Consider the following 57,671-nt stretch of genomic DNA (forward strand, 5'->3'; position numbering starts at 1 on the left):
ACAAGCCCCTATGAAAGTGTCGTGTCGCGGGGGCAAAGACATAGACAAGGAACTTTCGGGACACGACACTAGCCGGGCCAACCGGCAGAGGAGAATAGGACATGCCTGCATCTGGAAAAGAGAATCGAACTGAGGTCCTCGCCATCAGAGGGACGGACAAGCTTCAGGAGGAGGTAGTACTCCTTCGGGAGGAAAAGCAAGCCTTGATGGATGAGCTTGAGAACGCCTACAAGGAGCTCGCCGAAATGCTCGAGCTCTCACAAGACGAGACCGATGTCGCATATGCTGAGCTACGAGAAAAACTCGGGTGGCTTGTCAGATTGGGCGAAATCGGGAAGGTCCTCAGCAGCGAGCTCAAGTTGGATGTCCTGATAGAAGTCCTGCTGGTGAAGGTCGCGGAGATGGTTGGCTATGATACCGGCTGTTTCATGCGGTTTTGCAGAGGCGATGAATACGAGATTACGGTTCAACGAGGCTCAGGAGAGGATTTGGTTGGGAGAAGAGTGAGGGTGAAGAGTTTTGAAGGTGAGGTTCTGGTAGTAGGAGATTTTGACTGCGTCGAAGAGCTGGTTGATGAATTCCGGCTTGTTCCCGAGGCCCGTTCGGGAGTCGTGATGACCATGGGGCGCGGGGACTACGGTCTCCTTGTCCTGAACAGGCGCGAGCCGCATAGATTCAAGGAATCTGACAGGGTGTCGCTATCTGCGTTTGCAACTCAGGCATCAATCGCAGTGGAGAACGCACGGCTCTTCGACTCACTCTCGGAGCAGGCCTCCGTGCTCATGCAAAAAAGTGAGAGGCTTTCAAAGATATGGGAAATCACGGGAAGCCTTCTTTCGAACCTGAATCTTGATTCTGTCCTCGACAATCTGCTGATGATTCTCTGCAACGATTTTGGATTCGAGCGAGGTGCAATCGGACTTCTTGAACCGGAAGGCGGGTTTCTGGTGCGCCGTGCAGTCAGAGGATACTCGCCGGAGACTCAAGGCAAGCTGGTGGGCACTGGAATTCCAAAGCAGCTGCTGATGAAGTGCCTGGAAGAGAGATGGAAGCTGGGAACGCTCACCTACTTTGTTCCGTGTGAGGCAGGCGTCGACAGGGACGAATTCATCGTCCCGGATGAGAACTTGTCTACGTCTGATAGAGTCCGAGAGGATCTCTGGCATCCCGCCGACATTCTCCTGCTTACGCTTGTGAACGGGAAACAGGAGATAGTCGGCTGCATATTTCCGGATTCCCCTGTTGACGGGAGAATTCCCTCCAAGGAAGTGCTCACGGAGCTCGAAATCCTTGCCAATCTTGCCAGCGTTGCTATTGAAAATGCGAAGCTGCACGACAAAATGGCCAGGAAAGTCAGGGAACTTGAAGCACTTTACAGAACAAGCAAGACAGTAGCTTCAACGATTCAGTTTGAGACTCTGCTTGATCTCGTCACCGAGGAAGCAAAGGAGCTGGGCGAAGCCAGGAAGAGTGCGCTCTTCCTATTGGAGGAAGAAAAAGCAGAGCTGGTACTGGAGCGCTCAACAGGCTTCTCCGAAAGGTCAAAAAGAAAGCTCCGGTACAGAGTCGGCGAGGGGATAATCGGGAAAGTCGTCCTCACGGGAGAAGGGGAAATCTTCTCCGACATCAAGAAACTCCCAAGGGAAGAGCGAGAATTCTTCGAGAATGAGGGGATTGAGAGTCTTCTGTGCGTCCCGATTCGATCCAGAGGCAAGGCACTTGGGGCCCTCCTCGTGGGCAGGGAATCACGCGAGAGAGCTTTCAGCGAGAGCGAGTTGAAACTCCTCGCTGCACTCGGAGACCAGGTCTCCGTTGCTCTTCAGAATGCGATGTATTACTCGCGGGCTCAGAAGAGCGCCGAGGAGCTCTCTGCGCTTCTTGAGACGAGCGCAGCCGTCCTTTCAACCTCAGACACCAAGAGCCTTCTCTCCCTGCTGGCGGCAAAGGCAAGTGAGTTGCTCAGTGCCCAGAACTGCACCATATTTCTCCTCAATCAGGAGATGGATCAGCTTACCCCAATCGTTGCCGTCGGTCCCGAATCAGATGCCATCATGAAGATAACTCTCAAAGTAGGTGAAGGAATAACGGGCTGGGTTGCAAAGACGGGGATTCCTCAAAGGGTGAACCATGCCGAAATTGATCCGCGCAGCAAGATAGTACCTGGAACGGATCCCGAGCCGGAATCGCTGCTCTCGGCACCTCTCTCTGTCAAGGGCAGGGTCGTCGGCGTGATGACTCTTGGAAGAACTGGCGACCGGGAATTCACCGAGGACAACCTCAGATTTCTGATAAACATTTCCAATCAGGCAGCTATGTCAATTGAGAAATCACGGCTCATAGAGAACTTGATTCATTCGTTCGAGACCTTGAAGACGACTCAGGAACAGCTCATCGGCTCCGAAAGGCTCAAGGCATTGGGCGAGATGGCTGCCGGAGTTGCGCACGATTTCAACAATGTGCTCGGCTCGATACTGGCACGGGTCCAACTCTTGAAGACCAAGACAAACGATGAGACTCTTACAAAGGGACTCCAACTTGTCGAAAAGGCCGCCATTGACGGCGCTGAAACCATAAGAAGGATTCAAAACTTCACGCGAACGAGGACGGATGAAGACTTCACCTGCGTGGACATAAATGAAGTGATTCGGGATTCAATTGAAATGACCAGATCGAGATGGAGAGATGCCCAAACTCTTTCCGGAAAGACAATCAGCGTGGCCGCTGAACTGGGCAGTGTCCCGAAGACTGCCGGAAATCCGTCTGAACTCAGGGAAGTGCTTACCAATATAGTGATGAACGCAGTCGATGCGATGCCGGAGGGAGGGAAGATAACCGTACGGAGTTGTGCGGATGATTTAAGGATTCATGTTTCGGTGTCGGACACCGGGAAAGGCATGCCTAAAGAAGTCCAGTCCAGGATCTTTGAACCATTCTTCACGACTAAGGGCGTAAAGGGAAACGGACTCGGCCTCAGCGTGTCTTATGGGATCATAGCCCGGCACAAAGGAAAGATTGAGGTTGAAACCGAAGAAGGCAAGGGCACGACCTTCAGAATCGAACTTCCTATCGTCGAAGGGGTTTCCCAGAAGGTGGAGGACACGGCAGACGTTCAACAGGCCCCTGGCCTCCGGGCACTGGTTGTGGATGATGAGGAACAGATCAGGGACGTTCTCAGAGATATAGTTGTTTCTTTCGGACATACGGTCGATGTGGCCCAGTCAGGCAGCGAGGCGCTGGCGCTTATCGGCAGGAAAGATTACGAGATAGTCCTCACCGATCTTGGAATGCCTGGAATGTCCGGGTGGGAACTTACAAGGGAGATCAAGAATCTAAAGCCGGAAACAATAGTAATACTGGTCACCGGATGGGCAGTTCGACTTGATGTCGAGAAGACAAGAGCAAGCAAGGTAGATCTCGTTATGAACAAACCGTTCCAGGTGAACGATGTCAGAGAAATTCTTGCGAAAGCGGCGAACTTGCCCGGCAGCCGGCACGAAGTCTGATTGTCCGCCTGCCTGCCCTCTTTCTTCGAGGGCAGGAATTGAGCAAGGAATGCTGCTTCTGCCTGAGCATTGAGACGCAGCACCGAAAGCAGGGAGGTCATGGAAGGGTTTAGAGAAGAAAAGAAGACATCGTGCAATGCCCAGCAGTTTCCGGGCGAGGCAGGGATGATTGTGCCGGGCAGGAGAATTGGCCGCTACGAGATCATCGAAGAAATCGGAAAGGGCGGAATGGGCACCGTCTTCAAGGCTATGGACCCTGACCTGGAAAGAATCGTTGCAATAAAAGTCCTCAAATCCATTCGCGGCGAGGGCACGGGACAAATAGACAGATTCCTGAGAGAGGCCCGGGCCGCTGCAAGGCTGAGTTCTCCGAATGTCGTAACAGTACATGAGGTGAACACCGACGGTGATATTCCTTTCATATCCATGGAGTACGTTGAGGGGGTCAGCCTGAGGAAGTTCATGAAGAAAAGCGGCGGCTCGCTCGAAATTGAGACAGCAGTCCAGATAATGTGCCAGATTTTTGACGCAGTAGAAGCGGCACACAATCAGGGGATCCTCCACAGAGACCTGAAGCCTGACAACGTCGTGATAGGCGAAAATGGGATAGCCAAGGTGATGGACTTCGGCATAGCAAAATTCACGGGACAGAGTTCGACGGAAACCCAAGAAGTCGTTGGAACAGCAACCTATATGTCCCCTGAGCAATGCACAGGTAGGCCGGCCGATCAAAGGAGCGATATCTACTCTCTGGGGGTGGTAATGTATGAGCTCCTTACCGGCCGGCCGCCTTTTGAAGCTGACAACGTTGTCGCACTCATCCACAGAAAACTTAATGACTGTCCCCCGCACCCAAGCGAACTGGGATGCGACATTCCCGGGAGAATTGAAGGCGCAGTGATGAAAGCACTGGAGAAAGACCCGGAGCTGCGCCACAAGACAGTCGCAGATTTCAAGAGAGCCATTCAGGACCAGAACATGAAGTCGAGCGAACGATCCCATCCCGTTCTCACATCAGCCAGAGCCAGAGGAAAAAAGCAATTTCAATGTCATCTGGTGGGCAGGGAGCAGGAGTCCAAGCTGCTTTCGGAAGCTTTGGAGAGGGCTGTGCTGAAAGAAGGGCGCACGGTAGTCGTCTCGGGCGAGGCGGGAGTCGGAAAGAGCCGCCTTCTTGAAGAGATTCAATCTCTGGCACTGTGCAAAGGGTTTGCAATCCTCGAAGGAAGCTGCTTGTACCGCGAAACGGCTGCGCCTTATTTTCCGTTCATCTCTGCAATAAGAGGGTATTTCGAGAGGGAGACCGGCGCCGGAAAACCGGAAGACAGAGAAAGGATAAAGAACTACATCCGGGAGGAGATACCGGAGCTCAGAATTTTCGTTCCATTCCTTGGCACAGTTGTAAGATCGAAGACATCCGGGATTCTCCGCTACGATTCATGGATACCAGATGTCCAGGGCGGTAAGGAAAGGATATTCGATGCCATATCAGAGTTGATTGAAAGAACAGCGGAGCTTGCCCCGACAGCCATCTTTCTCGATGACCTTCAGTGGATAGACGCCTCTTCGCTTCAGCTCTTTCATTACATTTCAAGGAATACGAGGAAATCCAGAGTTCTCATTGTTGCTGCCTTCAGGCCGGAGGATCTAGGTGAGGAAGAGGGTGAGAAGATCCATCCGCTGATTCAGACTCTTCAGAGAATGAACGTTGAAGGACTCTATGAAAAGATCGAGCTTCAGAGATTGAGCCGCGAGCAGTCCTTCGAAATGATAAGAGAACTTCTCAAGAACGTGAGATTCACCGACGATTTCAGGGATCTCCTTTATGTGCAGACCATGGGGAACCCGCTTTTCCTTGTCGAGGTGCTCAAAGCCATGAAGGAAGAGGGAATACTGAAACTCGTCAACGGAGTCTGGCAGTGCACGAAGGCGCCAAGGGACGTTGGGATGCCTCCAAAGATCAAGGACGCAGTTGAACGAAGAGTGATGAGGCTTGATCCGGCAGAGAGGTCAGTTCTTGAGTGCGGTTCGGTGCAAGGCAAGTTTTTCAGCTCAGACGTGGTTGCCGCAATACTAAAGATGGATAGGATTGAGCTCCTCAGGCGCCTGCAGAACCTCGAGAGATCGCATCAGATTATCCGGTTCGACGGGAAGTCCTACACCTTCGACCATCCGCTCATCTGGGAAGGATTCTACAACTCGATCTCCGAGGAGCTCAGGAGTGAGTATCATCTGATGATAGGCAGCTGGCTGGAGGAAAAATACAGGTCCGACCCCACGCCGGTCTCCTTTGAGCTCGCAGATCACTTCTACAAAGGCGGGGACTACGAAAAGGCTCTTCCCTATCTTGAGAAGGCGGCCGAAAAAGCGCAAGAGGTATTTGCTTATGAAGAAGCACTCAACTACTACGGAAGAGCTCTGGCGATTCGGAAAAGGAATATCGAGACGAAAGAAGAACTTCAAAATGAACTCAAACTGAGGAGGCAAATCGGGAGTGTCTGTACAGTTCTGGGTGAGTGGGAGAGAGCCCTTGACGCCTACGAGCAAGCGCGGGATCTGAGCTCGGCTTTTGATGATAAGACTAACTACTGCTATTTTACCAAGCTCATCGGAGACGTTGAGTTCTACAGAAGAAACTGGGAAGGAGCAAGAGTGCTGTATGACGAAGCCCTTCGAATCCTTGAGAAGGAGGGAAACCGTCTGGACATTGCAAATATATGTCTCAGCAAGGGAAATGTCGAGTTTGAAAATGGGGATCTGGATGCCACGCTCTCACTCTACACGAGAGCGCTCGAGATAGGAGAGGCATTGTCTGACGCGAAGCTGGTCGCGAGGGCATGCAACAACCTGGGTGCGACGATGAATGTGTTGGGGGATAGGGAGAAGGCTATATGGTACTACGGGAGAAGTCTCGAGAACTACAGGTTCGCAGCAGACAGGTTTGGTGAGGCACAAACGTTCCACAACATAGGGATGACCTACGCCGAGTTGAGGAACTGGAACGAGGCGAGCAGTTTCTACAAGAAAAGCCTGGAAGCCTCTCGGCAGATGAGGGATGCGGCGCTGGAATCAATCACTTCACTTGCTCTTGGGGAAGTCTGTGCAAGAGAGGGTCAACTTGACAAGGCGATCGAACTCTGCGAACGCGCGCTCGCCGTGTTTGCAAGAAGGGACGACAGGCTCGGCATCGGCGATGGTTACCGCGTGATGGGAATCATAAAGACCAAGCAGAAACTCTATGATGAGGCGGAGAATCTCTTCCGCGAAAGCATAGTTGCAAACGAAGGCTGCGGGAGCCAGCTCCAGCTTGCCGAGGTCCTCAGGGAGTACGGTTCAATGCTTGGGACAAAGGGAGATGCAAAAGGGGCAAGAGAGCTTCTGGGGCGGGCACTCGAGATATTCTCAAATCTGAAGGCGAAAGAGAGCGCGGCAGAGGTTGACAGAATCCTTTCCACAGTCGGGAGTGAGAAGGCCTTTGAGGAGGTTCTGGGAGGATGAGGACGACAATTGACCCGGAGGTACTCCGTCTTCGGGAGGAGAACCTCGCGCTGATGGACGAGCTCGAAGGCGCATACCAGGAACTGGCTCAAGTAGTGCAGGTCTCCAAGGAGGAGACAGACGTCGCGTATGCCGAGCTGCGGACCAAGATAGTGGAGTTGGAGCACAGGGTTGGGGAGTTGGTCAGACTCGGCGAAGTCGGGAAGGTCCTGAGTTCTGAGCTTCGGCTGGATGTTCTTATGAATGTTCTCATGGCGAAGGTCGAGGACCTCGTAAAGTACGATGTTGCGTGTTTCATGGTCGGATGCGGAAACGGAGAGTACGAAATTGTAGCTGAAAGGGGCATTGAGAAAGGGCTCGTCGGCAGAAAGGGAAAAATCGGGGAAGTCGGAGGCGAGGTCTTGATTGTTGGGGACTTTGAACGTGCCGGAGAAGCAGTTGGCTCGTTCCGTCTCATTCCTGAGGCCCGCTCCGGAGTTGTGATGGAAATGGGCCGGCAAGGCTACGGGCTCCTGGTCCTCAACTCATACGAACGAGAAACATTCAAAGAGTCGGCCAAGGTCTTTCTCTTGGCCTTTGCGACTCAGGCTTCAATTGCGATTGAGAACGCGAAACTCTACAAGAATCTTGAGAAGATAGTCGTCGGCGTGATGATCTCCCTCATCACGGCACTGGAAGCAAAGGACTCTTATACAGAGGGGCACAGTCAGAGGGTGGCATGGTATGCCGTAGTCCTTGGAAGGAAGCTCGGACTCAAGGGAACAAGCTTGGAAGGTCTCCACAGAGCAGGTCTAATACACGATGTGGGAAAGATTGGCATCGGCGAGTCCATAATAGGGAAGAAAGGTAAGCTCACACACGACGAGGTGCTCCAAATGAATCTTCATCCCGTGTTGGGTGAAAGCATCGTGAAGCCCATAAATCTACTTGGCTCCATTCTGCCGGCTATAAGGCTTCATCACGAGAGATATGACGGCAAAGGATATCCCAGCCGACTCAGAGGAGAGGCAATCCCCATTGAGGCCAGGATATTGCTTGTTGCTGATGCATTCGATGCCATGACTTCAAACCGGCCTTACAGGAAGGCCATGACTCCACAAGAGGCAATGAGGGAAATACAAAGGAACAGCGGCGCCCAGTTTGACCCCAAAGTGGTCAGGGCCCTTGAGAGCTGTTTTGAGGAAATTGCCGGAGGTCTGGAAACAAGAATATGAGACTGTGCGCAAACTGTAACTTCTCGGGATGCGAGCCCGACGACAAGTTCTGCACAAAATGCGGAAAGAGACTTGAAGGGGCTGGATTCTTGACGGCCGGGATGGAAATGACAAGAAAGGTCTCAACCCCTTCAGATGTCCACTACAAGCTCGGCCACATATACTACAGACGGGGCAAGCTGGAGGATGCAATACGAAGCTGGGAAGACTCGTTGAAAGACAACCCGGGCAACACTCAAGCAAGAGAAATGATCGAAAAGGCCAAGGAAGAACTGGCGGCGTCAGGAGGCAAGAAATGACTCTGCTTCTCTGTTCATTCTGCAGCCGCGAGAACAGGGAGGGAAGCTTCTTCTGCGCCGAATGTGGCGCCAAGCTTCACTTCACCGAAATACCGCCGGCCAAGCTCATGCCCGCCAACAGGACTTCCGGGCAGACAACCTGGCAGATAGCCAACAGAGTAAGCTACGTCGGGAGAGATGCCTCCAACGATATTGTCTTTCCAGAGGAGGCAGTCTCGAAAAAACACGCAAAGATCACCTTCGCTGACGGAAAGTTCTACCTGGAGGACCTCGAAAGCAGTAACGGCACATTTGTGAACGGCGAACGGCTTGCCGGCCGGGCAGCACTCAAAGACGGTGATGTAATCCGGCTCGGATCCGTAATACTGCGATTCGAGTTAGGGTAGGCCTTTCCCTTGACCCCTGGGCGGAATTTGGCTAAATTACTTATGGTATCTGCGAGAACACTTTTCCATGCGAAAGCGCTTCCTATTTCTTGCTTTCTTCTTGACAGTTTTTCTCCCCCTGTGGGGATCTTCACTGCTCGCTCAAGATCCTCTCGTTGAGAGGATGGTCCAGGAAGTATCTTCTTCCGAGCTCACATCACACGTAAGGAGTCTGTCAGGAGAAGTGCCGGTCTTCGTCGGCTCTGATCCGGAAACCCTGAAAACACGATATTCCTATGCGCGTGGCTGCTCACTTGCGGCGGAGTTCATCGCAGCCAGACTGACGGGCTGGGGATATCCGGTGCAGTTTCACAGCTACATGGGGCTGGAGCTGAATGCCGTCTCTGCAGATCCTGAGGGAAGAGTTGTTACTTCAGGCCAGGCCGGCAGGGTGTTCTATTCCCGGGACGCCGGTAACTCATTCCGCCGTCCACCCGCCTTCTCATCAGATGACCTCTTTGCCGCACTCACAACTTCCAGTGATACCGTCCTTGTAGGCGGCTATTCCGGCAAGATTTTCACGAGCTTTGATGGCGGGATTTCGTGGCAGAAGGCATACACTCCCTACGGCTATTCAATCATGGCCCTCAGTTTTGACGGGCGCAAGACTTTCTGGGCGGGAGGAGATGGCGGCCTGATTCTCAAAAGCACTGACGCAGGTCTTACCTGGCAGGTCTCTGTTTGGGTGGCTGGAATCGTAAGGGATATCTGTTTTGCTGATTCGCTGCATGGGTGGGCAGTTGGAGATATGGGTCGGATTGTATCCACCAAGAACGGCGGGAAGAGCTGGAGCGTTCAATCTTCCGGGACATCAGACTACTTGATGTCGGTTGACTTCGCTGACTCACTTCGGGGATGGGCGTGCGGGTCGTCCGGGATCGTTCTCTCGACGATAAACGGTGGAGAGACCTGGACTCCCAGGAGCTTAGGGGGCTCCCGGTGGTTTGCGTCGATAGATTTCATTGACCACCTGAGAGGATGGCTTGCCGGCGGAAAAGGAGACATCTATGCCACTTCGGACGGTGGACTGAATTGGGTGACTCAATACAGCGGGGTCAATGATTATCTCAACTCTGTCTCGTTCAGGGACTCCCTCACGGGATGGGTTGCCGGCGCAGGAATCTTCCTCATGACCGATGACGGCGGTAGAAACTGGGCACCAAGCGGCAACCTTCTCCCGGAATCGTGGAGAAATGTGTGTGCCGGGCTTGATGGAGTCACGAATCCAGGAAAAATCGTACTTGTGACGGCACACTACGATTCATATTCCAATCAACCCATGAGTCTTGCTCCGGGCGCCGATGACAACTCATCAGGAACAAGCGCCGTCATGGAGCTTGCAAGAGTCATGAAGAGCTACCGCTTCAGGAATAGTGTGCGGTTCATACTCTTCTCCGGCGAAGAACAGTGGATGAAGGGAAGCAGCGCATATGCAATGTCACTTTCGGGAGAAGACACTATCGTTGCCGTTGTCAACATGGACATGCTTGCCTGGGGAAACGATTCCCTCACCGTGTTCGGGCATCCGAGAGACCCCTGGCTCCTTGAGACCTGCACGCTTGTGAGCTCCATGTACGCCCCCGAACTTCCGGTTGTGTTGAAAGCAGACTCGACTTTCATATACAGCGATCACTCAACTTTCTGGGACCATGGCTATCCTGCAATTCTTGCAATTGAAAGAAACTTCCAGTCAAATCCGCATCTTCATTCACCAACCGACGTGTTCGAGAACCTCAACACGTCGCTGCATTTCAAAGCGGCAAGGTTTCTGATTTCGCTGGTTTCTCATCTGGCAGCTCCTGACAGCTCAACGACAGGAGTTCCGTTTGCCATGATTCCGAGGGTTCTTTCTGTTAGCTCATTCCCGAACCCTTCCAGGGGTGAGATTCGCGTCAGGGTCACGATACAGGCCGGTCCGTCGGACGCCCAGCTTTTCCTATTTGACGTGGGAGGAAGAGTCGTAAGAAGATTTGCGAACAAAGCGCTTGGCACGGGCGATCATGTTTTTCTGTGGGATGGGACTGACGAAAAAGGAAGGAGGGTTCCGTCGGGACAATACATTCTTCTTGTCAAAGTCGGGAACGATGTTGAAACAAGAAAAGCGGTCATTGTGAGGTGATGTTGACGAAAAGCGATAGAGAGGTGTTTGACGAAATCTCAAGATTGATTACGGAGGAGAGAAACCCGCGGACTACGGACATAGACAAGAAGAGTCCGCGGGAAATTCTTGAGATCATAAACTCTCAAGACGGGAGAGTAGCCCCCGCTGTAAAGAAAGAAATCCCTCGAATAGAGAAAGCGGTCAAGCTCGTCGTTGATTCACTGTCCAAAGGCGGAAGGCTCATCTATGTTGGTGCGGGAACAAGCGGCAGGCTCGGAGTGCTTGATGCCGCTGAATGTCCTCCAACATTCGGGACGGCTCCGGAAATGGTGCAAGGAGTGATCGCAGGAGGCTACCGCGCTCTTGTGAAATCCAAGGAAGGTGCAGAGGACGATGAGGCTGCGGCAAGGGCGGAGATGGACAGGAGGAAGGTCGGTCCAAGGGACACGGTGGTCGGGATAGCGGCAAGCCGGAGGACGCCGTTTGCCAGAGCCGCCCTTGAAAGGGCAAAGGAACGAGGCGCCAGGACAGTCTTCGTCACGGCGAACCCCAAGCTCAAGGATGACGTTTCAGTTGATGTTGCCATATGCCCTCTCGTGGGACCTGAAGTAATAATGGGATCTACCAGGATGAAAGCAGGGACGGCTCAGAAAATGATTCTTAACATGATTACGACGACATCAATGATTCTCCTCGGAAAGGTCTATGAGAACATGATGGTGGATCTGGGATCGACCAGCAGAAAACTTAGAGAGAGGGGAAAGCGCGTCATCATGACCTTGACCGGAGCTGACTACGATACCTCATCAAGACTCCTCAAACAGGCGAAGGGCAATGTGAAGGCCGCAATTGTGATGAAGAAGACATCGCTTCCTTACAGAGACGCGATGAAGAGACTGAAGAAAAAAGGGGGACTTGTTAGGTGGGCAATCGAAGGCGAGTAGAAAGTCTCCCCGCATTGTTTCTTTGTGTCGGTCTAATCGCCTTGGCGGCCGGCATTTCGTTTGAAGGATGCGGCGGGAAAAAGACCGGGGACAAGCTTGTCTTCTGGGAGTTCTGGCAGAGCAGTCTCATGGAGCCTCTGATACGGGAATTCGAAAGGGAAAATCCCGGCATCAAGGTCGAGATGCAGCAGATAACCTGGCAAAACGGTCTTGAAAAGATCCTCGCGGCAGTTGCATCGGGCACCGCTCCCGACCTCTGTGAGCTGGGCTCAACATTCTTTCCAAGGTTCGCCTCAAGCGGTTCACTTCATGAAGTCGGCTCTGATGTCGATTCACTCCGGGATAAACTGACCAACTGGGAGCTTGTCACATATGACGGAAAGATCTACGGGATACCCTGGCTCGTCGGGACAAGGGCGATCTTCTTCAACAAGACTCTTCTTGCGAAGGCGGGTCTCGACAGCACTCGCGGGCCCGAGACCTGGCAGGAGCTTGTTGAGATCGCCAAGAAGATCCATGACCCGGCAGAAGGTATCTATGGCTTCGGCCTGAATTCCGGAGAGAGATATGTTCTCTTCAAGAAATTCATGCCTTTCGCCTGGGGAAACGGCGGGAATGTTCTCACCTCCGACCTGAAGCACTCCAGGCTCTATTCCAGAGAGAATGTGGAAGCTTTGAAATTTTATGTCTCGCTCAAGCGCTGCTCGGTTGTCGAAAGACAGGAGGTTCTGGATAGACTCTTCAAGGAGGGACGGGTGGGGCTCATTCTTTCCGGGGCCTGGAATCTCAAGACGATACCAGCTGAAGCCCCGAACCTGCGTTTCGGCGTTTCGATTGTGCCGAAGCCGGGAATTGAAAAGGGAACCCACGCATCATTCGCGGGAGGTGAGATTCTCGCGGTGTTTGAGTCTTCCAAGAAGAAGGATGATGCGCTGAGACTTGCCTGTTTCCTTGCAAGAAAGAAGAACGCTCTGGCAATCTCAAAGTCGGAGCACAGTGTTCAGCCGGCCGTCGCAGGGATTGACACCGACGAGTACTTCGTGAAGAATCCGCTTGAGGGTGTGTTTGCAGAGCAGCTCAAGTATGCGGTTTCAACCCCCAACATCCCGAACTGGCTCGAAATCGAAGGCGTAGTCGAAGATGCCGTGGAAGAGGCGCTTCACGGAAGAAAGACACCGGACGAAGCGCTTAGGACTGCCGGCACGAAGATAGAGCAGCTGCTGACGAAACCGGATTCAAGGTAGCTCACCCAAATTGAGGACGTTCAGAGGAATGTATTGAGAGGTTCTAAGGCCTCGACAATTGTTTTTCTCTCTCCGTGGATTCTCAGCTTCCTTGTCTTCAGTGCCTATCCCATTGTTTATTCCTTCTTCCTGAGCCTGACGTCTTTTGACCCGCTTCAAGGGCATCCGCCTTCGTTCATCGGCCTCTCCAATTATCTCAATGCGTTCAGAAACCCGGCATTCTGGACTTCTCTCAAAGTCACGTTGATTTTCGTTCTCGGAACGATTCCGGTTACGACGGTTCTGTCTTTCTTCATTGCCGCACTTCTGACAGAGAAGATCCCGTTCAGGGGAACTTTCAGGGCAGGTTTCTTCGTCCCGACCGTGGTGTCGATGGTGGTCATAGCAATGATTTTCAAGCAACTGTATTCCCCATCAGGATATGTCAACATTTTGCTGAGGAACCTGGGGTTTCATGAAGTGAGCTGGCTTGAAAATCCCAGGACCGCACTTCCATCAATAATGCTCATGGATATCTGGAGCAGTGTCGGCTACTACGTGGTCATTTTTCTCGCGGGGATCCAGTCAATCTCCAAAGAAGTTTTTGAGTCGGCAAGCCTCGAAGGGGCAGGATGGTTCAGGAAACACGTTTCCATCACGCTTCCGCTTGTCAAGCCCGTGCTCCTCTTCATCATTGTCATCAATGGGATCAGGTCGTTTCAGGTTTTCATTGAAATCTTTGTGATGACAAGGGGCGGACCTCTGAAAAGCACGCTGACAACGGTCTATTACCTCTATGATGAAGCATTCTACAGATTCAACATGGGATACGCGAGCGCAGTGGCCTATATTCTTTTCATGATAATACTCGTGTTCTCGATCGCCCAGATGAAGTATCTCAGGATGGGGAAGATCGACTGATGGCCGGCCCGGGAGTTTCTCTGAAGACTACCGGATTTATTCTCCTTCTTCTCTTCCTCTTGTCCACGGTTTTCCCTTTCTACTGGATGTTTGTCGCGTCCGTGAGGGAAGAAGGATCTATCATCTCCAATCCGGGCGACCTTTTTCCATCAGAGATTACATTCAGGAATTACGTGGATTGCCTGAAAAGCGGACCGTTCGGAAGGTACATCGTCAACAGCGTGTGGGTGGCAGTCTGGGTTGTCCTCGGCAACGTCATTCTCGCAACGATGGCAGGATATGCAATTGCCAGGAAGAGGTTCATGGGAAAGAGAATCGTGCTTGCAACCGTTCTGGGCACCCTGATGATCCCGAAGCAGATAACTATGATACCAGTGTACATACTCATGTCAAAGCTTCGCATGATAGACACTTACTCGGCGCTTATTCTTCCTTTTCTTGTCGATGCATTCAGCGTCTTCTTCATATCTCAGTATGTGAACTCTCTTCCCGAGGAGCTTGAGGAAGCGGCCCGCGTGGACGGCGCATCGGATTACGGCATCTTCTTCAGGGTAGTATTTCCCCTGCTCAAGCCGGCGCTCGGAATCGTGGCAATCAACAGCTTCCTGGTGAACTGGAACTCGTTTATCTATCCTCTCATTCTTACGAACAGCGAAAACATGCGAACCCTCCCCGTCGGTCTTGCGCTTTACTCGCAAGGAGAACATGCAGTGGATTGGGGACATCTGATGGCAGGCTCAACCATCTCGGCTCTGCCAGTCTTTCTTGTGTTCCTGGCATTCCAGAGGCAGATAATAGCCGGAATGATTGAGGGGTACGGAAGATGAAGAAGAAGACGATTACGGTGCTGGATGAGATTCAACGCGTGTCGGGCAAAGACGTCAAGCTGGCTATCGGCCTGATGTCGGGAACCTCTTTGGACGGAATTGATGCCTCGGTGGTCGAGATTCAGGGAGCGGGTGAGCGCATCAAGGTCAGGGAATTGGCCGGCCTTTTTGTCCCATATGAGAGAAAAGTGAGAGATAGACTGCTTGCTCTGGCTGAGCCCGGTACTGCCAGTGTCCAACTCTTGAGTGAGGCAAACTTCCTTCTTGGAGAGCTGTTTGCCCGGACCTCAGTCGATGCAGCAGAGAAAGCAGGTATCAGGCTCTCGGAGATAGATGTGATCGGTTCGCACGGCCAGACAGTCTATCATGCACCAGGAAAGGGGAGAGGTGAAGAGTCCCGGGGTGAAGGGAAACATGGCTCTTCGCTTTCGTCGACTCTTCAGATAGGAGAGCCTTGTGTTATCGCAGAGAGGACAGGAATCCTCACGGTAGCTGACTTCAGGACAAGAGATGTCGCTGCCGGCGGGCAGGGGGCTCCGCTGGTTCCTTACGTTGATTATCTGCTTTTCAGATCGCCTGAGATATCGAGAGTTCTTCTGAATATAGGCGGCATTGCCAACGTGACGATCCTGACCGCAAATGGCGGCCTGGACGACGTTGTTGCCTTTGACACGGGACCCGGGAACATGGTCATTGACGGCGTAGTCTCCATTCTTACGGACAGCAAGGAGACATTCGACAGGGATGGAAGGATGGCGGGAAAGGGGAAAGTCATAGAAGAACTTCTCAACGACTGCTTGTCGGAGCCCTTCTTCAAGGCAGATCCTCCAAAATCTTCCGGCAGGGAAATGTTTGGGCTACATTACGCCGGGTCATTTGTTGAAAGAGCGCGGAAAACGGTAGAGGACATCAACGCTGCCGTGAGGACCGCAACGGCAATCACCGCCGTCTCCATCGGCAGAGCATTCAGCGATTTCATCGTGCCCCACGGAAGGATAGATGAGGTCATCGTAAGCGGCGGCGGTTCTCGCAATGTCACCCTTATGGGGATGCTGGAAGAATCGGTTTCGCCAGCAAGACTCAGAAGACTTGAGGAATTCGGTTTCTCAGGCGACTCCAAGGAGGCCCTCGCGTTTGCCGTCCTGGCAAGCGAGACGGTTTCCGGCAACGCCGGAAATATTCCCGGCGCGACCGGTGCAGCGCACGGTGTTATACTCGGCAAAATCATCCCGGGAGGAAGAAGGTGAAGAAGAAAGGCTGGGCCATCATAGCTTCAATATGCTGTCTGCTTCCCGCTATTGGATGTTTCCTTCAAGGCTGTGCCCCGGCGGTTCGTGAACCGGCGCGGCGTCCAAAGCTCCAGGTGATAAAGGTCGGGCTTCTGGTCAAGGTGCCCGGCGCTTCCGTATCATCAGGAGGGAAGGTCAGGTTTCTTTCAGGCAGCTCTGGAAGAGACCTCTTGCTTGACGAAGATGCACACTTCAAGGTGGCTGCCAGGAGAAGAGGCATCAGTGTCCTTCTGGACGGAAAAGAAGTATTCCGGGCAAGTGGCACGCTCTTCATAAAATGCGAATCCCGAGATGAATTCCTGAAGCTTGAGGGAAAGCCCTACCGGGGAGACTTGAGAGTGATTTCATCGCCGGACGGACTGACATTCGTCAATGAATTGAGCATTGAAGAGTACCTGAGGGGCGTCGTTCCAAATGAAATGCCCAGCTCTTCCCAGGACCTGCTCGAAGCTGTGAAGGCTCAGGCAGTGGCAGCAAGGACCTATGCTCTTTCAAGGAAGGGGCACTACTCTGATTCAGGATTTGACGTCCTTCCAACAGTCCAGGACCAGGTTTATTCGGGTGTCCTTGGGGAGAAACCCCTCTCGAACCGCTCAATTGAGGAAACTAATGGCGTCGTTGCCGCTTATCACGGAGAACCCATACGGGCGAATTACTCTTCTACCTGCGGAGGAAGGACATCATCTCCGGATGAGGTATGGAATCAGTCAAAGATCCCCTACCTGAGGAGCGTGAAGGACCGGGGCAGAGGCCACAGAAAGGCGTTTTGCGGAGATTCACCTCATTTCAGGTGGCAGGAAGTTTGGTCAGGGGAGGAGTTTGAGGCGATTCTCGATGCGTTCTATCCTCAGTATTTTCCTGAGAGGTCAAGGACAAAGATCGGGGAGCTCTGTGACCTGGAAGTGAGAGAAAGAACAAAATCAGGCAGGGTCAGTAAACTGCTCATAAGAACGACCGAAGGCAGCCTCGTTCTTTCGGGAGACAGAATCAGACTCGTGATAAGAAGGCCCAGCCTTCACTCGTCAATTCTGCGAAGTACGTTCTTCAAGATAGGAACCGTTAAGAGCAATGGAAGAGTAAAAGAAATCGTCATGAACGGAGGGGGAAACGGCCACGGAGTCGGAATGTGCCAGTGGGGTGCGATGGGGATGGCGCGGGCAGGCTACGCCTTCACCGATATTTTGAAACACTACTACCACGGAATAACTCTCAGGCGGGTGTACTGATCGCTTCTGCTAGAGGGGCTGCGTCGGGTCGCAGATGGAATTGAGATACTCTGAACTCTCCCTTGACGAGAAGCTCGGGCAGATGTTCCTCGTTGGCATAGGCGACGGGACAGAAGCAGAGATTAATCTCCTCAAGGAAACGATTCACCCAGGCGGCTACATTCTTTTTGAGAGGAACTTGAAGTCCAGCTCCTCTCTCGGGCCGTTGGTCAATTTTCTCGCGAAGGAAAAGCACGGCAGGCCCTTTCCTTTCATAACCTGTGATCAGGAAGGGGGAATTATCTCCCCTCTGAGGCAGGTCTGCTCCTGGCCGCCTTCCCAGATGGCTGTATCCGCAACAGGGTCGAAGAATGCCGCCTATCTTTCGGCGTTCATAACAGGAGGAAGGCTTTCCGCGCTGGGATTCAACATGAATCTCTCCCCCGTTCTTGATGTGAATGTGAATCCAATGAACCCGGTCATTGGCGTGAGGTCATTTGGAGATCGCCCTTCAGTGGCTCTTGAATTGGGAACCGAATTCATAAGGGGACTGGAAGACGGCGGCGTGCTTTCGGTTGCGAAACACTTTCCCGGGCACGGCTCATCAGAAACCGACTCTCATCTTGGCCTTCCGGCAGTCCCGGAGAGGGAGTCATTGGACGGGGCGCTGCTTCCATTCAGAGAGTGCATAGGCAAAGGCGTGGATGGAATAATGGTGGGACATATTCACTGCCCATCCCTTGACAGGGAGAAAATTGCGTCAACCCTTTCAAAAAACGTGGTCCAGGGGCAGCTCAGGCAGAAACTCGGATTTGAGAAAATTGTAATCACTGATGCCATGGAGATGAAGGCGCTGGCCGGCCTATCCGAGGAAGAAGCATCTTTGAGGGCAATCGATGCGGGGTGTGACATCCTTCTTTTCGCAGAGAGCGGACCTAAGCTCAAGCGTGTTTTCGATTTTCTCCTTGATTCGGTCCGGTCCGGGAGGATCAAGGAAGAGCGGATAGAGGCTTCCTGCGTAAGGATTGCCAAGGCGAAAGGAAAGGCTTCAATCCTCAGGCAAAGAAAAGCCGCGTCCCGTGAGAAGATTGTCCTTGCCGAGGGACTCTCCGGTGATGATTTCTTTTCCAATGAGGTTGAGGACGCTCTCCGGGACATTCATTCATCGTCAATCACTGTCCTCAGAGATCCAATGAGAAACCTGGAACTCGAAAAAGACCTCGCGGATGCGGATTCGTGGCTTCTCGAAAGACCGGGAGAAGATTCCGTGACTCAACCCGCTCTGGCCGGTCTCAGAGAAGCAGGTTTCCGATGCAATGTCATCTCCCGGGAATCCAGCCCGAGGAGCTTCTCGAATCGGATGACGCTTTTGTTCACTGCAGGACGAAAACCAATTTCTTCAAGCGAGCTGAAGATCTTGAGCGATGTTTCGGCGTCGCGCACGAACGTTACCTCTGTCTCTCTGGTGAATCCATACGATGCGGGCTCTTTCCCGAAGAACTGGACCGTTATCCTCACCTATGGATTTGAAAAGCTGTCGCTTCATTCGCTGAGGGACGTAGTTTTGGGAAAATCGGCCGCAAAGGGGCAGCTCCCGGTTTCAATCGCCGCCTAGTGTGCCGTCCCAGAGCACCCGGGCTTTTTCGAAGCACGTCCGGCCCTGCAGCCCGTTGACACCCTTGGGCATTGACGGGCGGTCCTGGCTGTGATAATTTCTTGATGCAGAGAGAATTTCCTTGCCAATTCCTGGCGGGGTCGTAGTTCAGCCTGGTTAGAACGCCGGCCTGTCAAGCCGGAGGTCGCGAGTTCAATTCTCGTCGGCCCCGCCAATCAGGATTGCCGGTTCCCTCGCTCCGGAGAGGCTTGAGCTGGAGAACGGCTGTGTTGCCGGAGCAGTCTGAGGGCCTTTTTCTCGCAATTACCCGGCTTTTGCCGGGAGCCCCACCTGCCAGCCCGTCAACGGGCATCCCCGACAGATGTATTCTGTTTGTCCCTTTCATCCGCGCCATTGGGCCCGCTTGGAGAATCAGTGTTATCGGCCGTTGAGCAGTCCTAAGGGCATGTGAAATCTCAATTGACTTAGACTTCCGGCCATGGTATCATTCTACAGTGCTTTGAAATTCCTGCTCAAAGATTGAGCCGGACCTGATTTTTTCCAATGCAGGCATGTGGGGTGGGGAGCAGTCATCCTTCCAGGGGGGTGATTTGAAGAGAAACATCTTTGTTGGATGTGCTAAGTTGCTGTGTGGCAATTGTGAGCTCTTTGAAAGGGGCGCAAGATGAAAAAATTGCTTGTTATTGCGTGCATTATGCTTGTTTGTGCTCTGCCGGCCTTTGCTGCATCCAACTGGAAGGCCAACTTTCTACCTAAGTCGCCGAATGTCGGGAAGCATACGGTTGGTGATGTAACTGCTGCAGGCAACATAATCATCTACACTGATGACCTTTTATATTCGCCTCCTGTTGCCATTCAGGCGCTGAATGCCCTGGGACTTGCGTATACTTGGTATCACGCCGATCCGGCTGGTTTCAGGTCTGCGTTGCAGGTGCAGCGTTGGGACATCATACTCGTCAGTCATTGCACCTATTATCAGCTGTCGCTTGCGTGGGGTGACATCCTCATGCAGATGCAGAAGTTCGGTGCTACTGTAGGCATCGACACATTTGATGGCGATTGCAGCCATGACTTAGGCGGCTTTGGTCCGGTGTTGTTTGAGACCATTGGAGCGAGCGAGATATTCGACTTCGGTCCCGATGACATCTTCTTCGCAAATGACCTTGAGTTCTGGGGTCCGTTGTCCGGGCAATTCATTCGTAACATTGGCGTCGGCTACATTGACAACGGCGACATCATCGGATACATCATGCCTTGGGCGGTCGTGACGGCCCAGTGGGGCGGAATTTGGGCCCCGAATAACATAAGGCGTTTTGAGCCTCCGTGTTCATGGCTTGACACCTGGATTCTGGACTACAACTTCTCGCGGCAAGATGCATTCAACACTTGGCTGGTTAGGTTGATTTGGCTGGATATTTCTCCGACTGCAGCTCAGAATGAGAGCTGGGGCAAAATCAAGGCGATGTACAAGTAGGTCGGAAGTTAAAAGCCGGCATATTGGCGAAGAGGGGCTGGAAATCACCGGCCCCTCTTAATTTTCCCCTCCGTGTCTGTCTTCCTTCGGGCGTCATGCCGGGAGAGACGGGGCTTGCTCTCGGCAGCGGGAGTCTTTTCGTCGCGCTCGTGGGAGATTTAGTGAACATTTCTTCGTGTGTTTTCCCGTGATCCACGGTGCTCAGCGCATGCGTCCAGGCAGGAACTCCAAAAAAATCTTGACAAGGAAGTGCACTATGCTAACATACCGCCCGCCGTGAATAATTGCCTTCATGAGGTGCAGAGTGCTTCCGATAATAATCTGAGTGGAAGCAGTCTTCTTGCTTCAGGAGGTTCACCATGAAGAGTGGAAAGAGGTACGAAGACGATGAAGATGAATTTGGAAAACGAAAAGACTGCGACTATGATGATGATGAATCTGACGAAGATGATGATGACGACGCAGAAGAAGAGGAGGATCTGGAAGAGGAAGAGATCCACGATGATTACGTTGATGAAGAGGACTATGACCCGGAGAACTAGAGTCCCTGGGTCTCAACCCGGAGGGATGGAATAGCCGAAGACTCAGCTTCATTTTCGCAACTGCCAGTCGGGCTCGCCCTTTTGCACCTGCGAATAGCGCAAGGAGTGGCGAGTTAAATGCACGGCCTAGGCCCGCATCTCGTACTTGATGGATACGGATGTCCCAAGGAAAAGCTGGCTGACCTCGCGCTTGTCTACCGGACGCTCGATGAGTTTCCCGGGCGCATCGGCATGACGAAGATAATGCCGCCGTATGTGTTCAAGTATGTCGGATCCAATCCGGACAATTGGGGAGTCTCCGGGTTTGTGTTAATCGCGGAGAGTCACATCAGCATTCACACATGGCCGGAGAAGCTCTACCTGAGTATCGACATTTTCTCCTGCAAGGAGTTCTCCAGTGAAAGCGCAATTGCCTACATGAAGGAGGCATTCGGTATAGAGCGCGTCGATAGTGAGGTTGTGGAAAGAGGACTGGGTTTTCCCCGTGAGCTTCATGCTGCAAGGGGAACTGTGGAGAAGGAGCGAAAGGAGATTGAAAAGGCTGAGCAAAGACGCTAGCAAGTTTTTTACGAAACCGACGACACCGATGTCGATAGACCCGAAGGCCTCTGTAGATGATTTCGTCAGAGGCCTTGACGGTTTGTCGTTCCAGGCAAGAAACGTGTCTCAGGCGGTTTCCATCTGGGAGGGCATGCTTGGAGGGAAGAACATAATCTTCCTGGGGCTGGCCGGAGCGATGGTCCCGGCAGGTTTAAGGCGTGTCATCTCTTACCTGATTGAAAAACGTTTCATAGACTGCCTGGTTTCAACAGGCGCAAACCTGTTTCACGATTGCCATGAATCTCTTGGGATGTTCCACTGGAAGGGGTCGCAGCACGCCGACGACCTGGAGCTGAAGGACCACGATGTTGACAGAATATACGACGTCTTTGCTTCTGAGAAAGAGTTCCGTCAGACCGATGACTTCATAGAAAAGTTCTGCGCTGGCCTTGATACTGGGAGAGCTTACGGAACAAGAGAGTTCCTGTATCTCCTTGGACGGGCGCTTTGCGAAAAAGGCAAGGGAAGTGGTATCCTTACGGCGGCCTGCAAGGCAGGGGTTCCGGTCTACTGCCCGGCTGTAGCTGATTCTTCAATCGGGATAGCCGCTGCGGCAGGAAGACAGAAGGGAAGCAGCAGGGTGCAGTTCGACGTAATCAAGGATGTTGTTGAGACCTCCGAAATTGCCAGCCTTGTTGACACCGGTGTCATATATGTCGGCGGAGGGGTGCCGAAGAATTTCATACAGCAGACAGAGGTGACCGGCTCTGTCCTGGGAGGCAGCCCGGCCGGGCACAGGTACGCGATTCAGGTGATCACCGACCCTCCACACTGGGGAGGGCTGAGCGGCTGCACTTTTGAAGAGGCGCAGTCATGGGGAAAGATTTCCGGGGGTGCAAATAAGGTGTCTGTTTACTGTGATGCGACCATAGCGCTCCCCCTGATCGTGACAGCGCTTGCTGCAAGGGCCGGAAAACCCGGAAGAAAGACATTTCCCGCCTTTTCTTGCGACGAAAAGCTTGAGATCAGCTTCACCTGACAGATGAACCTTCCGCGCTTGCCTTTTCTTCCTCCTTACAACTTTGCTGGAATCGAAGGAAAAGACTCCAGCCTTGAAAAGGCGCGCTTCGTAGTACTTCCAGTTCCCTACGAAGCGACCACCACATACGTCCCCGGAACCAGAAGAGGACCTTCTGCGATTCTGGAGGCCTCCAGAATGATGGAACTCTATGACGAAGAGATCGGGAAGGAGATTTCCTCGTTTGGAATCCATACACTTCCTTCTCTCGATACTGCTGCAGCCGGACCGGAGGAAATGGTGGGTCTTGTAAGGGACGCTGTGTCCTGGCTTGTCTCGATGGGGAAAACGGTTATTACCCTGGGAGGAGAGCACACGATCACCGTTGGCGCTGTGACGGCGATTTCTCCAAGCTGTCCGGAACTTTCGGTTCTTCATCTGGATGCCCACACAGACCTCAGGGACACTTATCAGGGTTCGCCTTTCAGCCACGCATGCTGCATGAGAAGAGTTGTCGAATCCCTGCCGGTTACTCACGTTGGAATAAGAAGCATGAGTAAAGAAGAAGCTGAGTTCGTCGAGAAATCCCGGTCGATCATTGTCTATGCGCGAGATTTCCTGACCGGAAAGAAGAAGATTGCAGACGTTGTGGCGGCGCTCACCGGCAAGGTCTATATCACGATAGACATGGATGTGTTTGATCCGTCCTGCGTTCCTGCTGTCGGCACTCCGGAACCGGGCGGCCTCGGCTGGTACGAGACGAACGACATTTTGCGGGCGGTTGCCAAAGAGAAAGAAGTCGTCGGCTTTGATGTGGTGGAGCTTTGCCCCATACCGGGAGACGTCTCTTCGGATTACCTTGCTGCGCGTCTCATCTACAAAATGATTGGTTACTGTTCCTTGTAGCTCAGAGCACACCTACACCCGACATTCCCAATGCCACGCGTAATACTCAAGAAAAATGAGGAAAGGCGCCTCAAGACCGGCCATCTTTGGGTCTTCAGCAACGAAATCTCTTCGATTGATTCAGACGCCAAGGATGGCGAGCCCGTCGATGTCGTGACCGGAAGGGGAAACTTCGTGGGAAGGGGATTCCTCAACCGGCATTCTCTAATCAGCGTGAGGTTGCTCTCCAGGAAGGCTGAGCAGATAGACAGGAAATTTTTTCGCTCGCGAATCCTGAGGTCACTCGACCATAGAAAGAATATGTTCCCGGGTTCCAATGTTTACAGGTGCGTCTATAGCGAAGGGGATTTCCTTCCGGGCCTTGTTGTTGACAGATACGGCGACTATCTCGCCGTACAGTTTCTCACCAAAGGGATGGACAATCTCAGGGAAGAGATCACCGGGATTCTGATCGAGCTCCTTTCTCCCAAAGGGATAGTCATGAGGAACGATACGCCGTCGAGGGAGCTTGAAGGCCTCGAGCTGTGGAAAGGTGTCGGCTACGGTGAGGTTCCGGACAGAGTCGAGGTAGATGATGACGGCACCAGGATTCTTGTTGACATGCTCGAAGGACAAAAGACGGGGTTCTATCTGGATCAGCGGGAGAACAGAACGCTGCTTCAGGACAGGGTGACTGGAAAGAGCGTACTCGACTGCTTTTCCTACACCGGAGCATGGAGCCTCAAAGCTCTTTCTTACGGCGCTCAGAGAATTACTCTTGTCGAAAGTTCAAACTCAGCGATGGCTCTGGCACAGGAGAACATGGATCGCAACGGCGCCGGTGAGCGGGTTGAATATTGCAGGGGTGATGCGTTCGATGAGCTGAGACGATTCGAGAGAGAGGGGAGGAGTTTCGACTGCATAGTGCTTGACCCTCCTTCTTTCATCAAGAACAAAAATCTTATCAGGGAGGGTCTATCCGGATATCGCGAAATAAACTTAAGGGCCATGAGGATTCTTGCTCCATCTGGAATCATCGTAACATCATCCTGCTCTCACCACCTCTCAAGAGAGGATTTCGTCCGCACCCTTGTCCTGTCGGCAAGAGACTCCGGCAGGAGTTTCAGGATAGCCAGGATGGGGTCACAATCAAGAGACCACCCGGTGCTTCTCTCCATGAAGGAGACAGAATACCTGAAGTGCATCCTTCTTGAGGACGCGGTCTGAACGGCGAATGAGCGTTTCGCTGGCTCCGCTCCGGGATGACCCATCCATGGTTCGCCAGGCGGGGAATCCTTACCCCTCCCAGCCTCTAAAGGGCTGGGTATCCCCACCTTGCTCGCCAAGATGGGTTCCCCATCCCTCCCGCGAAAGCCAGCTCACGCTCATCGCCTTCAGAAACGGTCGTCACGAAATGGAAATCGCGGCTCCTGTTGACTTGGGAATTCCAGGTGGAATATTCTCCATATCATGAGTAACGACGCGAATCAGCACGAGAACCTTTTCCTTCAGCTTATCTTCACCTTCGAGGCGACGGCGATGCAGCATATGGGGAAGCTTATCAGTCCGCTTACGAACAAGGCTGAGAGAAATCTTGAGCAGGCAAGGTTCTCCATTGATCTGCTCGGCATGCTTGAAGAAAAAACCAGGGGGAATCTTACCGAACAGGAATCCCGGGCGCTGACGAACGTCCTGTACACATTGAGGATCAACTTCCTTGACGAGCTGGCCAAGGAAAAGTCCGGAGCCGAAGGGACGTCCCAGGAAGAAAGCTCAAAAGGAGAGTCCGGCTCAGAAGGCTGAGCCGCCACGTCGCCAACCGCTCAAGTTCGTCCGCAGGCAAGCTCCAGGAGATGTCCTTTCCCTCCTGCCGAAAATGTCGATCCTTCTTGAACTCGCTCACTCGAATTTGTGAACTCGGCCTACGGCCTCAGACAGCACAAATTCGTCCCCTTCGGGGTCGCTCACTCGTCCAAGAAGGGAGTCCAGAGATTTTCAGAAAGTCGGTTCGAGGACATCTCCAGGCCCGCCCCACGTGTTGCACGGTACTCGTCACCGATTCCACTCGGGCCCATGCGCCAGCGCTCAATCGTCGCATCTTCTACTTTTCTTCCGCTTGGACTCTTCCCAGAAGGCCTCCATCTCGGGAAGAGTCGCTTTGCCTAATCCCTTTCCTCGTTTCTTCAAAGCGTGCTCAATGTACGCAAATCTCCGGACGAATTTCCTTGTTGCTCCTCGAAGTGACCTTTCAGGATCGACCTTCTTGAATCGCGCCAGGTTGACTACCGAGAAAAGGAGATCGCCGAGCTCAATCGAGAGCTCCTTCTTTCCATCTTTCTCAAGAGTCTCCTTCACTTCGCGGAGTTCTTCCCTTATTTTCTTGACTATCTGACCTGCATCTGTCCAATCAAAGCCGACAGCGGATGCTTTTTCCTGTATTCTATATGCCTGAATAAGTGATGGCAGCCTTTCCTTCCTCATCATAGCTTCCGAGATCATGCCCGAGTCTTTTTCTCTCCCCTTTATGACCTCCCACTGTTTGAGCACGCCGCCCACCCCCATTTTTCTTTTGGATCTGAAGACATGCGGGTGTCTCCTTTTTAGCTTCTCCACGTTTAGGGCGACAACGTCGTCAAGGGTGAAGAGGCGTTCAGTTGCGGCGATTTCTGAGACAAAAACGGCGAGAAAAAGGAGATCCCCGAGCTCTTCCAGGATAGTTTCTTTCCTGCCTTCTTCTATGGCGTCTATGAGCTCATAGACCTCTTCGATCAGATACGGGGTTATTGACTTGAGGGATTGCTGCCTGTCCCAGACACATCCTCTCTTGCTTCTCAGGACTCTGCAGAGCTTGAGGACTTCGTCTATCCCGTGCGATTTCTTCTTTTTCAAGTTTGGGTGCGGTCCGTTTTGTGTGAATTGTGGTCAATGACGTATAACCGGATATCTAGCGCCGGCGTTTTGCGGCATCAACAAAAAACACAACCTCTCTTTTGGAAGGTATGCTATCATGGTTAGAATCGGTCTTCAAGGAAGGAAATCGGGGGCAAGTCCAGACTGCACAAGGAGAAAGCAGCACGCTGTCAATTCTATGCATTTCATCGTGCTCCCCCGGCACTTCGGCAGGAGAGTGGAATGGAGTTTCCGACCTGGGTCGAAATAGACCTTGACGCGGTAGAAGCGAATATCAGGGCGACCAAAGAGTGGATCGGCGCCGGGAAGAAAATCCTTTTCGTTGTGAAAGCCGATGCATACGGGCATGGGGCGCTCGAGCTCTCCAGAGTTGCGTCAAAATACGGGGTTGCCATGCTCGGCGTGGCAACTCTTCATGAAGGTGTTGAGCTAAGAGAAGGCGGAATCTCTGTCCCGATACTGCTGCTGAGCCCTTCGCTTCCTTCCGAAATCGATCAGCTGGTTCACTACAGGCTGAGGCCGTCGATTTCAACATTTGAATTCGCAGAGAAACTGTCGCGAACCGCCAAGGAGAGCGGTAAAACCGTTCCTGTCCACATTGAAGTTGATACCGGAATGGGCAGAAGCGGAGTCGATTTCGACTGCGCCGATGATTTCATCAGAAAGGTGGCTCAGCTTCCATCGATAGCAGTGGAGGGGGTCTTCACTCATTTCCCGGATGTGACTCCCGGCAGCATGCCGCAATCAGGCGTTCAGCTCAAGGAATTCGTTGCTCTCACCGATTCGTTGGAGAGGGCCGGGATCAAGATCCCGTGCAGACATGCCGCGAACTCAGCCGGGATCCTCGGCCTTACCGATTCGCACCTGGACATGATAAGGCCGGGACTCATGATATACGGAAGATACCCCTGGCCGGAGCTTTCCAAGCAGGTGAAGCTTCAGCCGGTCATGAGCTTCAGGACAAGAACTGTCCAGCTTAGGAGACTACCTGCCGGCAGGTCGGTGAGCTATGGAAGGGCCTTCGTTACTAAGCGGGAAACGGTTGTCGCGGTCGTCGCTGCGGGATATGGCCACGGCTACAGTTGGCTTCTCTCGGGAAGAGGAAATGTCCTCGTGAGGGGGATGCGAGCACCCGTGATAGGAAATGTGACCATGGACCTCACGATGGTTGACGTCACGGGTGTGCCGAATGCGTCGGAAGGGGATGAGGTAGTTCTTTTCGGCAGGCAGGGAAAAGAGGAAATAACGATTGAGGAGGTCGCGGCCTGGTCGGATTCAATAGTGTACGAGATAATGTGCAGTATCGGGAAACGAGTCGTGAGAGTGTTCCTGAGGGATCGTGTTCCGAAGAAGGTTCTCACGCTTGTGGGTGAGAGAAGTGGAGTAAAGTCTCTTACACAGAAGCGGAAAGCAGACTCCTGAATCCTACCGAAAGGGAGGAGATAGCTTTCCCTAAGGGAGGTTGTTGAATGAGAGATGCGGACCTCGTAAAACTTGCTAAGAAGGCCATGGCCAACTCATATTCGCCTTATTCCAGATTCAGAGTTGGGGCAGCCCTGCTTACAAAGAGCGGCAAAGTCTACACAGGGTGCAATGTTGAAAATGCATCGCTGGGGCTGAGTATCTGCGCAGAGAGGACTGCAATTTTCTCGGCCGTTTCAGATGGTGAAAGGGATTTCCGTTCGCTGGCGATAGTGAATTCAACTGACCAGGCCGTGTTTCCTTGCGGAGCCTGCAGGCAGGTGATGCGGGAGTTCTCCGGCGACCTCAAGGTCATCATCGGGGCCTCACGGGGAAAGGCAAGAACATTCAAGATAAGCGGTCTTCTCCCATTTGCCTTTGAAAGCGGGAAGCTTCCAATCGGCAGAATGAGAGGAAGGAGAAAGAGTTCGAGATGAGCGACCAGAGAGAAGAGCTCATAGAAAAGATTACCAAAGCGGTGCTTGCCAGGCTTGAGAGAATGCCGGTTGTTCCTGCCGGTGAACAGGCATGTGAAACGTGCGTCGGCTGCGGCGAATGCGTCCAGAAGAGACCGTCCACGGTGAAAAGACTCGTGGAGAACGGGGCCGCCCGGTTGAGCTCGACAATGGGGATAAGGCCCTCCGACGAGACAATAGCCGCTTTCATAGACCACACCCTGCTTAAGCCAGATGCAAAGGCAGAGGACATAAAGAGGCTTGCCTCAGAGGCCATGGAATTCGGTTTTGCAACAGTCTGCATAAACCCCTGCTATGTGAAGCTTGCATCCGACATTCTCAAGCTCTCTGATGTGAAGGTGTGCACAGTCGTGGGATTTCCCCTCGGAGCCAACACCCCCGAAGTAAAAGTGTATGAAACGAAAAGGGCGATAATGGACGGCGCGCGGGAGATCGATATGGTCATAAACGTCGGGGCGCTCAAATCCAAGGACTACAGTCTCGTTGAGAAGGACATACGCGGTGTTGTTGAAGCCTGCGGCAAAAGAGTAGTCTCCAAGGCAATCATCGAGACCTGCTATCTTTCCAGTCAGGAGAAGGTCAAGGCATGCACACTGGTCAAGGCGGCAGGCGCGGATTATGTCAAGACCTCGACCGGCTTCGGGCCCGGAGGGGCAACAGTGGAAGATGTAAGATTGATGAGGGAAGTTGTCGGGGAGGAGATGGGAGTAAAGGCCGCGGGCGGAATAAAGACTCCAGAAGACGCAGCTGCGATGGTAGAAGCAGGCGCCACGAGACTTGGGACAAGCGCAAGCGTGAAGATTCTCAGAGGACCCGAAAGGAAGGTTGCATAGCAAGAAATGTTCACTGCAAAGGAAATAATTACCAAGAAGAGAAGTGGAATAGGACTCTCTGATGAGGAAATCCGCTTCTTCATAAAAGGAGTCACCACGGGCGAGATTCCGGATTATCAAGTTTCTGCGTTTCTCATGGCGACCTATCTTAAGGGCATGAGCTTCGAAGAAACGAAGAGCATGACCCTGGCAATGATGAACTCGGGCAACGTGTTTGACTTGAGCCGCGTGAGCGGAGTGAAGGCCGACAAACACTCGACCGGAGGCGTAGGAGATAAGGTTTCCCTGATACTCGCGCCGCTGCTTGCCTCGTGCGGCATAAAAGTCCCGATGATCTCCGGGAGGGGGCTGGGTCACACCGGCGGAACACTCGACAAGCTCGAATCGATTCCCGGTATGAGAACCCGGCTCACCCGCGACGAATTCATTACCATACTTGAAAAGGTCGGCTGCGTCATGTCAGGGCAGACTGATGAAGTCGTTCCGGCCGACAGGAAGATGTATGCCCTGAGGGACGTGACAGGAACCGTCGAATCTCTTCCACTCATAGTGAGCAGCATTCTCTCGAAGAAACTCGCCGCGGGTCCTGAGGTGATTGTGTTCGATGTGAAATCCGGGAATGGCGCATTCATGAGAAGCGAAAACGACGCAGTGGAACTGGCAAACCTTCTCGTTAAAGTCTCAACCTCCATGAATAGGAAAGCTTGCGCTTACATAACCGATATGAGCCAGCCTCTCGGGAAGCGCATCGGAAACAGTCTCGAGGTGGGCGAGGCGCTCGAAATGCTGCGCGGCGGAGGTCCGCCTGATCTCGTTCAGGTCACTCTTACGCTCTGTGCGGAGATTCTCAAGCTCTCGGGGAAGGAGAGCACTTACGAGGATGCTTCGAGGGTCCTCAGAGCCAATCTCGGGAACGGCTCGGCGTTCGAGAAGTTCAGGGAGTTGGTCAAGCTTCAGGATGGGGATGTACGGGCGATTGACAACCCGTCGCTCCTCCCATCAAGCAAAGTCAAAGAAGAAGTGAGAGCTGAGCAGCCGGGCTATTTGACTGGAATCGATACCAAGTTCCTTGGAGATGCCTGCGCTCTGATCGGAGCAGGAAGAAGAACCGCCGAAGATGAAATTGATCCCGCTGCCGGTATGGTCGTTGAGAAAAGGCTTGGTGACTCCATCAGGAATGGAGATGTTCTCATTACGGTCTTTGCCGAATCCAGGGAGAGAATAGCATCGATTCTTCCTGGGCTTAAGACTGCCTTCAAGATCACGCCCGAGAAAATTCAACCTCCGCCGCTGATACGAAAGGTCGTAAGGGTTGAGGGAGTAGAAGATTGGAAAATGGCTCCCGTTCGTACTTCATAGCGGTATTCCTCACGACTCACGCCACACTGAAAGCGGAAGAAACTCTGAAGAAAGCAAGGATTCCGCTTGAAGTAGTGCCGAAGCCCACAAAAGTCCGCTCAAGATGCGGTCTTGCGCTCCGGATTCCCACTGAATATCTGGACAAAGTCAGGGAAATTTCTTCAAAGGAAGAACTCAAGCTTGTTGAGGTGGTAACCGGCGTAGGGTAATCCTGGCTCTCTTGAGCACCGTGCTCGATCGGGATTGGTCAATGTCTTGCAGTTGACTGTGGCTCTCAATCGCCCGCGCGGATCGCACGAGGCTTTGTTCGCTGACCTACAGAGGGTGTCTCGGGGGAACCGGGTTATGAATAGTGCAGTATTCGGCAGGCTCAGTTCCCTTCTTGAAGATTTCACTTATCTTGCGGGGACATCCCTCACCGGCGAGAAAACCGGAATCTGCGCACAAGACTTTCGAGACCATTTCTTCTGACATGGGGAAACCGGTGGCAGGAGTGTTTCTTGTTGCTTCAATCATGAATCGTGTCCAGATGGGAAGCGCAGCTTCCGCGCCGGTCATGTGAGATCCAAGCGTTATCTTCTTATCGAATCCGACCCATGCTGCCGCAAGAAGCTCAGGCGTATAGCCAATGAACCAGGCATCGGTAAAGTCATCAGTCGTACCTGTCTTTCCTGCCGCCGGATAATAGAATCCCTGCGCCCTGGCCGGGTAGCCGGTCCCATGATCCACGACGCTCTGAAGCATGCTCGTCATTATGCTCGCAGTTTCTTTCGACAGGACTTCTTCCGATCGGGGCCTGTTCTTTTCGAGAACATTTCCCTGTTTGTCCTCAACCCTGAGCACGAAGATGGGCTCAGACCGTATCCCCTGATCTGCCAGTGTTGAGAAGGCCGTGCACAGCTCGAGCATCGTGACTTCCGACGTTCCAAGAGCAAGGCTGAGGTTATCTCCGAGGCTGCTCTGTACCCCCATTCTTCTGGCATAGTCCACGACCGTTGATATGCCGACTTTCCTCAGCAGCTTTATGGCAGGAATGTTTATTGAATGCTGAAGAGCGTACCGGAGACTGACCGGTCCCCTGAAATTCCGCGAGTAGTTGCTGGGCGTCCAGGTCTTGCCTCCAGCCCCCTGGAAACTTACCGGCGAATCCTCTATTACGTCGCTGGGTTTGAATCCATTGTCGAGAGCCGCTGTATATATGAAAGGCTTGAACGCAGAGCCGGGCTGCCTTGCGGCCTGAACCGCCCTGTTCCAGTTGGAATCTTCGAAATCTCTTCCCCCTATAAGGGCAAGGATATGTCCGTTCTTCGGATCCATCGCGACGAGCGAACCCTGTACATACTCCGTCGAAGCATCAAGCCGCTTCCCATTTGCGGCAGCTCTTCTTGAATGTCCGGCTCTCGTCACAGGATATTTGTTCCTGGTCTCAAGTTGGACCAGTCCTTCTTCAAGGGCCTTCTCAGCGTACTCCTGCAGGGTGGCATCCAGACTCGTGTACACCTTGAGGCCGCCTTCATAGACCAGGTTGCTTCCATACCTTTCATCCAGGTACAGTCTCACCATCTCGACAAAGTAAGGGGCGAGTTCGAGGTTGAGCTTGTACTTGCTCACGCCAAGAGGCGCCTTCATTGCCTTCTCGTATTCATCTTTCCCTATCGCGCCGGTACTTAGCATGGCCTTGAGCGCAATTGCCCTCCGCTTCAATGCTATCTCGGGATTTCTCCTCGGAGAATAGTCTCTGGGGTTTCGGGGCAGACCAGCCAGAAGAGCACATTCTGGCAGAGTAAGCCGCGACACATCCTTTTCGAAGAAAACCCTTGATGCAGCATCAACGCCATACGCGCCATCGCCGAAGTAAATCTGGTTACAGTACATCTCCAGAATCTCGTCTTTGGAATACGTGCGTTCGATCCTGAGCGCTATGATTGCCTCCTTGAGCTTTCTCTGAAAAGTCCTCTCGTGAGTCAGGAAGAGGTTCCTTGCCAGCTGCTGTGTAATGGTGCTCGCACCCTGTGCCATCTGACCGGAAACGACATCCGCGAGAAAAGCCCTTCCGACACCGATTATGTCAACGCCCCAATGCTTGTAGAATCGCCTGTCCTCAACGGCAATTATCGCATTCTTGAGATTTGCAGGAACCTTGTCCAACGGAACCATCGACCTGTTTTCCTTAAAGAACTCGTGGACAAGGTGCCCATGAACATCAAAAACCTGGGTCTTGGTGGACGGCTCGATGGACTCCAGCTTCTGGACGGAGGGGAGGCCCTTTTGGAGCCAGTGGGTGAGCGAAAAAGCAAATCCGGCAAAAAGGAATATTCCCGCAACAACGACTGATATGAAAACTCTCACGAAAAGGCTCTCTTTCTCCCGCAGACTCTTTTAATTCGAGTTTACAGTCCGATGCGCCTGCGGTCAAGAAATTCAAATTACGAGGGCTAACCGTTACCGGTCAGCCCTCGTAGCCCTACTGTTTGACTCCGACTACCTCAGAAGCATCATCTTCCGTGTCATGACGTTCGCGCCAGCGCTGAACCTGCAGAAGTAGATTCCTGAGGACACGCTCTGCCCGAACTCATTCCTTCCGTTCCAATCGAACGAATGGAATCCCGGTTCTTTTGTCCCCTGGAAAAGCGTCTTCACCAGCTTGCCGCGGACATCAAAGATCCTGACACTGACCGGCGCTTTGAAGCCGGCAGGTATTGCGATCTGGATCGTTGTGAACGGACTGAACGGGTTCGGATAGTTCTGCAATAGAGCCAGCTTGTCTGGAATAGGAATAGCAGGAGCTCGTGGCGAAGCTGCCTGCTCGCGCTGACTTCCTGCAGCAGTAGCGAGCCAGTTCAATGTCCTGCCAAGAATCGCGGCACGGCGACTTCCTTCTTTGATGTAGTTGAAGTTGAATGCGAAGTACACCGAGACATAGGTTGTTTTCACAAAGCTGGCACCCGCTATTGAATCCGGTCCGGAAGGAGCCATTGGCCAAAGCTTGGAGTCATACTCCTTGCCTTCCTTCTCGTAGAACTCCTTGAGTTCCGGCTCGGTAGCGAACCTGTCAAGCGCTGCACCTAGTCCGCTGTACTTGTAGACAATCTGAGCACCAGGATATGTCGTAGACTTCTTGACCTCATCCGGGTAGCTTCCGGCGATGGTGAATATCTCACCAGCGCCGATCGGATCACCAGGTAGGCCTCTGATCTGCCGCCAACCCGGATCGTCCTTGACATAAACGGTTCCTGTGTGGCTCTCCATCCACGTTCTGGCAGCCGAGTAGTACTGCAGGTCGCGACCCAGCATGAAGATTTGCTTTCTCGCACCGCCCGGCGTGTCAAGAAGGTTCGTAAGCAAGGTCTGCAAAGCAGTGCTGAAGTACGAGCTGTGGTCTATGACCACACCAACGTAGCTTCTCAGGATGGCAATAGTCGGAAGCCCTGAGTCATCCATATCCCACATATCTGCAGTCTTGCCTATTGCCGAGAATGCAACCCTGAACGTGTCCGGAGGAGTGTGTGCGGCTCCGGCGAACATCACAATGTAGTCGCCCGACGGCATGATTCCGAACTCGTAGGCATTAGCCGGGGCGCCCGCCGGATCTTTCGATACATTGGAAGCATTGTCAGAAGCTTCAATGTAAAGCTTAATCCTTGTGCGGGAAGGCTGCCCGGGAATATCGCCTTTATACTGACTCGGAGTTGCGGTCGGGGTCATCGTGACAGGCGTCCAGGTCGCACCAGCATTGGTGCTGTAGTACAGAGTAACTGTACCGACACCTGAGAGAGCATCTACCACGGTTGTGGTGACTGAATAGGGTCCCACAGTGTCAAAAGTGCTGCTAGGCACTTTTGTCGAGGTAATGACAGGCCCCTGGGTGTCCAGGGCACCCTCGATTCTCACGTCATCCACATACCAGCCGGCATACTGAACACTGGCGTCACTCCCGAAGTGGAGCCGAATCATTACATTCTGCCCCTTGTAGGGAGTAAGGTTGAAGCTCGCCTTATGCCAGAAAGCGCTGGTTGTCCCGGTGAAGCACGGCTCATTGGGTATTCCGGCATTCGTCGACTTGGCAGTGCCGTTATAGCCAATATCCGGCGTGAGAGTTGTCCACGTGCTTCCATTGTCAGTGGAGATCTTCACGTTTCCGCCGTCATAATCCTTTTCCATGTAGTACCACTGCCAGAACGAGAGCATGGTATAAGGAAGGCTACTTGGAACCTTTATGACAGGCGAATTCAGCTTGGAATTCGAGCTGACAGAGTAATTCGCGCTGAGCTTGGTTGCCCACACATTGACGCCTGAGTGTGCATCCATCGGACCGGTCGTAGGATCGCCCCACTCCCAGTCTGGCCCGGTTGTCGAAAACCCGCCATTACTCAGTTCGAAGTCCCAGGCATAATAGTCTACGGCCTCAAACGAATGGACGCCCACTATCGGGTCTCTCGCCGTGTTCGGTACTGCGGCAATATCCCTGGCGAGGATGTAGTAATTATATACATCCCCCAAAACAGAAGGCCCTGGAATACTGGCCGCGTACACGTCCCCACCGAGAGATGCCATCGGCAGCGTGGTATTCCCGCCGCCATTCTTGTTGTAGACAACGAACACGTTCGACGGATCAACGCCGACATTATCCGTAATCGTAGCGCTTACCCCGTAAGGTCCATCGAGATCAGCAGTGTTGGAAAGCGGAACATGGACGATAACGGGCGGAGTCATATCTGGCGAGACCAGGAATCTGTGCTGCACAGCAGGCGCTCCACCAGGATGATAGCTCATGTTTCCGTCGAGATTGGCGGCGCTGACGTAATAATACACCGTTGTCCCGTATTCTTGCGGCGGAATGGCCGCCGAGTATTCATTCGGGTTCGCGGTCGGTGTCATTGCCACTATCACTGGGCCCGCGCCGACATCGTAGGTGAGTCTTATGCGGCTCAGGTCCAGAGTCTCAGAATAGATTCGAGCTATCACAGGATATGCGTTGTCCGTGTCTTCTGTGTCGCGCAGTGGAGCGTGCACAATCTCCGGCGCCGAAAGCCAGCCGAGCGCGCGGTGGACGATACCAGCCCTGCGCTCCGGTTCCAGCACATAGCCAAGGTTGAAGGTAAAGTAGACAGAGCGATACTTGTCACAGCTGTACTTCATGGCTGCGGCAGCATCAAGGCTCTTTGGAATGTGCGGCATGACGCCGTCCCATTCCTTGCCTTCTTTCTCATAAGCACCTGCCACTTCGCCCCTTTCCAGAGATGTGCCGGTGCCTGTGAACCGGTAGATAATCTCGCCACCAGGATAGCTTGTTGAGCGCTGAACCTCATCCGGGTAGGAGCCAGATATGACGAATGTCTCGCCGGCCCCGATCGGTTCGCCTGGCTCTCCGCTGATCTGGCGGTAAGCGGGATCATCCTGCACGTAAGCAGCCCTCGTGTACTGCTCAAGCCACGGCCTGGTTGTTGAGGAATATCCGAGGTCACGCCCGAGCAGGAATATCTGCTTCCTGCTTCCGAGCATCCCGGAATTGAGATAGTTGCTGAGATCCGTCATCTGCTGAGTGGAGAGACCACTCGGCTCATCCAGAATGATCGTCTTGTAGAGGCTCAGCTTGTCCAGAGTTAGCCAGCCCTGCGCAACACGATCCCAGTAGTCAGCTGCGTGGCCGTTCGCCTCGAGAGCTTGCCGGTACATATCCAGCGAGGCAACCGAGGTGGAGCCAATCACGACGAGCGTCGGAGCAGACGGCAGAATAGCGAACTCATACGCTGCTCCAGGAGCCCCGGCTGGATCGGTGCTGGCATTCGAGGGAGACGCCGTATCCCGGGCCTTGATGTACATCTTGATCCGGGTGCCGGCCGGCTGACCAGGAATTGCACAAACCCACTGATTTGCCGGACTGCCTGGGCTCATGGCTATCTCGGACCATGAAGCGCCGCCGTTGACACTGTAGAATGTTGAGACAGCGCCGACTGTCGAGAGGAAGTCCCGAACGTACGTACTCACCTGATACGGTCCGACGGTATCAAATGTGCTAGGTGGAACCTGCGTTCCGCTGATAATTGGAGGGACGTCGTCTGTGCTCGTGCTGCGTATCATGACGTCGTCCAGATACCAGCCGGCCTTGTAAACGCTGCCGTCGCTGCCAAAGTGATACCGAACGGTAACTTCCTGCCCGGCGTATGGTGAAAGGTCAAAAAGCTCCTGGTGCCAGAAGTTATTGTTGTATCCAGTGAAACACGGTTCTCCTGGAATTCCCTTGTTTCCGCTGGTGGCTGTCCCGTCGTAGCCGTCAAACGGCGTCAGAACGTTCCAGGTCTCTCCGCCGTCAGTGGAGACCTTGACATTCCCTCCGTCGTAGTTCGTCTCCATGTAGTACCAGTTCCAGAATGTCAGCATGGCGTACGGCTTGCTGGCAGAGAGAGCAATCGGAGGAGCGTCAAGCTTGGCATTGGCATTGTTCGGATAATCGCCGGCCAACACCGTGGCCCAGAGCTTTGCGCCTGAGTGGGCATTGCCGGGACCGCTTGTCGGAGCACCCCACTCCCAAACGCCGCCGGTCGGGACAAATTCGCCGTCATACTCCTCGAAATCCCATGAGAAGTACTCCACTATCTCAAAGTGGTACGAACCTGTCGCAGGCATGCGCGTCACGTTGCCGGAGTAGGAATCATCCATAGCGAGGAGATAGTAGTCATAGTAATCTCCCACCACAGACGGCCCAGGAATCGCACCGTAATAGCGGTTGTCTTCCTGAAGCAGCATCTTTACTCGATGGAACAGACCGCCGTTCCTGGCATACATGAGGTAGACAGCCTCAACACCAATGTTGTCAGTCACAACGGCGCTGATGCCGTAGGGACCAACAAGGTCGTTGGTGTCGTAGCGTCTGCGATGTTCCACTACTGGATCTTCCGCATCCCCAGCAACCATGAACGAGTGCTTGTTCAGCGGTGCTCCCACAGGATGAGTTGAGGCATGACCCTCAACATCACTCGCAGTGATGTAGTAGTTGACCTGGCTGTCCGAAGCCTGCGCTGGAATCAATCCCGCATACTCATTGGGCACCCCAGTTGCAGTCATTGGAACACTCGTCTCGGGTCCGCCAGTGTCATAAATCACAGCGAATGTTGAAGGATCCAGTGGGAAATAATCAGAGGTAATGATTGCTGCAACGCGGTACGGATGCTCGGTGTCCTCTGTGTCTCCCAGAGGAGTGTGAGCAATCTCAGGATAGCCCTGCAGCCAGTCAAGAACGCGATCCATTACCATGCCGCGCGTCGTGGCATTGGCAATTGCTTCGAACCCGAATGCTAAATACACAAGCTTGTAGATGTCGTTGTCGAAAGTCAAACCTGCGGTTCCAGAGCTTATGATGCCGTTGGTCTGAAGCTGTTCTTTGCCGACACCGCTGTAGCCAGCGGCTGCGCTCTTCGGCACCGTTGGATCGTAGACAAAGGCTCTCTGTGCAGGAGCAATCGGGTCAATCTCGGATGGATAGGCCTGGTTATTAGCACCATCTCCACCTTTGATGTTGAATGCGAACCCGATGCCGACCGGATTCTCCGGGCTACCCAACACTCCGCCCAAACCTACGTTGTCCTGCTTATAAGTGGCGTGCAGGTAGTTTGCGTAGAACGGTGAGGTGTTGATATCGTAGCCAATGTCCTGCCCGGAGATGAACAGCCTTCCACCACCATTGAGATAAGCTGCGATCTCTGTTTCGTTCGCCGCCGTAATGGTTGTGGTGTAGTCATCTCCCGTGAGCCAGACCACAGATTCGAACAGATCCATCTCAGCTGCCGTGGGAGTAGTTGTCACCGTTAGGTAAGACCTGCCCGCAGCCGCAACTGCCTGCTCGAAGTACGTGTGGTAGCCTTTCCCGCCATCATCATCAACTATGAGTATTTGTGCGGCATTCATGGTCACATTCAACGTAGTCGTGACATCCTGGAACACCTGCACATTGGTTCTTATGGTGAGAGGATAGGGGAACGGCGGGCTGAACACGAGGTCATACGTGCCAACGCACACGAGAATACTGTACGCGCCAGTTAGCGGGTCTGTGGATGTCCATGCAACGGGATTTCCTGCCAGTTTCACTGTGATATTGGCTGAAATCCCGGCTCCTGTCTCAGCGTCAGTCACAAAACCGGCGATTGTACCGGATGGAAGCTGGCTGAGAACGACATCGAGACCAGTCGTCTGGTCGGCCACGACAGACACTGTGGTCGTGTAGGTTTGGTACCCGAAATGCGAAACCTCAACGGTATGGGTCCCGCCCACGACCGACAGAGAATAATGGCCGAACTCGTCTGAGTACACTCTCTGACCCGTGTCAACTATTAGTACTAATGCATCCTCTACAGGGCCGCCGCCAGAACTCGTGATCGTCCCTGCGAGGGTCCCCATTCCCGCAACCGCGGCAGTCACCGCGCTGAATGTATTGATGCGGCCCCAGCCGTAGTCGTTGTCCATCCCGGAATTGCCCAGGTCAAGCGATGTCTGCGCGAGAATCTGCTTGATCTGATCTACGGTCAGGGATGGGTTAGCCTGACGAATCAGGGCCACTGATCCGGAAACATGTGGCGCCGACATCGATGTTCCACTCCAATCCCAGCCGTCCCCGTGCCACTGCCACGTGCCACCGGGAACTGAGGAATAGATCCGCACACCGGGAGCAGAAATATCAGGCTTCGTCCAAGTTCCCACGTAAGGCGGGTTATTCCAGGTAACGGGTCCCCGGCTCGAGAAGCTCGCAATGACGTTGTTACTGTCAGTTGCACCAACTCCAAAAGCGCTCGGGACGTTACCGGGACTCCCGGTGGTGCTTGACCCCGGGCCGCTGTTGCCAATTGAGAAGCTGGGGAAGACATTCGCGGCAACCATGTTGTCAGTCGGCGCAATCATCTGTGGATACGTTCCTGTCGCACCCAAAGACATGTTGACCACATCAGCTCCGTCATCAGTCAGGGGGTTATCGTCAGGGTCAACAATCCACTCCATCCCGCCCGCAACCTGAGCGAATGATCCGCTTCCTCCAGGCAGCACAAGCCCGTGTATCAGCTTTGCTCCGGGAGCCGCGCCAATGTCATAGCCGCTCGCGTTTCCGCCGAGCATGGTTCCGGTTGTGTGGGTCCCGTGACCATCAGTATCATGCGGAGTAGAGCCCGCGATGATATTGCCGTTAGCATCGAACTCCGCCCAGCCTCCTGGATAGGTAGGATCGCCGGGGTTATTGGTTTTCATCTTCCCTGCAATATCCGGATGTGTGATGTCAACGCCTGTGTCCAGACCACCGCAAACCACACCGGTCCCGGTAAACCCGTAGGTCGTCCAGACCTGCTTTACTCCAATCTTCTTCATGGAGTCCCAAAGCTGTGTCTGGGTCTGCAGCGGACTGAACCAGGGAGTTCCCTTATCGAGACGAGGCATAGGGGGCAGGGTAATAGTGAAGTTTTCAAAAACTTCTTCGACATCTGGTCTTGCCGCGATCGTTTCAATGACATCCTTTGGAGCCGTCACAAGCACAACGTTGTCCAGCCAGAACGGCCGGACCTTCTGCACCTTGCGCTTGACTGAAGGGGCATCGAGGAAGTTGATCAGTTGGCTCTGGGATGCTCTTGAATTGCGGCGAAGCTCTGTGAAGACCTGACGGCGGTTACCGCGAATCCGGTCGAGATTCGGCTTCGTCGCCATCTTCACAATCGCCGTGACCGCTTCATCTGGTCCGGCAGCGGAAAGCTGTTTGGCTAATCCTGGCGCGATCTTGGCCTTGGTGGTGTCAGCAACGGCCTGACGCGCTGAGGGAAGCAGGATTAGCACGACCAGTAGGACCAGCAGAACCGCTGCGTAGCCCGGTAGAATCTTCTTAGGTCTCATGGCAAATCCTTTCTTTATCTCTTCCTGAGGATCAGATAAGTTCCTCACCTCTCGAATCCTCATGGCCTTCCGTAGGCCAGTTACTCAGCGACATTTGGCTTTTCCTTGTTGTTGAAGTACGTCACCACGTAGTCCTCAACCTCACCAAAAAGACATTCTCCATCCGGGCTAGTGTCTGGATCATCGTACGAGAGCGAACAGCGCACCCAAAGTTTCTTTCCAGCTTTGGGAGCACCACTTGTCGAACCGCCGCCTCTCCTATAGAAATCGCTGTCGTCCGGAATCCAGAACCAGCTTAGATAGTCGAATTCCAGGTAGTCCTGGGCAGTGGGGAAATACTGCTGAAGATTGAGGTTTTGCCCCATCATCCTCTCTGGTTTTCCCCACTTCCTGTCCTGATTCCAATCCACCCACAATGAGAGAGTTATGACTTGATTGAACTCATCTGCAAGTCTGCTCGACGCTAGCGGCACACGAACAGTCCACAGGACCAGGGCTTTCTTCTGAGGAACCCAGAGATTACCGTTGATGAATCTGATCCCGTCGCACCGGACACTGGTTGGCCCAAGCTGCTCTATCGCCTTTTCCCAGATGTAAACCGTTGGATAAGGAGCGGGTGCGGGGCCGGGCTCCACTTTCTGAGAGCCGCCAAAGCCAACGCCCTTGGACGCGAGTTCGCCTGTCGCGAGGTACTTGGCCAAGTCTATCTCTGTCTGGACGCCGTCCTGATAGAGACGAATCTTTTGGCCAGCGTAGAGGGTGGAAACACAGAGAATCAGGCACAGGAGAAACGCAAGAAAGAGAAAGCTCTTCTTAGCCATTTCTTCCTCCTGTTCTTTCGACGGCCCAGAAGACCAGGCACTAGTTCGGGGATCAGATGCTGACCTGCTATGATAGGCCAGTCACTCGGAAGCCCATGCACGGCCTGGAACGCTGGGTGCTTTCATGGAACCCTGGGGATGCCCCACAGGATACCAGGTTGACTCTGCCTGCATGCATTCGATGATGCAAACTACGACCCGCGTTCACCTCCCTTCGTTCCGGTTTTGACGGTTTTCGTTGCTGTTGGGCAGGGAACGGACCTCTGGCGCAAGAGTCTCACCTTGCCTGACTGCACCGAAGAACCACAATTGGCTAGGGATCTCAGACAACAACGGCTATCGGTGACGATTGTATTTGCAGGACCGGGACATCGACTTGAGACGGATAGATAGAGGAACAGGTATGGCGAAACATTGGCTGGGAATGCAGGCGGACTGATCCTGTCGAGCGATGAGAAGGAGCTGGACTCACAGGGCCGAGCTCCAGCAGGCACGGGATAGGGGGACATCTCGCCGATGCTCACCTTAGGTTGCCCTCAATCCAACGGGTGGACAGTGAACCGAATCTAGTGTCGTGTCCCGGAAGTTCCTTGTCTATGTCTTTGCCCCCGCGACACGACACTTTCATAGGGGCTTGTTACCCCTCTGACGCTTCAGGATGCTCCTACTCGTCGCATCCCTACGCTGTCACCCCTGAGGGGGTCGGCCACGACCCCCTCATACCCCCTGGCAGTATGCCTTATGAAACACCCTGCATTTCGTAAAGCTATTTCTGGGACGGCACACTAGCCCAGGAGAAATGGCTCAGCGAAGAGATTGTGTCGGTCGAGGAGGTGATTACGCCATTTTCCGCTTGGGCTTCATCACGTGGGTTCAATCCAGACGGAATTCCACAGGCGTTCCACGGTAGATATTACCTCGTTTTTCTAGCATAAGATTCAGCCAAAGTCAAGCGATTTGTGCAGGTGGCCACTGCTGAAGAAGTGAGAAGAGGGACGGTTTGATCACGCCCCTCGTCCCAATCAGATCAGCACTACCGCTCAAAAGCAGGGCCGTCGCGGAGATCTCCGCATACCGGCTGTCCAAAGTCCCGGGCGTTGTCTCTTTGTTCTTGCCCAAGACTCCGCCAACGAATACTATCGTAATTCGCACATGTTTCTACGCGAACATTCGAGATACTGCCAGCGCCTTGATTGGCGGGCGATGCACTACAAAGTGATGCTCGTGGGGTTTGTCCTCGTCGCCATGTTTTCGCCGTCCCTGTCATCGGCCGCCGGGCTAAATCCCGGACAGATTGCACCTGAATTCAACCTCCCAACATTCGGCGGCAAGGAGCTTATCTCATCCTCCACGTTTCTCCTGAACCAACCCTTCACCATGCTCGTGTTCTGGAACAGCGAATGCGAGGAATGCCTGAAGGCTCTGAAGAAATGTGACTCTCTCGCGGACAGTGCCGGCAGCATGGGCGTTCAACTCCTTGGAGTGAACCACGACACTGATAGGATCAACAGTGCGAGGGATTTCCTGCGGAGGAACGAAATCAGTTTCGTTCAGGTCTCGGACATTGACAAGCAAGTGGCATCCAGCTTTGGCGCTGAGCCATTCAGTTTCAGCCTTGTTCTTCTGGATTCGACCGGCTTGGCGCTGGGTGTTTTCTATGACCGGCCGCCGGATCTGGAAGAGACCTTCTGGGGGATGGTTGCAGCCGCACGGAAGCAGGGAAAAGGCCGGCTGGGGCCAACCCGTGAAACTGGACTTCCGGAGATTGCAAAGGCGGGGGCTTCGAAAGAGCGTGAGACTCCGGTTCCCCCCACAGGAATGGTGACGCCTCGGGAATCTGGCGCCGGGCGCGAGGAGCCGGATGCATTCGCGACCTCGGCAATCACGCCGGGAGAGATGTCCGGGATTTCGATGTCTGGACGCTTGATGGAACGGCTTATGGAAGTTCAAGTCTTGCAGCGGCCTCTCCACGTTGCAGCCCCAACCGGGCCTTACGGAGAAGCGCTGGAAAAAGGGAGATACCTGACCCACCGGTTTGAATTGGAGTTTAGAGCCAGAATAGCAGGCTCGCTCAGGGCCGCAGCGCTTCTCAGACTGAGCAATGAAGACGAACACATGCTGCAGCTCGGACCGCAGTACTTCGCAAGCACGCTGGGCAGTGTGTATGTCCAGTATAGTTCGAGGCAATTCCAGGCGAGACTAGGCTATTTCGATGCGTACTTCACCCCGCTCAGCCTGATGAGATGGGATTCCTCAGACAATCCTAAATCGGGCGGGAGCACGGGTTCATGCGCATGCGCGGGGGCAGCCGGAGCGCTTCTCTCTGGGACTCTGGAAGAACTTGGTCCCACGCTCACGTTTGAAGGACTAGATGTCTCCTGGCCCTTCGCGCCTTATGCCAACGTACGAGCCTTCTACGCTGTGCCAAGAAATGCTTACGAGGTTTCCACCACCGATTACTACTTGGGCAGGGAGACTCTGGAAGATTTCAGGTACAGACGAGACCTCTACGGAGTGAGAGGGGGCTTCGGTCCTGGACATTTCTTAGGCCGTCTCTCGCCTGCGCTCTCTCTGCATTCTGTGATAGCGAGAGACGATGGAGAGTCAGCAACACTGCCGGCGCCGGGATTAGAGCCGCTTGTGCCCGCGGTCCAAAACCAGGTGTATGGCGGAACGGTCACTTTTCCTCTACACAGGAGACTCACAATCCAGGCGGAGTTCGACCGCAGCAGAACAGACCACGATGTGCGAGAATCCTCAGACATTGTCACTTGGGGCAGCGGGTTCCTGGCAAGCATCGGAACGGAGCTCGCCGAGTGGCTCAGATCATCTCTCGCATATTTCCAGGCGTCGGAAAATTTCTCTTCGGCATACAGCGCCCTTTCTTATGAACCCAATAGAAAGGGACCAAGGGGTAGTGTGAGTTTCATGAAGGAATGGCTCAACGTTGAGTTGTTCGCGAAGCATCTGATGCCAGTTGAGGAGGAATCACAGATAATCCCGGGGGGCACCGCGCACCGTGTGCTCCAGAACGAACTTATCCTGGGGGTTTGGGCATCGAGGAGTCTGCCGCGTTCCCTCGACGTCGGTAGTGGATGGGTTCTCGAAAGAGAAGCTCACGATTCCCGGCCTGTGGCTGCCACTCAGCCGTCCTACGTCCGATTGGGAAGCGGGCTCAGGGTTCAGAGCAACGTACTGACCGTTCGGATTACCCGCGACTTCGGACGACAGAATCGGGTGGAACTTCTTCACCAGCACATCAAACACAGTGACGGGGTGGATGGCAGAAACGATTACTCCGCGCACAGAACCAGTCTGCAGTTCTCGCTTCGGTTCTAGGGGTGCCCCGGTCTCCCTCGATGCATTTCCACGGGATAGTGTGTCTGTTCAGCGTTTGTTCCGAACCTGGTGAGCGCTTGTTGCGGCTCCGTTTGCACCCGCTCAATCCGCCCCAAAACTCCGATGGTTTCGCAGATGGCACTCCACGGCGAAAATAGACTCGATAGACACTCAATGAGGCTGTCCCAAGTCAGCGAGAACCGTTGACGCCATCGTCGAAAGATTCGGATTGCACCCACGCAGTGACTGCGATACGATCTATACTGCATAGAGTTCATGCGCTGTTGCGCATTGTCATGCTGGGTTAGTGTATGGAGCAACCGAAGTGAGAACTCGCTGCCACTGCGGATTATCTTCTCCTCCTTCGATCTCTCTCGTCTTCGTCCTGCTTGTCTTCACGCCGGTGGTGACCGGTGGCGCAACGCTTCAGTCCGTTTATGAATCCGCGCCAAGACAGTTGGGATACGACAGGTATCTCGACCTGCGATCCGGAACCACATACACAGGAGGCATCGCCATACCTGACGGCGGCAGCGTTTGCATAAAGGGCAACGGTGCGATAATCGACCTCGAGGGCTCGATAATTGCGGTCACAGGTAGGGGAGCCCTGCTTGATATCGATCACTGCGTGATTCTGAATGGTGGAGATCCCGACCTCGGAACCGGTCAGGGTGCCCTTAATCTCACTGGGTGCCGGGGCAACGTGATAAACAATACGATTTGCGGGAATACCGTGGGTGTCAGGGTTTACGCGGCGAAGCCAAACGCGGTAAGGATCAAGAACAACATCATCGTGAATAACTCGTCAGTCGGCGTTCTCTGGCAAATCGGGTGCGATCCAGAAATCACCTACAACGATTGTTGGGGTAACGGCGGCTACGGCAACTACGCCATGGACTGTGGGTGAGCGGGCGGTGGGATCAAGGCTTGGTCCCCACTACCAGGAACAGGCGAGATTAGCGCCGCCCCGCTTTTCGTTAATGAGAGTGCGCGCAACTTTCTTCTGAGCACAGGTAGCCCCTGCATTGGCAAAGGAGACCCCCCCGGAACGGACATGGGCGCGCTCGGTCCCGAGGTTGCCGTGGAGCCCTGCACCTGGGGCAGAATAAAGGCGATGTTCGCTCGATAACTTTCTGCAACCGGGGCAAGCGCCTGACCCGGGCGAGGCCCATGGATACAATGTTCACCCAGGACCGTCTCCGGCAACCATAGGTCAATACTCAGTTGCCAGCCGCCTGCGAGACGAATTGAAGCCTGCCTCAGGCATATCGAAGACCAGAAGTAATCCCCGCCGCCTACCCCCGGACAATGGCAGCCAGCGTGGCGGGTCGGTTATCACCACTGTGTGACAGTCAGTCTTCGAGAATCAGGTCTCTTCCACCGCGGGACCATTCAGTCAACCCGACACCAAACGAAACAAATATTGTGGCAGACCGTCCCGGTGCAGGGTATAATCGCGGCACAAAAGGAGCGTCTAAACATGAAGAAAGCCTTGGAAGAGCAGCTTCTGGTCATAAAACGGAATGCCGAAGAGATAATCCCTGAGGATGAACTGGTCAGGAAGCTTGAGAGGTCGTTGAAGGAGAAGAAGCCTCTGCGGGTGAAGCAGGGGTTTGATCCGACCGCCCCGGACATTCATCTCGGCCACACGATCGGCTTGAGAAAACTGAGGCAATTTCAGGAACTCGGCCACACTGCCATTCTTATTGTCGGCGACTACACCGGCATGGTAGGTGATCCGAGCGGAAGGTCTGAAACGAGACCTCAGCTTTCGCATGATGAGGTAATGAAGAATTCAGAAACCTACCTTAAGCAGTTCTTCAAAATCGTTGATAAGTCGAAGACCGAAGTGCATTACAACGGAGAGTGGTTTTCGAAGATGAATTTCACGGAGATAATGAAGCTTGCCTCTCTTACGACTGTCGCAAGGATGCTGGAGAGGGACGATTTCTCAGAGAGAATGAAGAACAGACTTCCGATAGGCATTCATGAGCTCTTCTATCCGATCATGCAGGGATACGATTCAGTGGCAATTCAGGCCGACATAGAAATCGGCGCCACGGAGCAGAAATTCAATCTTCTTGTTGCGCGCCAGATTCAAGAAGCTTTCAAGATGGACCCCCAGGTTGTTCTGACCCTGCCTGTGCTTGAAGGCACTGACGGGGCTCAGAGGATGAGCAAGTCAACCGGAAACTACATAGGAATCGACGAGACTCCGAAAGAGATATTCGGAAAAACGATGTCAATCCCCGACAGTCTCATAATGAGGTATTTCGAGCTTGCATCAGACCTGAGCATGAAAGAGATAGAGGCGATCCGGAAGAATCTTGCAAACCCGGCGAAGAATCCGATGGAAGAAAAGAAACGTCTGGCGTGGGAGCTGGTGCGCATCTATCACGACCGGGAAGCAGCGGACAGAGCGAGGGATGATTTCATAAAGCAATTTACAAAGAGAGAATTGCCCGAAGAAATGCCAACCTTGTCCATTGCGGCAGAAAGCGGCGAACTGGGCATCAAGGATCTTCTGAGAGAGACGGGCATGGCGTCCTCCGGAAGCGAAGCATGGCGGCTTGTTGATCAGGGAGCGGTTGAGATAGACGGGAGAAGGGTAGTAGAGCGCAACCACAAGCAGTCTTTGAAGAATAGCTTCGTGTTGAAGGTGGGAAGAAAATACGTAAGAGTCGTCCCCATACGTTGAAGCGAGACTTGAAGAGGAGCCCGTTCTTGTGATTGAACATTTTTTTATTCCTGAGACACTGGCAGAGGCGCTCCGCTTGAAGAATGAACACAAGAATTCTCGTTTTCTGGCGGGAGGCACAGAAATCTTCACAAGAAAAACCGCAGACAAGATGAACTGCATCAGCCTTCAGAAAATCAACAGCTTGAAATCAATATCGCTGAATGACAGACGACTCTCTCTCGGGGCGATGATTACTTTGCAGGAGTTGATCGAGGCCGCAGAGTTGCCCAAACCTCTTGAGCAGCCGCTGAAGTCAGCGGCGCAACAGGTGAGAAACCGTAATATCAGGAATATCGCCACTGTCGGGGGAAATATCGTTGCTAACAAATCCTGCTCCGATCTGATCCCTCTTTTCCTGGTGATGCAGGCCAGTCTGCAGTATCAGGAGGCGACTCTCCATACGCAGACTCTTTCGCTGGCGGAGTATATCGCCCGGCCGAAAGAATCGAAGGCCGGCCTTATTGGCGGAATCCTCCTTCCAATTCCGGTAGACAACGAGAAGTTTTTTCTGAAACGGTTCTCCCGGACCCGTAGTGACCTGGGGATCATCAATATTGCCGTCAGTGTCACCCTGAATCCCGGAAGAATCATTCATTGCCGGATGGCGATTGGTGGAATTGATGAGCACGTGGTTCAGCCGCAGGCTGTCAGCCGATTCTTCCAAACCCTTTCCCCAAAACTTGAGCTTCCCGTATTCAAAAACGATCTCCGAAAATTGCTGGAAACCGAAATTCGCCCGATTACCGACGTCAGAGGATCTACAGAGTGGAAAAGAGAGGTAGTCTTCGGCTTGCTGTGCGAAATCGCGGACCAAATTTGCAGCGACTGGAGAAAGTAGTCAGTGGAAATACAGGTAACGATCAACGGCAAACTCCACTCAATTCAGACTGATCCGAATGTCAGAGTCGCCGATTTACTGAGGGGCCTCGGGCTGCTCTCGGTGAAAATCGGCTGCGATTATGAAGGCACCTGCGGCAGCTGTGCCGTCCTGCTCGATGGCCGGCTTATTAACTCCTGCCTCTTAAGTGCCGGTCAGATTCACGGCCGGACCATCACGACAGTCGAAGGGATAAATCAGGGACGACAACTTCACCCTATTCAAAAGGCATTCCTTGATGCCGGGGTTGTCCAGTGCGGCTATTGCACGCCGGCAATGGTCCTTGCAGTCTACGAACTCTTGGGCCGGAACGCGCAGCCGGACAAGGCTGAAATTCAGGACGCCCTTGCCGGAATACTCTGCCGCTGCACCGGCTACGAGCAGATCTTTCAAGCCGTCAGTCGGCTCACCGGGGACACTGCAGCAGATCAGGACGAAAGTTTCCGGAAAGATCTGCGGATTGTAGGGAAAGATGTGCCGCGAATTGATGGCTATCGGCTGGTTACCGGCAAGCCTTCATTCGTTGAAGATATGATCCAGCCAGCAACCCTCCATATTGCAGTTCTTGGCAGCCCGCATGCCCATGCGCGAATCCGCAGCATTGACACAACTAAAGCCGAGGCATGCCCGGGCGTTGTCCGGGTATTCACTCATCTGAACACTCCGAAGATATTCTACAATTCTGCCGGACAGGGATATCCGGAACCATCCCCGTATGATCGCCGCCTTATCGACGAAAAAGTCCGGCATGTTGGCGATCGCGTGGCCATAATTGCCGCAGAATCCAGGGAAATTGCCGAGAAGGCCCGGGCGCTTATTGAGATAGACTACGAAATTCTGCCGGCAGTTTTTGACCCCTTTGCGGCAGCCCGGCCGAATGCGCCTTTGGTTCATGAACGGGACCCGAAAATTGATCCCCTGTCCATTGGCCAGATCGCCAGTACCAACCTGGCTGCGTCGAGTAGCGGAGGGATTGGCGATATTTCCCTGGGACTGAGCCAGGCGGATACGGTTATTACCAGAAACTACAGCACCTCAAGAGTCCAATGCACGCCCCTCGAAGCCCATGTTTGCCACACCTATCTCGAAAACGAACGGCTGGTGATCCGGGCCTCGACCCAGGTCCCCTGGCATTTACGGCGAATTGTGGCGAGAGTTCTTGGTATCAGGGAGAACCAAATTCACGTTATCAAGGAGAGGATTGGCGGCGGTTTTGGAGCAAAACAGGATATCGTTGTTGAAGATATGGTCAGTTTCGTGACCTGGGAGACGGGCCGGCCCGCGTTCTACAAAATGACGCGGCAGGAAGAATTCGTTTCTTCACGCGTCCGGCACCCGATGTATTTCGAGATCACGGTCGGGGCCAAGAAGGATGGCACCTTGACCGCGATTGACATGAAACTCACCGCAGACACAGGCGCCTACGGCTGTCACTGTCTCACTGTGCCTATGAATTCCTGTTCAAAGTCGTTGCCGCTTTTCACCTGTCAGAATATGCATTTCGAGGTGCGGTCGTACTACACCAATAGTCCGGTTGCCGGGGCATATCAAGGCTACGGCGCTCCCCAGGGTTCGTTTGCCATCCAGCTGGCTATGGCAGAAATGGCCGACGCGCTTGGCCTCGATCAGATCGAATTTCTCCGCAAGAACATGGTTCAGAAAGGGAGCCGGCTGGAAATCTTGAAATGCCTGGGAGAAGGGCAGGAGGGGATTCCTCAGGTGGTCAGTTCCTGCGGCTTGGCGCAATGTGTCGCCCTTGGGGCAAAGCAGATCGGCTGGGGAAAAAAGGAAAAGAACAGCGATTCCAGCTCCCTCAGAAGAGGGAAAGCCATGGCCGTCATTCAGCAAGGGTCCGGCCTCCCCGGTATTGATTCAGCCAACGCCTCTCTGCAGATGCTTGGAGACGGCACCTTCATGCTCTTAATCGGTGGAACGGATCTTGGAACCGGTCTTGATACGATGGCCGTTAAGGTCGCAGCTGAGATTCTCGGGGTAGATGTTTCAGATATCTCTCTGCTGGCAGCTGATACTGATGCTACTCCATTTGACAAGGGGGCGTATGCTTCTTCCGGCACCTATTTTACCGGCATGGCAGTCTATCGGGCTGCGGAGAAAATGAAAGCAGAAGTCTTAAGCTCTGCCGGCGAAATCTTGAAGGCGGATCCAAAATTACTCAAGATCGCCGCACCAGGGATGGTTATCGGAAACGGGCTGAAAATTTCTTTCGCCCAGATTGCCCATAAAACTCAGGGCGGCGAAGGGATTGGCCAACTTATCACTACAGCTTCCTTTGCCACGCATGAATCTCCGATCCCATACGGGGCCCATTTTGCCGAAGTAGTTGTCAATACCCTGACCGGCCAGGTCACGGTCGAAAAATATTTCGCCGTGCAGGATTGCGGAACCCCGATAAACCCCAATCTAGCCAAAGGGCAAATCTTTGGCGGAGTCTTGAAATCCATTGGCCACACTCTCTATGAAGAGCTGAAATTTGATGAACACGGCCAATGCCAGAATGCCAATTTCCTCGATTACAAGGTCCCTATGATTCTCGATCTGCCGGAAAAGTTTGAAGCGACCCTGGTGCCGGTAGATGATCCTTTGGGACCGTTCGGGGCAAAGTCCGTTTCAGAAATAGCGACGAACGGAGCCGCACCGACTATTGCCGCTGCCATCCATCAGGCGGCCGGCATCTGGATTCGGGATTGGCCGATCTCCCCGGCCAAGGTTCTGGCGGCTTTGAAAGAAAAGAATCGCAAGGCGTAATGGCAACGCTTCTCCTGAAGAATGCGGACGTCATGGTGACGATGGACGCGGCACGCCGCGAGATCAGCAACGGTGCGCTGTTCGTCCGCGACAACGTCATCGAAAATGTCGGGGCGACCGATGAACTAACCAAAACCGCCGACCGGGTTATCGATGCGCGTGGGATGATTGTTCTCCCGGGTCTCGTCAATACACACCATCACCTCTACCAAACGCTGACGCGCGCCATCCCGGCCGCGCAGGACGCCGGCCTTTTTCATTGGCTCAAGACGCTTTACCCGATCTGGGCGGAACTGACACCCGATGCGGTCTATACCAGCGCGCTGATTGGTCTGGCTGAACTGGTCTTGAGCGGCTGCACCACAGCCGCCGATCATCTCTACATCTTTCCCAACGGCTCGAGATTAGACGACGAAATCCGCGCCGCGCGCGAGATTGGCATTCGTTTTCACCCCACGCGCGGCTCGATGTCGCTTGGCGAATCGAAAGGCGGCTTGCCGCCCGACCGTGTGTGCGACGGCGAAGAGGCAATCCTGCAAGACTCGCGCCGCGTGATAGAAGAGTTCAACGATCCCGAACCGTACTCGATGTGCCGCGTATCGCTCGCACCCTGCTCGCCGTTCTCCGTTACGCCGGAACTGATGCGCGAATCGGCGCACCTGGCGCGCGCGTACAACATTCGCCTGCATACACACCTCGCCGAGACGCGTGACGAAGAGGATTTCTGTCTGCAAAAATTCGGCTATCGTCCGGTCGATTATGCGGAACATCTCGGATGGCTGGGCAGCGACGTGTGGTTCGCGCACAGCGTCTGGGTCAACGACGCAGAGATCACGCGCTACGCGGTGACCGGCACCGGCATAGCGCACTGCCCGTCGAGCAACATGCGGCTCGGGTCCGGCATCGCGCCCATCGTCAAGATGCTGAAGGCGCGCGTGAACGTCGGTTTGGGCGTAGACGGCAGCGCATCGAACGACTCGTCGCATATGCTCGCAGAGACGCGGCAGGCGATGCTCCTGCAGCGCGTCAGCGGCGATCCGCGCGCTCTCACTGCGCGGCAGGCGCTCGAGCTGGGCACGCTCGGCGGCGCGAGTGTTCTGGGGCGCAACGACATTGGCGCGCTGGAGAAAGGCAAGGCGGCAGATTTCATCGGAGTCAACGTGAACAGGCTGGATTTTGCCGGCGCGCTGCACGATCCGGTGTCTGCCCTCGTCTTCTGCACGCCGCCGCGCGTGGATTTGTCCGTCATCAATGGCAAGGTTGTCGTTGAAGACGGTGAGTTGACGACACTGGTTCTGCCGCCGGTGATTGAGCGGCACAACCGGATAGCCGGGGAGATGGTTCAGCGCGCGGGCGTGCGGTAGCGAAGGGTCGTGCTTAGCCACCCTCGGCGTGGTTATGGTTATCTGGTCTACTTCTTCGCAGGATAAACAGTAATCTTATCCCATGCCTGTTGAGTATTCATGAAACCTCCCGCAGGTTTGCTGCGGGAGGTTTCAACTCGGAGAATTACTTCACTATCACCGCCTCAACCCTTCTGTTCCGTGTTCTTCCTTCGGGAGTCTTGTTAGTCTCGACCGGCTTGGTCTGGCCGTATCCGCGCGCGGAAATTCTGTCCTGTGGCACACCGAACTTCTCAACAAGCGCTTTCATCACGGCGTTTGCCCGCTCTTCAGAGAGTTTCATGTTTGCAGCGGCGATTCCGCGATCATCGGTATGCCCCTGAATTTCAACCTTAATGGCACTGTTGTTGTTCATGAAATCGGCAAAACGCTTTATCTCGGGATAGTACTCTTCCTTCAACACCGACTTGCCGGAGTCGAATTTGATGTTCAATACTACGGAAGTCACGCAGCCTGCCGAGTCGACCCTTGAGCCAACGGGAGAATTTGGACATTTGTCGAGATAATCGGGTACGCCGTCACTGTCGCTGTCGAGAGGGCAGCCCCTGGCGTCTGTCTTTACACCAGCAGGCGTTCCTGGGCATTTATCGAGATTATCAGGTATCCCGTCACTATCGCTGTCCTTGGGCGCAACTGTGAGTTTGCAGCCACTTGCGTCGACCTTTTCGCCTTTGGGCGTTCCTGGGCATTTGTCGAGATAATCGGGTACGCCGTCACTGTCGCCATCAAGAGGGCAGCCGTTGGCGTCGGTCTTTACACCAGGAGACGTTCCTGGGCATTTGTCGAGATAATCGGGTACGCCGTCACTGTCGGTGTCAAGAGGGCAGCCCTTGGCATCGGTCTTTACACCAGGAGGGGTAGTCGGGCATTTGTCGAGATAATCAGGTATCCCGTCACCATCGCTATCGATGGGACAGCCTCCTGCATCGACCTTAACGCCGATGGGCGTATCGGGACATCTGTCAAGATCGTCAGATACTCCATCATTATCGCTGTCCTTATGCCCCCATGGAAAGCTGAGTCCGAAGGTCGCGACCCAATCCGCCCTGTTCCCAAACAGGTATATCTTCCGTATCTCGGTACGAATTGACGTGCCTTTCGGCAACAAGTAGTTCACGCCCAGGCCGCCGTCAATGCCAATCGTATTGCCATCCGATTCGTCGACGATATAATCACCGCCGCCTCCCGCTGTCAGATATGGCTGAAACTTTTTAGCCCACAGTGCGGGAAGATAGTAATTCGCATTCAGGCGGTAGGCGAGGGCGAAGGGCTTCACATTGTCCCCGTAGTCCGGGAGTTTTAACGTGAAAACCGGGCCGATACCTGCTTCAAGGCCAAGATTGTCTCTAAGCATCCGTTCAACCAGAAGGCCGGCTTCCACCCCATCGCGAAGATCGCGCTTATCATCAAAAAAATGATATCCCAGGTACGGTGTAACATAGAATAGCCCCGATTCTTTTGCCCCGATGGGTTTTGCGTCAAAGAACAAAGTCAGAACAATTGTTGCGAGCAGTACTCGTTTCAGAAGCATCTTGCTACCTCCTCGCTAGTATTGCCCCGACTCTGTCAGTCGCAGATGCAAACAACCACGAGTCTGCGACCAGTCGCACAACTGGTGGCGGCGCACACTGAGTCATATGTGAGCCCCTTTGTTAGATACAATGATATGCTGAACTGCCTCCAGATCTAACTGACCCTCGCAGGCATTGTATTCCGATTCAAAATAATATGTCAAACAGCTGCAACCCGGTGGCTGGAGAAGGCCTGTCAGGAGGGCGTGCTGCAACAGGTCTCAAACTGCCGTCTCACTTGGGCCGATCAGGCTCGCACTTGGCGCGTTTGGAGGCGACTTGCCCAACCTCCTCATCATCGCGTCCTTCGTCTTCATCGTCGCGAAGACGCTGTTTTGAGAAGAGAAGGTGGCGAAGAAGTAGATCGAAGCGCCGCGAGCCCGACGCCGCAGTGTGAGGCGCTACCAAGTTTTCTTGACTCATGTCGGGCCAACACTTACACTCTGGCACGTTTTTCAATCGTGTTGCCGCCCCCTACATATTGACCCCCAGCAAGGGAGATTCGAATGAGCAACCCAAGTGTGTTGCAGAGCGGGGAGAAGACGTGGATGGGACACCCGCGCGGCCTGAGGACCCTCTTCTTCACGGAGCTTTGGGAGCGGTTCAGCTACTATGGCATGCGCGGAATCCTAGTGCTGTTTCTGGTAGACGCCATGCGGGGCGGTTTTGCCATGAGCACCGCTACCGCCGCGGCCCTCTATGGACTTTACACATCGATGGTCTATCTCGTTGCGCTTCCGGGGGGCTGGATTGCGGACAATCTGACGGGACAGCGGAACGCCATCTTCACGGGCGGGGTCATCATTGCTTGCGGTCACTTCAGCATGGCGATTCCGACGACTTATACGTTCTATCAGGGTCTCATCTTTATCATCATCGGAACCGGGTTATTAAAGCCAAATGTGAGTGCGATTGTTGGCGGTCTGTATCCCGAAGGCGGTGCACGGCGCGACGCCGGGTTCTCCATCTTCTACATGGGCATCAATATCGGTGCCCTGTTCGGTCCACTCATCTGCGGATACCTCGGCGAGAACATCAACTGGCATTACGGGTTCGGCGCTGCCGGCGTCGGCATGGTGCTCGGGCTCATCCAGTACAGGTTGGGCTACAAATACTTCCATACTGTGGGCGTTATGCGTCACGAAGACAAAGAGAAAAAGGCGAGGGCCGTGCGAAAGCTGGCCATGGGGGTCGGATTTCTGCTCGTTGTGATCGCAATCCTGGCGATCCTGCGGCTGAGCCTGCTGAAGTTCACGATCCAAGAGTTCGCTCGAGGACTCGGCTACTTTGTCGCTGTCCTTGCCATTCTCTATTTCTCTATGATCGTGTTTCTTGGAAAGCTGGAGAATGCCGAGAAGAAACGCATCGGCGTCATCTTCTTCCTGTTCATTGGCGCGGCGCTCTTCTGGGCAGGCTTCGAACAGGCCGGCTCCTCGATGAATCTGTTTGCCGAGCGCTTGACGGACCGTGTCTTCTTCGGATGGGAGATGCCGGCGAGCTGGCTGCAGTCGGTCAACCCGATCTTCATCATTGTTCTGGCACCGATTTTCGGCTGGCTTTGGGTTGCACTGGCTTCCAGGAAGCGCGAGCCCTCGATTCCTGTCAAGTTCTTCTTGGGTCTCTTGCTCCTCGGCGCCGGATTCCTGGTGATGGCGTGGGGATCGCTGTACGCTTCAAGCGGCGGGCCAGGCGTGAGTCCAATGTGGCTGGTAGTCACGTATTTCGTGCATACGCTAGGAGAGCTATGTCTGAGCCCGGTGGGTCTCAGCAGCGTCACCAAGCTTGCGCCCAAACGTCTTGTCGGCCAGATGATGGGCACATGGTTTATGGGTGCGGCGCTGGGTAATCTCATTGCGGGCCTGGTCGCGGGACAGTTCGAGACCCTGCCGCTACCGAAACTATTCCTTATGGTGGCAGTGATTGCTGCCGGAACAGGCTTTATCTTCCTAATCTTCAGCAGGCCCATCAAGAGGATGATCGGCATTGTAGTCTGAACGCGAGAGCGTGCCAGATCCTTGTGTAGCTCTGTTCATTCGCTTCACGGATATGGAGGATAGTTGAATGTTTTTTGACTGGGGAAAGAATGAAGAAGTCCTTAAGAAAACGATAAGAAGATGTAAGGAGAGACATATCGTAATCCCTACTTTTGCCGAGCAGAAAAATCCCGCCTTGATTCCGGACAAGATCAAAAAGAAACTGAAAGATGTGGGTCTCTGGGATGTGGACCCGGTGAATCTTTTCAGGATAACCTGGAAAAACAATCCCAGAGAGAACAAGGGGGACGGGTTATTTGGCGATGTAAACTATCTGGAAATGCCTTCTGAGCTCACTGGTGTAAAAGCTAAAATAATCGGTCTTATAGGCAAGTGGTTTCCCACAGGCGCACATAAGGTGGGAGCTGCTTTCGGCTGTCTGGTCCCCAGGTTAGTGACAGGACAGTTTGACCCTACCGCGCAAAAAGCTGTCTGGCCCTCCACGGGTAACTATTGCCGGGGGGGAGCTTTTGATTGTTCCCTTTTGGCCTGTGATGCTATTGCGATTCTGCCGGAGGATATGAGCAAAGAAAGGTTTGAATGGCTGAGAGAAATCAAGACCAGTGAGATTATTGCAACTCCGGGCTGTGAATCGAATGTGAAAGAGATATATGACAAGTGCTGGGAACTGAGAAAAGAGAGAGGCAACAAGATCGTAATCTTCAATCAGTTTGACGAGTTTGGGAATTCTCTCTGGCATTATGAAGTCACGGGGGCAGCTATTGAAGAGGTCTTCACTAAGATAAAGGACAAGAAATCGCGCTTGTCGGGTTACGTATCTGCTACCGGCTCGGCCGGAACAATAGGGGCTGGCGAGTATCTGAAGAAAATATGTCCGACCATTAAGATCGGAGCAACCGAAGCTCTGCAATGTCCGACGCTGTACCTGAATGGTTTTGGCGGGCACCGGATTGAGGGAATCGGAGATAAACACGTGCCCTGGATTCATAATGTCAGGAATACAGACAATGTTATTGCAATTGATGATGAGAATACAATGCGGATCCTGAGGCTATTTAATGAGCCCCGGGGGCAAAAGCTTCTTGAGAAACAGGGTCTATCCAAAGCATTCATCGAAAAGCTTCCTGTTTTGGGAATCTCCAGCATATGCAATCTCCTGGCGTCGATTAAAATGGCAAAATATTACGAGCTGAATGAAAATGATGTGATATTTACTATTTTTACTGATTCTGCTGCGATGTATGCCTCGCGTGTTGAGGAACTTGAAGAAGAAAAAGGCAGGTACACGGATAATGACGCTATGATTGACATGGAAAGGTATTTACGCGGAGTCGGGATCGACTGGATAAAAGAACTGGATTATTACGAGAGAAAAGCTCTTCATAACCTTAAGTATTTTACCTGGGTGGAGCAGCAGGGTAAGGCAGTTGAAGAATTGGATGCATTGTGGGATCCTGAAACCTGGAACGAAATATACGAAGGCACAGCAGGCAAGTTTGACAAACTTATAGGAGAGTTTAACAAGACAGTAGGAATACTGTGAGGAAACCAGGCAAGTTTTTGCTTGTGGCTTTATATTGATCGCGTGAAAAGAAAGGAGGATGTATCTAATGAAGACTGAATCGTTCAATGGAAAGGATTGGATTGATGCTGAGCTGGATTTTTCAAAAGAGGAGTGGGAAACATTGATTGATGTGGCTTTGGACTTGAAGAGAAGGTATGCCACAGGAGAGGACT

39 protein-coding genes and 1 tRNA gene (1 of these 40 running past the window's edge) are annotated in these 57,671 nt (G+C 53.5%); 35 read left to right on the top strand and 5 right to left on the bottom strand.

Annotated features, from left to right (window positions below):
- Positions 1 to 101: 101 nt before the first annotated feature.
- The 21 genes from QME66_01335 to QME66_01435 all read left to right on the top strand — a co-directional run bounded on the left by QME66_01335 (position 102) and on the right by QME66_01435 (position 25,323).
- Entirely contained in the window at positions 102 to 3,503 is a 3,402-nt protein-coding gene (locus QME66_01335) for a GAF domain-containing protein (GenBank protein ID MDI6807609.1), read from the top strand.
- A 99-nt stretch (positions 3,504 to 3,602) separates the two neighbouring features.
- Positions 3,603 to 6,998: a tetratricopeptide repeat protein gene (locus tag QME66_01340; GenBank protein ID MDI6807610.1), complete on the top strand. Its 3,396-nt coding sequence runs from the start codon at positions 3,603 to 3,605 to the stop codon at positions 6,996 to 6,998.
- Positions 6,995 to 8,212 carry an HD domain-containing protein gene (locus QME66_01345; protein ID MDI6807611.1) on the top strand — a complete coding sequence of 406 codons (1,218 nt, stop codon included), beginning with the start codon at positions 6,995 to 6,997 and terminating at the stop codon, positions 8,210 to 8,212. Before QME66_01340 ends, QME66_01345 begins: the two co-directional genes overlap by 4 nt.
- Positions 8,209 to 8,511: a tetratricopeptide repeat protein gene (locus QME66_01350; protein ID MDI6807612.1), complete on the top strand. Its 303-nt coding sequence runs from the start codon at positions 8,209 to 8,211 to the stop codon at positions 8,509 to 8,511. The genes QME66_01345 and QME66_01350 overlap by 4 nt, the downstream gene beginning before the upstream one ends.
- Positions 8,508 to 8,897: an FHA domain-containing protein gene (locus QME66_01355; protein ID MDI6807613.1), complete on the top strand. Its 390-nt coding sequence runs from the start codon at positions 8,508 to 8,510 to the stop codon at positions 8,895 to 8,897. Before QME66_01350 ends, QME66_01355 begins: the two co-directional genes overlap by 4 nt.
- 67 nt (positions 8,898 to 8,964) lie before the next feature.
- Positions 8,965 to 11,055: a M28 family peptidase gene (locus tag QME66_01360; GenBank protein ID MDI6807614.1), complete on the top strand. Its 2,091-nt coding sequence runs from the start codon at positions 8,965 to 8,967 to the stop codon at positions 11,053 to 11,055.
- Between the two features lie 2 nt (positions 11,056 to 11,057).
- Entirely contained in the window at positions 11,058 to 11,981 is a 924-nt protein-coding gene (gene murQ, locus QME66_01365) for an N-acetylmuramic acid 6-phosphate etherase (GenBank protein MDI6807615.1), read from the top strand.
- On the top strand, positions 11,960 to 13,225 hold the full coding sequence (locus tag QME66_01370; GenBank protein MDI6807616.1) for an extracellular solute-binding protein: 1,266 nt from the start codon (positions 11,960 to 11,962) through the stop codon (positions 13,223 to 13,225). Before murQ ends, QME66_01370 begins: the two co-directional genes overlap by 22 nt.
- 33 nt (positions 13,226 to 13,258) lie before the next feature.
- Positions 13,259 to 14,125 carry a sugar ABC transporter permease gene (locus QME66_01375; protein ID MDI6807617.1) on the top strand — a complete coding sequence of 289 codons (867 nt, stop codon included), beginning with the start codon at positions 13,259 to 13,261 and terminating at the stop codon, positions 14,123 to 14,125.
- Entirely contained in the window at positions 14,125 to 14,952 is an 828-nt protein-coding gene (locus tag QME66_01380) for a carbohydrate ABC transporter permease (protein ID MDI6807618.1), read from the top strand. Before QME66_01375 ends, QME66_01380 begins: the two co-directional genes overlap by 1 nt.
- Positions 14,949 to 16,199, top strand: coding sequence for an anhydro-N-acetylmuramic acid kinase (locus tag QME66_01385; GenBank protein MDI6807619.1), 1,251 nt, complete (start codon positions 14,949 to 14,951; stop codon positions 16,197 to 16,199). Before QME66_01380 ends, QME66_01385 begins: the two co-directional genes overlap by 4 nt.
- Complete coding sequence (locus tag QME66_01390; protein MDI6807620.1) at positions 16,196 to 17,467, top strand: SpoIID/LytB domain-containing protein; 1,272 nt, start codon at positions 16,196 to 16,198, stop codon at positions 17,465 to 17,467. The genes QME66_01385 and QME66_01390 overlap by 4 nt, the downstream gene beginning before the upstream one ends.
- Positions 17,468 to 17,507: 40 nt before the next feature.
- Positions 17,508 to 19,061 (top strand): glycoside hydrolase family 3 protein, encoded by a 1,554-nt coding sequence (locus QME66_01395; GenBank protein ID MDI6807621.1) that lies wholly within the window; start codon positions 17,508 to 17,510, stop codon positions 19,059 to 19,061.
- 136 nt (positions 19,062 to 19,197) lie between these two features.
- Positions 19,198 to 19,275 (top strand) — tRNA-Asp (locus tag QME66_01400).
- Between the two features lie 450 nt (positions 19,276 to 19,725).
- Complete coding sequence (locus tag QME66_01405) at positions 19,726 to 20,535, top strand: hypothetical protein (protein MDI6807622.1); 810 nt, start codon at positions 19,726 to 19,728, stop codon at positions 20,533 to 20,535.
- 359 nt (positions 20,536 to 20,894) lie between these two features.
- Entirely contained in the window at positions 20,895 to 21,077 is a 183-nt protein-coding gene (locus QME66_01410; protein ID MDI6807623.1) for a hypothetical protein, read from the top strand.
- Between the two features lie 117 nt (positions 21,078 to 21,194).
- Positions 21,195 to 21,635: an adenosylmethionine decarboxylase gene (speD, locus tag QME66_01415; GenBank protein ID MDI6807624.1), complete on the top strand. Its 441-nt coding sequence runs from the start codon at positions 21,195 to 21,197 to the stop codon at positions 21,633 to 21,635.
- Positions 21,610 to 22,656, top strand: a complete 1,047-nt coding sequence (locus QME66_01420; GenBank protein MDI6807625.1) for a deoxyhypusine synthase family protein — start codon at positions 21,610 to 21,612, stop codon at positions 22,654 to 22,656. The genes speD and QME66_01420 overlap by 26 nt, the downstream gene beginning before the upstream one ends.
- 3 nt (positions 22,657 to 22,659) lie before the next feature.
- Positions 22,660 to 23,541 carry an agmatinase gene (speB, locus tag QME66_01425; GenBank protein ID MDI6807626.1) on the top strand — a complete coding sequence of 294 codons (882 nt, stop codon included), beginning with the start codon at positions 22,660 to 22,662 and terminating at the stop codon, positions 23,539 to 23,541.
- A gap of 30 nt (positions 23,542 to 23,571) precedes the next feature.
- Entirely contained in the window at positions 23,572 to 24,747 is a 1,176-nt protein-coding gene (locus tag QME66_01430) for a class I SAM-dependent rRNA methyltransferase (GenBank protein ID MDI6807627.1), read from the top strand.
- A gap of 243 nt (positions 24,748 to 24,990) precedes the next feature.
- On the top strand, positions 24,991 to 25,323 hold the full coding sequence (locus tag QME66_01435; GenBank protein ID MDI6807628.1) for a DUF1844 domain-containing protein: 333 nt from the start codon (positions 24,991 to 24,993) through the stop codon (positions 25,321 to 25,323).
- 282 nt (positions 25,324 to 25,605) lie between these two features.
- Here QME66_01435 and mazG read toward each other — a convergent pair whose 3' ends face one another.
- Positions 25,606 to 26,409 carry a nucleoside triphosphate pyrophosphohydrolase gene (mazG, locus tag QME66_01440; GenBank protein ID MDI6807629.1) on the bottom strand — a complete coding sequence of 268 codons (804 nt, stop codon included), beginning with the start codon at positions 26,407 to 26,409 and terminating at the stop codon, positions 25,606 to 25,608.
- 243 nt (positions 26,410 to 26,652) lie between these two features.
- Between mazG and alr the strand changes: the two genes are divergently transcribed.
- From alr to QME66_01465, 5 genes are all read left to right on the top strand, one after another.
- Complete coding sequence (gene alr, locus QME66_01445) at positions 26,653 to 27,852, top strand: alanine racemase (GenBank protein MDI6807630.1); 1,200 nt, start codon at positions 26,653 to 26,655, stop codon at positions 27,850 to 27,852.
- 47 nt (positions 27,853 to 27,899) lie between these two features.
- Positions 27,900 to 28,328, top strand: a complete 429-nt coding sequence (gene cdd / locus QME66_01450; protein ID MDI6807631.1) for a cytidine deaminase — start codon at positions 27,900 to 27,902, stop codon at positions 28,326 to 28,328.
- Positions 28,329 to 28,516: 188 nt separating this feature from the next.
- On the top strand, positions 28,517 to 29,200 hold the full coding sequence (deoC, locus tag QME66_01455) for a deoxyribose-phosphate aldolase (protein ID MDI6807632.1): 684 nt from the start codon (positions 28,517 to 28,519) through the stop codon (positions 29,198 to 29,200).
- Positions 29,201 to 29,206: 6 nt separating this feature from the next.
- The gene (locus tag QME66_01460) at positions 29,207 to 30,559 is read left to right on the top strand and encodes a thymidine phosphorylase (GenBank protein MDI6807633.1); all 1,353 of its coding nucleotides are present in this window, start codon (positions 29,207 to 29,209) and stop codon (positions 30,557 to 30,559) included.
- Positions 30,529 to 30,768, top strand: a complete 240-nt coding sequence (locus QME66_01465; protein ID MDI6807634.1) for a DUF3343 domain-containing protein — start codon at positions 30,529 to 30,531, stop codon at positions 30,766 to 30,768. The genes QME66_01460 and QME66_01465 overlap by 31 nt, the downstream gene beginning before the upstream one ends.
- Before the next feature lie 106 nt (positions 30,769 to 30,874).
- Here the strand turns inward: QME66_01465 and QME66_01470 are convergent, their stop codons facing one another.
- The 3 genes from QME66_01470 to QME66_01480 form a co-directional block, all read right to left on the bottom strand.
- Positions 30,875 to 32,908, bottom strand: a complete 2,034-nt coding sequence (locus QME66_01470; protein MDI6807635.1) for a PBP1A family penicillin-binding protein — start codon at positions 32,906 to 32,908, stop codon at positions 30,875 to 30,877.
- Between the two features lie 132 nt (positions 32,909 to 33,040).
- Positions 33,041 to 40,471, bottom strand: a complete 7,431-nt coding sequence (locus QME66_01475; protein ID MDI6807636.1) for a S8 family serine peptidase — start codon at positions 40,469 to 40,471, stop codon at positions 33,041 to 33,043.
- Between the two features lie 32 nt (positions 40,472 to 40,503).
- Entirely contained in the window at positions 40,504 to 41,244 is a 741-nt protein-coding gene (locus QME66_01480) for a GEVED domain-containing protein (protein MDI6807637.1), read from the bottom strand.
- 1,203 nt (positions 41,245 to 42,447) lie between these two features.
- On the opposite strand from QME66_01480, the gene QME66_01485 reads away from it, so the two are divergent.
- The 6 genes from QME66_01485 to QME66_01510 all read left to right on the top strand — a co-directional run bounded on the left by QME66_01485 (position 42,448) and on the right by QME66_01510 (position 52,330).
- Positions 42,448 to 44,583, top strand: a complete 2,136-nt coding sequence (locus tag QME66_01485; protein MDI6807638.1) for a TlpA disulfide reductase family protein — start codon at positions 42,448 to 42,450, stop codon at positions 44,581 to 44,583.
- Positions 44,584 to 44,908: 325 nt separating this feature from the next.
- Positions 44,909 to 45,490: a right-handed parallel beta-helix repeat-containing protein gene (locus tag QME66_01490; GenBank protein ID MDI6807639.1), complete on the top strand. Its 582-nt coding sequence runs from the start codon at positions 44,909 to 44,911 to the stop codon at positions 45,488 to 45,490.
- 573 nt (positions 45,491 to 46,063) lie between these two features.
- Positions 46,064 to 47,281 (top strand): tyrosine--tRNA ligase, encoded by a 1,218-nt coding sequence (gene tyrS / locus QME66_01495; GenBank protein ID MDI6807640.1) that lies wholly within the window; start codon positions 46,064 to 46,066, stop codon positions 47,279 to 47,281.
- A gap of 28 nt (positions 47,282 to 47,309) precedes the next feature.
- On the top strand, positions 47,310 to 48,161 hold the full coding sequence (locus QME66_01500; protein ID MDI6807641.1) for an FAD binding domain-containing protein: 852 nt from the start codon (positions 47,310 to 47,312) through the stop codon (positions 48,159 to 48,161).
- Positions 48,162 to 48,164: 3 nt separating this feature from the next.
- On the top strand, positions 48,165 to 50,966 hold the full coding sequence (locus QME66_01505; protein ID MDI6807642.1) for a molybdopterin-dependent oxidoreductase: 2,802 nt from the start codon (positions 48,165 to 48,167) through the stop codon (positions 50,964 to 50,966).
- Positions 50,966 to 52,330 carry an 8-oxoguanine deaminase gene (locus tag QME66_01510; protein ID MDI6807643.1) on the top strand — a complete coding sequence of 455 codons (1,365 nt, stop codon included), beginning with the start codon at positions 50,966 to 50,968 and terminating at the stop codon, positions 52,328 to 52,330. Before QME66_01505 ends, QME66_01510 begins: the two co-directional genes overlap by 1 nt.
- 145 nt (positions 52,331 to 52,475) lie before the next feature.
- Here the strand turns inward: QME66_01510 and QME66_01515 are convergent, their stop codons facing one another.
- Positions 52,476 to 53,900, bottom strand: a complete 1,425-nt coding sequence (locus QME66_01515) for an OmpA family protein (GenBank protein MDI6807644.1) — start codon at positions 53,898 to 53,900, stop codon at positions 52,476 to 52,478.
- A 546-nt stretch (positions 53,901 to 54,446) separates the two neighbouring features.
- Between QME66_01515 and QME66_01520 the strand changes: the two genes are divergently transcribed.
- The 3 genes from QME66_01520 to QME66_01530 all read left to right on the top strand — a co-directional run.
- Positions 54,447 to 55,934, top strand: coding sequence for a peptide MFS transporter (locus QME66_01520; protein ID MDI6807645.1), 1,488 nt, complete (start codon positions 54,447 to 54,449; stop codon positions 55,932 to 55,934).
- Positions 55,935 to 56,001: 67 nt separating this feature from the next.
- Positions 56,002 to 57,477: a pyridoxal-phosphate dependent enzyme gene (locus QME66_01525; protein ID MDI6807646.1), complete on the top strand. Its 1,476-nt coding sequence runs from the start codon at positions 56,002 to 56,004 to the stop codon at positions 57,475 to 57,477.
- Between the two features lie 67 nt (positions 57,478 to 57,544).
- Positions 57,545 to 57,671, top strand: the 5' end (the start) of a protein-coding gene (locus tag QME66_01530; GenBank protein MDI6807647.1) for an ornithine carbamoyltransferase. The gene runs 950 nt beyond the window's last position; only the first 127 of its 1,077 coding nucleotides appear in the window; the start codon lies at positions 57,545 to 57,547; its stop codon lies beyond the right edge, outside the window.

Source organism: Candidatus Eisenbacteria bacterium (assembly GCA_030017955.1).
Classification (GTDB): Bacteria; Eisenbacteria; RBG-16-71-46; order JASEGR01; family JASEGR01; genus JASEGR01.

Coding starts and splice junctions, on each gene's coding strand:
- QME66_01355 (MDI6807613.1), top strand. CDS start 8,508: ATGACTCTGCTTCTCTGTTCATTCTGCAGCCGCGAGAACAGGGAGGGA.
- tyrS (MDI6807640.1), top strand. CDS start 46,064: ATGAAGAAAGCCTTGGAAGAGCAGCTTCTGGTCATAAAACGGAATGCC.
- QME66_01380 (MDI6807618.1), top strand. CDS start 14,125: ATGGCCGGCCCGGGAGTTTCTCTGAAGACTACCGGATTTATTCTCCTT.
- QME66_01385 (MDI6807619.1), top strand. CDS start 14,949: ATGAAGAAGAAGACGATTACGGTGCTGGATGAGATTCAACGCGTGTCG.
- QME66_01515 (MDI6807644.1), bottom strand. CDS start 53,900: ATGCTTCTGAAACGAGTACTGCTCGCAACAATTGTTCTGACTTTGTTC.
- QME66_01405 (MDI6807622.1), top strand. CDS start 19,726: ATGAAAAAATTGCTTGTTATTGCGTGCATTATGCTTGTTTGTGCTCTG.
- QME66_01345 (MDI6807611.1), top strand. CDS start 6,995: ATGAGGACGACAATTGACCCGGAGGTACTCCGTCTTCGGGAGGAGAAC.
- QME66_01410 (MDI6807623.1), top strand. CDS start 20,895: ATGAAGAGTGGAAAGAGGTACGAAGACGATGAAGATGAATTTGGAAAA.
- QME66_01360 (MDI6807614.1), top strand. CDS start 8,965: ATGCGAAAGCGCTTCCTATTTCTTGCTTTCTTCTTGACAGTTTTTCTC.
- QME66_01335 (MDI6807609.1), top strand. CDS start 102: ATGCCTGCATCTGGAAAAGAGAATCGAACTGAGGTCCTCGCCATCAGA.
- speD (MDI6807624.1), top strand. CDS start 21,195: ATGCACGGCCTAGGCCCGCATCTCGTACTTGATGGATACGGATGTCCC.
- QME66_01435 (MDI6807628.1), top strand. CDS start 24,991: ATGAGTAACGACGCGAATCAGCACGAGAACCTTTTCCTTCAGCTTATC.
- deoC (MDI6807632.1), top strand. CDS start 28,517: ATGGGGATAAGGCCCTCCGACGAGACAATAGCCGCTTTCATAGACCAC.
- QME66_01340 (MDI6807610.1), top strand. CDS start 3,603: ATGGAAGGGTTTAGAGAAGAAAAGAAGACATCGTGCAATGCCCAGCAG.
- QME66_01520 (MDI6807645.1), top strand. CDS start 54,447: ATGAGCAACCCAAGTGTGTTGCAGAGCGGGGAGAAGACGTGGATGGGA.
- QME66_01525 (MDI6807646.1), top strand. CDS start 56,002: ATGTTTTTTGACTGGGGAAAGAATGAAGAAGTCCTTAAGAAAACGATA.
- cdd (MDI6807631.1), top strand. CDS start 27,900: ATGAGAGATGCGGACCTCGTAAAACTTGCTAAGAAGGCCATGGCCAAC.
- QME66_01485 (MDI6807638.1), top strand. CDS start 42,448: ATGCACTACAAAGTGATGCTCGTGGGGTTTGTCCTCGTCGCCATGTTT.
- QME66_01460 (MDI6807633.1), top strand. CDS start 29,207: ATGTTCACTGCAAAGGAAATAATTACCAAGAAGAGAAGTGGAATAGGA.
- QME66_01510 (MDI6807643.1), top strand. CDS start 50,966: ATGGCAACGCTTCTCCTGAAGAATGCGGACGTCATGGTGACGATGGAC.
- QME66_01350 (MDI6807612.1), top strand. CDS start 8,209: ATGAGACTGTGCGCAAACTGTAACTTCTCGGGATGCGAGCCCGACGAC.
- QME66_01480 (MDI6807637.1), bottom strand. CDS start 41,244: ATGGCTAAGAAGAGCTTTCTCTTTCTTGCGTTTCTCCTGTGCCTGATT.
- QME66_01430 (MDI6807627.1), top strand. CDS start 23,572: ATGCCACGCGTAATACTCAAGAAAAATGAGGAAAGGCGCCTCAAGACC.
- speB (MDI6807626.1), top strand. CDS start 22,660: ATGAACCTTCCGCGCTTGCCTTTTCTTCCTCCTTACAACTTTGCTGGA.
- alr (MDI6807630.1), top strand. CDS start 26,653: ATGGAGTTTCCGACCTGGGTCGAAATAGACCTTGACGCGGTAGAAGCG.